The following is a 56,852-nucleotide window of genomic DNA, read 5'->3' on the forward strand; positions in this document are numbered from 1 at the left end:
GCACGCCGACGAGGCGACTCACGCCCTCGATTTCCAGCCGCCGCACCGCGGCCCGGATGGTGGCTTCGAACACGTCGAACGGTGCCGTCAGCTCGAACACCTCCACGAGGGTGATGCGCTCAGTGGCTGGCAGCTTCATCTCTCCGCTCCTTTGCCGGGCTTCCCCTCTGCATAATCACGGCATGGAGCCAGGAACCATGTCCGTCCCCCCGCTTGCCGCCGTCGCCCTTCTGACACTGGCCGTCGGTTGCGCCGGAGCCACCGCGAGCACCCGAGCGCTCCCCACCCCGGACGCGAGCACGGTGGACTCACTCTTCCGCGACTACGCCGGTCCGGACAGTCCCGGGGCCAGCGTGGTGGTGATTCATGACGGGCAGGTCGCGCTCCAACGGGCGTACGGCCTGGCCGACCTGGACCAGCGAGCACCCGCCACGCCCGAGAGCAACTACCGGCTCGCGTCGCTCACCAAGCAGTTCACCGCCACGGCCATCCTGCTGCTGGTACAGGACGGCAAGCTTCGCCTCGATGACCGCGTCGTGGACGTGCTCCCCGGCTTCCCACCGTACCTGCGGGAGGTCCGCATCCAGCACCTGCTCCAGCACACGTCGGGCATCTGGGACTACGAGGACTTCGTCCCGTCCACGCAGACGGTGCAGGTGAAGGACCGTGACGTGCTGGACTTGCTCTCCCGCACGGAGCGCACGTACTTCCCGCCCGGGACGGCGGTGCGCTACAGCAACTCCGGCTACGCGGTGCTCTCGCTCGTCGTGCAGCAGGTCAGCGGAATGTCCTTCGCCCGCTTCCTGCACGAGCGCGTCTTCGTCCCGAGCGGCATGCCCTCCACCGTGGCGCATGAGGAGGGCGTCTCCACGGTGCCCAGGCGCGCGTATGGCTACGCAGTGGGTCCTGAGGGCTTCATCCCCAGGGACCAGAGCAACACCAGCGCCGTGCTGGGAGATGGCGGCATCTACACATCCGTGGTGGACCTCGTCGCCTGGGACCGGGCACTGGACTCGCATGGGCTCGTCAGCGCGCAAACCCAGACACTGGCGTGGACGCCGCCGACGCTTCCGGATGGCAAGGTCAGTACGTATGGCTTTGGCTGGTTCGTCGACGACGACGGCGGCAGGAAGCGCCTGTCCCATCATGGCGAGACGTGTGGCTTCACCAACGCCATCGTGAAGTATCCGGGGCAGCGCCTCACGGTCATCGTCCTGACGAACCGCGCGGGCGGAGAGCCATGGCGGCTGGCGCAGCGAATCGCGGACCTCTGGCTCGGCACATCACTGCCCGCGAGCCGGCCCTGGCCGTTCGAGCACCTGCCCAACGCGCATTGATGCTTTCGCCCGGAGGACGCTCCTTTCCGGGCCAAGGTTGGTAGGTGATGGCGTCTTCCTTTCAGGGCCGTGGGTGCGCGAACGGGGGAAGACGATGGCAAAGCGAGTGGACCTGGAGGCGCTGGGTACGACCTTTCAGAGCCGCTATGAGGTTGTGGAAAAGATTGGCGAGGGTGGATTCGGGGACGTCTACAAAGCCCACCAGGTCGCGACAGGACAGACAGTAGCGGTCAAGGTGCTCCGCATTCCGACGGAGCGCTCGGATGACCAGGCAGAGCGGCTCATGGCCCGCTTCCATCGCGAGATGCGGCTGTGCGCGCGGCTCCACCATCCCAACATCGTCCGGTTGATTGACTCGGGGCAGGGCGCTGGGCGCGGTGTCTATTCTGTCTTCGAGTTCATCCCGGGAAGGAATCTCGCCACCGTCCTCCAGGAGGAGCAGCAATTGCGGCCGCTGGAGGCGCGCCACCTGATGATTCAGGTCCTCGACGCCCTCGCGAGCGCGCACGCGGAGGGCGTCGTCCACCGCGACCTCAAGCCAGCGAACATCATGATTCGCGGTGGCGCACGGCGGAACGCGGTGGTGCTCGACTTCGGCATCAGCTGTCTCACCGACGAGGCCCGGCACGACGAGGCCCGTATCACCCAGAGCCACGAGTGGGTCGGCTCTCCGTCCTACGCCGCGCCCGAGCAGCTCCGCGGCGAGCCGCCCCTGGCGCGCTCGGACCTCTATGCGTGGGGGCTCATCTTCCTGGAGTGTCTCACCGGCACGCGGGCCATCCGGGGGGAGAGCGCCGCCGAGGTCGTCTTCCGGCAGCTCTCGCCGGAGCCCATCTCCATCCCGGAGTGGCTCATCTGGAGTCCGCTCGGGCCCCTCCTGAACCGCGTCACCGCGAAGCAGGCGCATGCGCGCGACGTCACCGCCGAGGGGCTGCTGCGGGAGCTCGAGGCGTGTGAGCTCGGCTCGCTCCGAGGGGAAGAGCCGGGCGCCACACCGCTGCCCGCGCCGCCCCAGTCCACGGAGACGATGCAAGGGGTGGTGCCCTCGGGCAGCCCGAAGGTGGGGGGCACGCCTCCCGAGTTGTCCGTCGACCTCATGCGGGGTGAAGCGGAGCGCCGGCAGATTACGGCCCTGTGCTGCACGTTCCGGGGCGTGGCGCAGGGAAGCGGGGCGCTCGACGCCGAGGAACTGGAGCAGCTCCTGCGCGTGGGGCAGGAGCTGGGCACGACGCTCGCGCTCAAGCATGGCGGACAGGTGGGCGGCTCGCTGGGCGGCACCATCCTCTTCCTGTTCGGCTACCCCACCGCGAATGAGGACGATGCGCGGCGCGCGGCACGTGCCGCCCTGGCGATGCTGGCGGAGATCCGGCAGCGCGGTGTGGTGACGCTGAGCCGGTACCGCGCGCGCCTGGAGGTCGGCCTCGGCCTGCACACCGGCTTGATTGTCACCCGGCGGCCAGAGGAGGGGAGGGACGGCGGCCCCAACTTCGGCGGCACGGCGCTGCAATCGGCGACGCGACTCAGCGCGCTGGCGGGGCCGGGGGACATCCTGGTCAGCGGTGAGACGCAGCGGCTCCTGCGCGGCCAGTACGCCTTCGACTGCCGCGGCGCGACGGGCGATGCGGACCTCGGCAATGCCTATCTCTTGAGGGAAGGGGCCACGGACGGGGGCGTTCCGGACCTTCCGCTCGTCGGCCGCCAGCGGGAGCTGGTCGCGCTGCGGGAGCGCTGGGACAAGGTGCGCGGCGGCCTCGGTCAGGTCGTCCTCGTCACCGGCGAGCCGGGCATCGGCAAGTCGCGACTCGCCCGGGCCATCCGCCAGCAGCTCAGCGGAGAGACACATCGCTGGCTCGAGGGACGCTGCGCGCAGGATGCGCGCAACAGCCCGCTGTTCCCCATCGTCGAGCTGCTGGAGCGACTGCTGGACGCCGGACGGGAGCTCACGCCCGAGGCGAAGGTGGAGCGGCTGGAGGCGCTGCTGTCGGAGCACGGCTTCGACCTCGCTGAGGCCCTGCCGCTGTTCGTGCCCCTGCTCTCGCTCCCGCTGCCCGCGGGGTACACGCCGCTCGCGCTGCCTCCGCAGAAGCTGCGGGAGCTGACGCACAACGCGCTGCTCTCGCTGCTGTATGAAATGGGCGAGCACTCGCCCGTCGTGCTCCTCATCGAGGACCTGCACTGGGCGGACCCGTCGTCGCTGGAGCTGTGCTCGAAGCTCGTGAGCGAGGCCGCGTCGGCCCGGGTGTACGTCCTCTTCACCAGCCGGCCCGAGTTCTCTCCGCCCTGGTCCCCGTCCTCCGCGCTCACGCTCCAGCTGGGCCCGCTCGAAGGGCCCGACATCGCGCGGATGGCCGAGGCCGTCGTCGGCGGTCTCCCGCTGTCCCCCGAGGCCGTGGAGCGCATCACCTCCCGCACCGACGGGGTGCCGCTCTTCGTGGAGGAGCTCGTCCGGATGATGGTGGAGTCCGATGCGCTCGTGAAACGCGATGGCGGCCTGGTCCTCGCTGGCACGCTCGACGTGCTGGTCATCCCCAGCTCGCTCCGGGGCCTGTTCACGGAGCGCCTGGACCGGCTGGGCCGCGCCCGGGAGACGGCGCAGGTGGCCGCGGTGCTCGGCAGGGAGTTCAGCTTCGACCTGCTCCGCGCGGTGCTCCCCATCGACGAGTCCACGCTGCGCGAGGACCTGGATGCGCTCGTGAGCGCCGACCTCGTGCATCGCCGGCGGCGGCCTCGGGCGCCCACGTACCTGTTCAAGCACGCGCTCATCCAGGACACGGCCTACGACTCCATCGTCAAGAGCCGGCGGCGGGAGCTGCATGAGCGCGTGGCCCGCACGCTCCAGCGCGACTTCCCGAAGCTGGCCGAGGAGCAGCCAGAGCTCCTGGCCCTGCACTTCGAGCGGGCGGGACTCCCCGCCGAGGCGACCGTCTGGTTCCTTCAAGCCGGCAAGCACGTCATGCAGCGCTCCGCGTTCGTCGAGGCCTCGGCGTTGCTGTCGCACGGTGTCGAGCTCGCAGCGCAGTCCTCCGAGACGGAGTGGGCCGCGCACCGGGAGGTGGAGCTCCGCGCGCTCCTGAGTGGAGCCAGCTCGGCCTCGCGCGGCGTCTCCGCGCCCGAGTACGAGGCCAACGGCCTCCGTGCGCGTCAGCTCTGCCGGATGCTCGGGGACCCTCCCGTGACGTTCTCGGTGGTCTTCTCACTCTGGCTGCTCTACGTCGTGCACGGCACTCGGCCGGAGTTGGCGGAGGACTGCATGACCGAGCTGCTGGCGCTGGCTGAGAAGAGTCAGTCCGCCGCGATGCGGATTGGCGCGCGCCACGCGTGCGGAACGACTTGTTACTACAGCCAGCGGTATGAGCAGGCGCGGGCCTGGTTCCTCCAGGAGCTGGAGATCCCCGCACCCGAGGACCAACGGGAGCTGGTCCGCACGTTCAGCGATGACCATGGGGTGTATGCCCTGTGCTGGCTGCAGCACGTCGAGCTGTACAACGGCCGCGTCGGAGCGGCGCTGGGCTACGTGGAGCGGGCTCGCGCGCTGGTGCGGGAGCTGGGAGACCCGCTCCTGAGCTCCGTCGTGGCCGTCGCCACGCAGGTCACCTACCACCTCCTGGGCGACACCGGCCGGATGGAGGCCGAGGCTGAAGTCGCGTGGAAGCTCACGATGGAGCATGGCTTCGAGCACTGGCAGATGCTGGCCCGCATCGCCTATGGCCACGTGCTCGCACGGCGCGGCGAGCTCGACAGGGGCTTCGAGGAGATCGACACCGGGCTCCGGTACTTCACCTCGAACGGTATCTGGACGAGGCGGCCCTATTGGACTGCTCACAAGGTGGACGCGTTGCTGCTGGCGGGGCGCCGCGCGGAGGCGCTGTCGCTGATTGATGAGACTGTCGAGGGCGCTGTTGGGATGTTGGATCAGCAGTCCATTCCCACATTGCTCCAGCGGAAGGCCCTCCTGCTGGCCGAAGACGGCGAGCGTGAGAGGTCGCTCACGGTGCTCCAGCAGGCGCTCGCGATGGCCCGGAAACAGCGTGAGTGCATCTCCGTCTTGAATGTCTCGCTGAGCCTTACGCGGAGCCTGCTCGACCTGGACCGGCGGGCGGAGGCGCGCGCATGTCTGGCGGCGGGCGTGGCGGACATCCAGGATGGCCGGGGCTGGCCCGCGTACGAGGAGGCCGTCCGGTGGCTGGCCTCGCTGGATGGCGCTCCGTGAGCCGCCGTGGCTGCCCGTCCGGAAGCCAGGCGACGTGAGCGCGCTGGCGGGGCCTCGCCCGTGGGGCAGCCGGGTTCAGCGCGAGGCAACCTCTTGAGTAGCGCGGAACAGGGCCTACGCAGCATGTATCCACGCAGCAGGAGGATGCTCGCGTGGCCGAAGTCCCTGAAGTCGAAATCATCGTTCGAGACCTCCGGCAGGCTGTCGTGGGGCGGCACTTCACGGAGGCCGAGGTGCTGTCCCCGGCCGTCGTGCGCTTCCCCTCGCCGCCGGACTTCATCGAGGCGCTGCGCGGGCGCACCGTCACCGGCGCGCACCGGCGGGCGAAGTTCATCCTGCTGCCGCTCGATGACGGGCGGACGCTCGCCATCCACTTCATGCTCTGGGGTGACTTGAAGCTGCTCCCCCAGGGGAGCGAGCGCGCGCCCTCGACGCTCGTCGTCTTCTCGCTCGAAGGTGGCGAGGAGCTGCACCTCACAGACACCCTCGGTTACGCGCGCGTGGCGGTGGGCCCTGCCTCCGAGGTGGCCTTGCGCCTCAAGCTCGAGGAGCTGGGGCCCGAGGCACTCGATGACACCTTCACCCCGGAGGTGCTCGCGCGGCAGCTCCGTCGCCGCAGGAGTCCGCTCAAGACAGTGCTGCTCAACCAGCGCGTCCTCGCGGGCCTGGGCAACCGCGACGCGGACGAGAGCCTGTGGCAGGCGGGGTTGGATCCGCGCCGGCTCGCGTCGTCCCTCACGCGAGAAGAAGGGGTCCGCCTGCACCGCGCCATCCGCGCCGTGCTGGAGGAGGGGCTGCGCCTGCGCGGGACGCAGAAGGACCTCTTCGGCGTGCAGGGCCAGGCGAAGCACCGCCGCAACGTCTTCGGCCGCACGGGTGCGCCATGTCCTCGCTGCACCACGCCCGTCTCGCACCTGCGCATCGGCGGGCGCAACACGCACTGGTGCGCCACCTGCCAGCCGGAGTCCGGCGCTCCCTCCGAGCCGGCGCAGGCCTCGCTGTTGTGAGCCATCAGCCGGGGCGCTGAGCCGCGCCGGGCCGGGTGGGCGCCGGGCCCGGCCGCTGTTATGAAGCACGGCGTGTCCGACGTCACCGAGCCGCCATCTCTCGATGCCGCGCTGGCCCGCGCCAGCGAGGAGCTGGGCTTCCCCAGCTACTACCAGTCCACCGTGCGCCCGCTGCTACGCAACCCCGAGGGGCGCTGGCCCCGCTGCTGCGGCGGAGGCTGTGAGCCCTGCGCCCAGACGCTCATCCGCGTCGCACTCCGCGCGCTGGAGTTGATGGGCACCCCGCGCCAGAGCCCCCTGCCGGACTGAGCCTGGAGACACGCATGCCCGCACCGCACCCGCTGCTGCTCGTGGATGACGACGCCGCCTTCCGCAAGGTGTACGGCGGCCTGCTGCGCGAGGCGGGCTACGAAGTCTCCGAGGCCGCGGACCGACCCTCCGCCCGCGCCGCCTTCGACGCCCGGGACTTCCCCCTCGTCCTGCTCGACTTGATGCTCCCGCCCGATGGCAGCGTGAATGCCGGCTTGGACGGGCTCGCCGCGCTGCTGAGCGCGCGGCCCGGCACCAAGGTCATCGTCATCTCCGGGGCAGGGGACACGCGTCACACGCTGGAGGCCGTGCGCCTGGGCGCGTACGACTTCCTCACCAAGCCGGTGGACCCGGACGTGCTGCTCGTCGTCGTGCAGCGCGCCCTCGCACGCGTGGCGTTGGAGCGGCAGGTGGAGGCACTGCGCACGTCGCTGGCCCGCGCCGGAGGCGACACCGCGCTGGTGGGACAGAGCCCGCCATTCCTCGCGGCCGTCACCCTCGCCGAGCGCGTGGCGCCGAGCGACATCCCCGTGCTTGTCACCGGAGAGAATGGCACCGGCAAGGAGTTGCTCGCGCGCACGGTGCACCTCAAGAGCCGCCGCCACGCCGGGCCCTTCGTCCCCATCAACTGCGGCGCCCTGCCGGAGTCGCTGCTGGAGAGTGCCCTCTTCGGTCACGTGAAGGGCAGCTTCACCGGAGCGACGAAGGACCACCGTGGCCTCTTCGCGGAGGCGGACGGAGGCACGCTCTTCCTGGACGAATTGGGAGACATGACGCCGTCGCTTCAAGTGAAGGTGCTGCGCGCGCTGGAGACGGGCGACATCCTCCCGGTGGGCGCGGACCTGCCGGTGAAGGTGGACGTGCGGCTCATTTCCGCCACTCACCAGGACCTGGGCCGCATGCAGAAGGAGGGCACCTTCCGCGAGGACCTCTACTGGCGCGTGAAGGGCGTGGAAGTCCGCCTGCCGCCGCTGCGCGAGCGCGCTTCGGACCTGCCTCTGTTGGCGAAGCACTTCCTCAACCAGTGCGCCCACCTGTGCCCGGACGGACGCGCGCGGCTGCTGTCGGACGCGGCCGCGGAGGCGCTCGCCGCCCATGCGTGGCCCGGCAACCTGCGCGAGCTCCGGCACGAGATGCAGCGCGCCACCGTGCTCGCCGGAGAGCGCCGCGAAATCCAGCCCGAGGACTTGTCCTTCACCGGCAGCGAGCGGCCCCGCGCCAGCGCGCCGGGCGCCACGACGCTGGCGCAGAAGGTGGAGGCGCTGGAGCGGCGCGAAATCGAGGAGGCGCTGAAGCGCTGTGGCGGCAACCGCACGCACACGGCCGAGGCCCTCGGCCTGTCGCGCCAGGGCCTGCTCAAGAAGCTGGAGCGCTTCGGCCTGACGTGAATCAGAAGAGGCGCGCGCCCAGGCCCAGCCGCCCGGCCCAGCCCAGGCGCGTCTCGCCCTCGCCGACGCGCTCGCGGAACGTCTCCAGCCCCACCTGTGCCGCCGCCAGCATCGACAGGTTGGAGCCCAGGTACACCTCCACGCCGCCACCGCCGAGCGCCTGGAAGCGTCGCGCCTTCTCGTGCGACAGGCCGATGTCCAGCGGCAGGTCCACCAGCCCCAGCAGCGACACCGTGTCCGCGGCGCGGTAGACCGCCACCAGCCCCGGCGTCACCCGCAGTAGCACGCCGGAGAAGTTGTCCTCGTCCATGTACGTGGCCCCGGAGTTGAGCACCACGCCCAGTCCCAGCGTCGGCGCCAGCGACAGCGGCCCGCGCTCGTACACCTTGCGCCGCACCGCCAATTCCAGCGCCGCGGACAGCTGGAACCACTGCAGCTTCCCGCGCGCCTCCAGCTCGAAGCCGGCGATGCCCTGGCGGAAGCCCACGCCCAGCTCCGGCGCTCCGACGTAGCCGTAGAGGGCCGTGGTGCCGTCCGGCAGCGTCGCCGGCGCCACCACCGCGCCCAGCGGGTCCTGCTCAACCCCCTCGCCTCGCGCCGCGTCGGAGCCCGTGACGCGCCGCTCCTCGGGAGGAGACGCAGGGGCGGATTCCTGGCCGAAGGACTCCAGGGAGGCCAGCAGCAGCGCGGACACGAGCAGTCGGGACGGAGCGGAGCGCGTCATGGCGCGCACCCTACCTCGGGGCGTCCCTCCTCGAAACCCAACGATTCCGGGGGCTTGTACGGCACTAAATGATCTGTCAGGCTTGCCTGGAAGAATACGGAATCCATGGCTGCCGCTCACTCACAACCTTTCACGTCTGCTGAATCCGGCACCTCCGCCTCGGCGGAGTCGCGTCGTCGCGCGTCACGTGGGCGCTCGCGCGTGCTGCTGGTGGACTCGGACGTGAGTGCGCAGGCGGTGCTCGCGGCGGGGCTGGCGGAGGCGGGCTTCGAGGTGCTGATGGTGGGCGGCGCCCACGCGGCGCTGGAGGCGCTGGCGCAGGACGGCCGGCTCCCGCACCTGGTCATCGCCGAGGTGGAGCTGCCGGACGGAGATGGCTTCAGCCTCTGCGGTCAGGTGCGTGCGGACGCGCGCACGGCGCACGTGCCGGTGGTGCTGCTGGCGCGGCGGCAGGAGGACTTCCACAAGGACCTCGCCGGCGGCGTGGGCGCGGATGACTACCTGCCGCAGCCGGTGCTGGTGCAGGACGTGGTGGCGCTCGCGCGGCTGAAGGCGGCCCGGCGCATGGGTGATGCCACCTACGAGTCGCACACCGCGCGGCTGTCGCTGGTGCACGTGGCGCGGGCGCTGCTCGCGGGCGTGCGCTCCGGCCGGGTGGTGCTCGCGGAGGGCGCGGGCTGGTTCGCCTTCCGGCACGGGCTGGTGGTGGACGCCGTCTTCCACGGCGAGCGCGGCAGCCTCGCCTTCCGGCGCATGCTGTGCTTCGGCAGCGGTGCGTACGCGGTGGCGCTCGGGCCGGAGCTGCACAAGGGCTCGTTCACCATGGACCGCGCGTACCTGTGCGAGACGGTGCTGCCGGGCCTGGAGCGCTTCGACGCGCTGCGCGCACGAGGCCTGCCGCTGGCGTCGCGGCTGACGGTGGACTTCTCTCGGCTGGCGGAGATGCTGTCCACGCTGCCCGAGGACGTGGGCGAGGTGGTGCGCCTGTTCGACGGCCGCCGCACGCTGCGCGCCATGCTGCTGGAGTGCCCCTTCCCGGAGGCGGTGGCCTACGAGGCCTCCACGCGGCTGTTCGCGCTGGGGGTGCTGGTGCCGGCCTGCCACGTGGAGGAGCGCGAGCGCGCCCGCTGCGGCGCCACCGTGCCCGGCTTCTTCGAGCCCTCGCCCTCCGTGGAGTCCCAGCCTGGCGCGGTGGACACCTCGGCGCAGGACTCCTTCGAGGCCTCGCTGGACCTCGCGGAGGACGGTTCTTCGGAGCCCCTCACGCTGGTGGGTGGTGCCCAGCCCCCGGTCATCCTCACGTTCCCCAAGCAGGCCTCGCGCACCGTGAGTGGACCGGGTGCGGGCGGCTCGGGGGCCGTGCCGGACGACGCGGGGATGTGAAGGGTTTGACTCGACGGGCCGGGGTGGGCGAGAAGGCCCGCGAGAGGCCACACCCATGTCCGGTCACAATCGGTGGTCGAAAATAAAGCGCCAGAAGGCAGCCATGGGCGCGACCAAGGGCAAGCTGTACTCCAAGGTCATCAAGGAGATCACCGTCTCCGCGCGACTGGGCGGAGGAGACCCCGCGGGCAATGCCCGGCTGCGCGTCGCGCTCGGCCTGGCCCGCGAGGCGAACATCCCCAAGGACACGATTGAGCGTGCCATCAAGAAGGGCACGGGCGAGCTGGAGGGGGAGAGCTACGAGGAGGTGACGTACGAGGGCTACGGCCCCGGTGGCGTCGCCATGCTGGTGGAGTGCCTCACCGACAACCGCAACCGCACCGCCGCGGACGTGCGCTCCATCTTCGGCCGCTACGGCGGCAACCTGGGCGCCGAGGGCGCGGTGGCCTGGATGTTCCAGAAGAAGGGCGCGATTACCGTCAAGCCGGGCCCCACCGAGGACCAGGTGATGGAGAAGGCCATCGACGCGGGCGCGGAGGACGTCCTCAACCACGGCGACGAGGGCTTCGAGGTGCGCACCGCGCCGGCGGACCTGCACACGGTGGCCACCCGCCTGGAGGCCGCGGGCCTGACGCTGGGCGAGCAGAAGTGGACGTACCTGCCGCAGAACACGGTGCAGGTGGAAGGCGACAACGCACGCGGCCTGCTGAAGCTGATGGACGTGCTCGAGGAGAATGACGACGTGCAGAACGTGCACGCGAACTTCGAGCTGGACGACTCGGTGATGGAGTCCCTGTCGCAGTAGCGGCGGGGGAATGGAGAGGCAACGTGCGCGTGCTCGGCGTGGACCCCGGCAGCCGGTTCATGGGCTACGGGGTGGTGGAGGACAAGCGGGGCCGGCTGGTGCATGTGGGCCACGGCGTCATCAAGGTGGACGAGTCGGCGCCGCTGGCGTCCCGGCTAAAAGACTTGCACGCCGCGCTGGTGGAGGCGCTGGCGCGCTACAAGCCGGACGCGGTGGCGGTGGAGGGGCTGTTCACCTTCCGCAACGCGCGCAGCGCGCTGGTGCTGGGACATGCGCGCGGCGTGGCGCTGCTGGCGGCGGCGCAGGCGGGGCTGGTGGTGCACGAGTACGCGCCGGCCAAGGTGAAGAAGTCGGTGGGCGCGGGCGGCGCGAGCGGCAAGGATGCGGTGGCGCGGATGGTGCGCACGTTCCTGTCGCTGGAGGCGTCGCAAATCCAGCGCGCGGACGCGAGCGACGCGCTGGCGGTGGCGCTGTGCCACCTCAACCACGGCCGGGCCGCGGTGCCGACGGCCACGGCGGCGGCGGGGAAGCAGCGCAAGGGCGCGGCGGGGCTCTTGGCGGACCGGCTGGTGTCCGCCTATCGGAAACCGGAGGCGAGATGATTTCGCGGTTGCGCGGGACGGTGCTGGAGAAGGACCTGGAGGACGCCACCATCGACGTGGGCGGCGTGGGCTACCGGGTGAACTTCTCCACGCTGGCGTTGGGCAAGTTGCCGGCGGACGGACAGCCGGTGGACGTGCGCGTGCGCACGGTGGTGCGCGAGGACGCCTTCGAGCTGTTCGGCTTCCTGTCGAAGGCCGAGGAGGACCTCTTCCAGCTCCTCACCGCCGTGACACGCGTGGGCCCCCGGCTGGCGCTCACCGTGCTGTCCGGCATGGAGGTGGCGGAGCTGGTGGCGGCGCTGTCTCGCGGCGAGGTGGCGCGGCTGTCGAAGATTCACGGCGTGGGAAAGAAGACCGCCGAGCGGCTGGTGCTGGAGCTGAAGGACAAGGTGAAGAACATCCACCTGGAGGCCGTGGCCCGGGGTACGGCGCCGGCCGCCGCGAGTGGCACCCGCTCCGACCTGGTCTCCGCGCTCCTCAACCTCGGGTACAAGCAGCCCCAGGCGGAGAAGGCGGCGGAGCTCGCCAGCGAGCGGCTGGGTGCGGAGGCGTCCTTCCAGGCCCTGTTCCGCGAGGCGCTCAAGGCCCTACGCTCCGGTGGCTGATCGCAGGCGGGGACTACCAGGGGTCGGTGTGACCACGCTGTGACGAGTAGCCGGGAGTTCCCCGCGCAATCCGCCGAAGCTCCCTTTCCCCAAGAAACCGAATGGGTCCGCGGCCCGACGGACCCGGTGTCTGGCTGTCGGCACGGGTCGCCAAGCCTCGCGGGATGGCGGACATCCTGAGCGAATTCCTACCCTGGTCTGAGTAGACTCTTACGACATGAGTATCACTTTTCAGCTCCGGCGGTGGTGCCCCCGCGCCACCGTGGACAAGGGGCTGCTCACATGAAGTCTTGGCGTGGCGTTCCGATGCTGGTGTCCGTGCTCTCCGGGCTCGTGGTGGCGTGTGGGCCCGTACCGCAGGGCGAGGTGGAGGCGGTGGACGGAGTGGCGCCCGTCCGCGAGTCGGAGACTGCTGTCGGGACGGTGACAGCGGAGGGACTGGTGCCCCTGCCCGGCCCCGGGTGGGACGTCTGCGAGGACAGCGCGCAGCGCGTGCGGGACATCAATCCCGGGCCGGCGAGCTCGAGTCCCGACGAGCTGGTCGCGGCCAACGGCCGGCTCTTCTTCGTCGCGACGGACCCCGAGCATGGCCGGGAGCTGTGGATGAGCCAGGGGCCAGGGCGGCCCACGTCGCTGGTGAAGGATGTGAATCCTGGCCTTGGGCACTCCGTACCGCGTGCGCTGACGGTGATGGGGCGGTGGGTGTTCTTCGTCGCGGACGACGGAGCGCACGGCGTGGAGCTGTGGCGCACCGACGGCACGGCGCGGGGCACGGAGCTGGTGAAGGACGTGCGGCCGGGGGTGGCGGGCTCGTTGCCGGACAAGCTCACGGTGGTGGACGGCACGCTGTACTTCACGGCGAACGACGGCGCGCACGGCCGCGAGCTGTGGCGCACCGACGGCACGGAGTGGGGCACGGAGCTGGCGTACGAGTTCGCGCCGGGCCCGGGCTCCGCTCAATTCGACAGGCTGCTGACGTGGGAGCAGGACCTGACGCTGGTCGTCTACAACGGCACGACGCGGGCGACCACGCTCTGGAACGTGGACACGCGAGGGCAGGTCGGCGCGCTCTTCACGTTGAACGACGGTGTGTTCCTGGAGCTGGAGCCCGCGGGCCGGCAGTTGTTCTTCACGGTGAACCCGGGCACGGACGAGTCGGACCTCTGGGTGACGCGGAACACGCCGGACACGGCCACCTGGCTGCGGCACTTCGTGGGGCAGGAGCCGAAGAGTCTCACGGCGATGGGAGACGCGGTGTACTTCGCGGCCGGGGGCGAGGGCTACTGGGGCGACCTCGGCGACCCGCGGCACGGAAGCGAGCTGTGGACGAGCGATGGCACGGTGTGGGGCACGCGGCTGGTGCGGGACATCAACCCGGGCGCGGAGGGCGCGTTCTCTCCCTACCTGGACCCGGGCTTCGTGGTGGTGGACGACCGTACGTTGTACTTCGCGGCGGATGACGGCTGCCTGGGACGCGAGCTGTGGCGCAGTGACGGGACGCTGCTCGGCACGTGGATGGTCGCGGACCTGGAGCCCGGCAAGTCCGGGAGCGATCCGCAGGACCTGACGGCGGACACCGGCTGGCTGTTCTTCTCCGCGACCACGTCGGGGCACGGGAGCGAGCCCTGGTTCAGCGGCGGGCGGTTCTGGAACACGCACTCGCTGGCGGACATCGCGCCGGGAAGCGCGTCCTCGAACCCGAAGGGCTTCGTGCGCGCGGACTGGAACGTCTTCTTCGCGGCCACCGACGGCGCGGGGGACCAGGAGCTCTGGTCCGTGTCATTCCGGCCCGTGCGCTCCTGTGGAGCGCGGGCGTTCTGAACCCTATGCCGCGCGCCGCGCCGCGGGCGTGGGGCGCACGTCGCCGAAGTTGGGCGCGGGCAGGACGATGGTGGGCGCCAGCGCTGGCGCCATCAAGTGGGCCGTGAGCTGCGAGGACGGATGGAAGTTGACGAACGCCCCTTCGACCGCGGACGTGCCGGCGAACAGCTTCTCCACCACCATGGACGAGTACTGGTCCAGCGAGTCCTCGCGCGTGTTGCCGTTGAGCACCACCTCCCAGCCCATGTGCTCCGCGTAGCGGCGCACACCGGGGATGGCGGACTGCAGCGGCGTGTAGCACTCGGTGGCCACGCCATTCTCGCTGACGACGAACACCTCGCGCGACGTCGCTACGGCCAGCGACATGTTGCCCTGCGTGTGCCCCGGCGTGCTGAGGATGGCCGCGCCCTGGCCCAGCCACACGTCGCCGTCCAGCAGCACCACGCGCTCCTGCGGCACGTCCGCGCCGCCCTGCACGAACCACACCGTCTGCATCGGGTGCAGGTCCTTCACCATCTCCCACTCGGCGCGCTGCACCAGCAGCCGTGCGCGGGGGAAGTACGCGGGCATGCCGTCCCCGCCGAGCCAGCCGCGCAGGTCCTGGATGTGCAGGTGGTCGAAGGCGAGGTAGTCCACGTCCGCGGGCGTCAGTCCCAGCGACGCCAGGTGGCTCTGCACCGTGCCGTGGCGCGAGGACATCACCTTGTCGGAGACGAACGCGCCGTAGCGCTCGCGCAGCGCGCGGTAGAAGGGAGCCGCGGCGCCCTTCTCGTAGTCGGACGGGTTGAACAGCAGCGTGCGCCGCTCGCCCTCGCGGTCCACGAACTGCACCACCTGCATGCGGTTGGTCATCATCACGTACGGCGCCGGGGACAGCGCCGCGCCGCTGAAGGCGAACTGCGCGGGGTACGGGAAGGTGATGAGGTCACACGTGGCCACCGCGGCCACCGGGCCTTCCTTCACGAAGGCCTCGCGCGCATCCAGCGCCGCGCGGCGGAGCTTCTGCAGCTTCACGCCGGGCACGGACTCGGCGCGCGCGCCAGCAAGAGAGGGGAGGGGACGAAACGCAGGGCTCGTGTGCATGGCAGTCACCACCGGGTCAGGTCGAAAACCGTCTTGACGGACTGAAATCTCGCGCGTGCCAGATTGGCCTCAATCGCCTCCTGGTAGCGAGCCAGGGGGAAGGTGTGCGTGACGAGAACGGAACAGTCTGGCCCTTCCTTCCGGGCGAGAAGCTCCAGCACCAGGTCGAAGGTATGCCGGCGCTCGCCCCGGAAGCTCTCCGGTCCGTAGACGTAGGAGCCGAGCAGCGTCAGTTCGTTGCGCCACACGGTGGTCCAGTCCACGCGCTCCAGGATTCCCGCCGCGCCCACCAGCACCACCTTCCCCAGTGCGCGCGTGTAGCGCAGGGCGTCCTGCACAGAGGCCGCGCTGCCGATGCAGTCGATGGTCAGCTCGAAGCCGCCCGTCATCGCTGGAGGGCCAATCACCGGGCGGTACACCTTCGCCCCCGTGCGCCGCGCGACTTCCTCGGCCTCGTCCACGTCGCCGCGCACGCGGAAGGCGTCGTCCGCGCCCATCCGCTTGCCCAATTCCAACTGGTAGTCCTCCGCCGCCAGCAGCGTCACGTGGCAGCGGTGCCCCAAGGCTCGCAGCGCCCACAGCGTCGCGAAGGCCACGGGCCCACCGCCGATGACGAGCACCCGGTCCTCATCCCGAGGCGGCGCCTTGAGCACCGCGTGCAGGCTCACCGCCAGGGGCTCCACCAGCACGCCCGCCTTGTCGGAGATGCTCTCCGGCACCGGGTGGAGCTGCGAGGGGTGCGCCACCATCTCCGTGCCCATGCCGCCCGGCAGGTCGCGCTGGTAGCCGAGCATCTGCCCGGCCGCCAGGCACCCATCCGCGGTGCGCTCGCAGCCGTTCTCCTGGCCCGCCGCGCACGGCTTGCACGGCGGGGAGATGCCCCTCAGCCGGCAGGGGAGCAGCGGGTCCACGGCCACGCGCTGGCCGACCTCCACGCCGCGCGTCTCGGGCCCCACCTCTGCCACCTCGGCGAGGATTTCGTGGCCCAGCACGGCGGGGAAGCTGTTGAAGGGCTCCAGCTGCGGGCTGGCCTTGAAGAAGAGGGTGGCCATGTCCGAGCCACACAGCCCGGTGAGCAGCGGCTTGAGCCGCACCCACTCCGGGCCGGGCGGGGTGGGGCGGGGCAGCTCGCGCAGGGAGAGACAGCTCCCGGCCCCGTAGTGAAGCTTCGGGTACAGGCCACCCAGGCCCCGGGCCACGACGTACTTCGGGATGGAGAGGTCGAAGACGAGACCCTTCATGGCGATGGGCGCTCCCTGGCTGCTCGGCTGGCGGGCCGTTGGGAGTCTAGACCCCCAGATGTGCGGCGACACGCGCGCCCTTCCTGTATAGGGTGCTCAATGGTCATGGCGAGGAAGTCCGACACACTCTCGGAAGACGTCCAGCCCGAGGACGTCCGGCTCGAGGCCTCCCTGCGTCCGCGCTCGTTCGACGAGTACGTGGGCCAGGGGCCCGTCGTCGAGAAGCTCAAGGTCTACGTGCAGGCGGCCCGCAGCCGCGGTGACTCGCTGGACCACTGCCTCTTCTCCGGCCCCCCGGGCCTGGGCAAGACGTCGCTGGCGCACATCATCGCGAACGAGCTGGGCGTGGGCATCCACGTCACCAGTGGCCCCGCCCTGGAGCGCAAGGGCGACCTGGCGGGCCTGCTCACCAACCTCAACGCCCGCGACGTGCTCTTCATCGACGAAATCCACCGCCTCAACGCCGCCGTGGAGGAGTACCTCTACCCGGCCATGGAGGACTTCCGGCTGGACATCACCATCGACACCGGGCCCGCCGCCCGGGCGATGAAGATTGATTTGCCGCCCTTCACGCTCATCGGCGCCACCACGCGCACGGGCCTGCTCACCTCGCCGCTGCGCGACAGGTTCCAGATTCAGGAGCGCCTGGAGTACTACGACGCCAAGGCGCTGGAGCTCATCCTCCACCGCTCCGCGCGCATCCTCGGCATCCCCCTGGACAAGGACGCCGCGCGCGAGGTGTCCAGCCGCTCGCGAGGCACGCCCCGCATCACCAACCGGCTCTTGCGCCGGCTGCGCGACTTCGCGGAGGTGGAGGGCGACGGGAAGATCACCCTGGAGCTGGCGAAGTCGTCGTTGGACCGGCTGGGTGTGGACGCCAGCGGCCTGGACGCCATGGACCGCAAGATTCTGCTCACCATCATCGACAAGTTCGGTGGCGGCCCGGTGGGGGTGGAGACCATCGCGGCCAGCGTGGGCGAGCAGCGCGACACGATTGAAGACGTGTACGAGCCCTTCCTCATGCAGGAGGGCTTCCTCCAGCGCACCCCCCGGGGGCGCATGGCCACGCACAGGACCTATCAGTACTTCAAGAAGCAGCCACCAGCGACACCCCAGGGCAACCTGTTCTGAGACTAAGCTCCTCCGCGCCATGAGCCAGGACACGCCTCCCGCCTCACCCGCCACCGGACGTGACTTCTACGCGGACCTGATGCGCGCCTCCCAGACGTCGCGCGCCGGGTTCCTCGCCGAGCGCGAGCGCTGGCTGCGCGGCGTGCCCGTGGAGGGCCGCGAGGAGCTGCTCTTCGAGTTCGAGATGCTCCTGCGCGCGGTGGAGCGCTACCTCAACCTCAACACCGTGGTGGACGCGCGGGACAGGCCGCTCGTCACGCGCGACTTCCACGAGGAGCTGGCGGACGTGCGCGATGCCATGGACCGCGCCATCCGCGTCGCGCGCCACCTGCAGGACCCGGACAGCGACCAGAAGATGGTCTTCCGCAAGTACGTGGAGACGCAGCTCGCGGATGACCGCGTCCGGCGCGCCCTCATCGAGGAGCAGCTGGACCAGGAGACGCCCCCGGAGAGCCTCTTCGTGCTGCGCGAGGCCTTCGACGCGCTGAAGAACCTGCTGGACCACCTGCTCAAGCTGCCGGTGGCCAACCTCGGCCTCTTCCAGGACGTGGGCAAGCTGGCCCTGCGCGAAATCGTCCTCAATCGCTACTTCCGCCCCTTCCGCCCGCTGGAGTTCCGCGTCGAGTACGACCGGCTCCGCTCCGTGCGCCTGCTGGACACGCTGGGCACGCTCCCCGAGGACCAGCGCACCCTCTTCTCCACCGCCTTCCTCGGCCTCTTCCGCCTCCTGCACTACCTGGCCTACGTGGACGCGGAGGGGCAGCCGCCGTACTCGCGCCGCGTGCGCGTGCTGCTGGCGCTGGTGCGCAGCGAGGCCAACTCGCTCGCCTCGTGGATGCACTCGGAGCTGTCCCCGAAGGCGGGCTCCAAGTCCCTCCAGGCCGCCACGCTGCGCGCCGCGCGCGACATCGCCCGCGAGACGGAGCGCGTGGCCCGCGAGGTGCTCGTCAACCTGGACCGCGACCTGGAGGCCCCCGCGCGCGCCGCCGTCGCCTTCACCTCACTGCTGCGCACGCAGGTGGTGGTGCTGCTGGAGACGCTGGCCCCCAACGGCGGGCTCGCGGACGGCGTCTTCGACGAGCTGATGAGCCCGCAGGACGCCGCGCTCCGGCTGCGCAAGGACCTCTGGGTCTACGCGCAATTGTGCCGCACGGCCGAGACGCACCTGCGCGCCGAGGACGTGCCCGCCGCCGAGCGCGCCCTGGACGCCCTCAAGTCCTTCCTCGACTACTTCCACGCCGGCGGCTACCAGCTCCTGCGCTACGCGGACTACGACGCCTTCGACCGCTTCACCGCGCTGCTGGTGGAGCTGCCCTGGCCGCCAGAAGGACCCGGCATCCGCGCCCGCCTCGCGGAGGACCTGCGCCGCTTCGTCCAGACGCTGGAGACCACCTTCCACGCCGTCAGCCGGCGCACCCTCCTGCAGGGACGCGGCTTCGACCGGCAGGAAGCGGAGGCCCTCAGGGACCGCTTCCTCTCCGCTCCCGCCCGCTAGGGGCAGGACAGCGGCGCCCCACCTCCCGCACGCTCCGTGATAGGGCCCCCCACCCGGGGTGGCCCCGGCGCGTTTGCGTCCAGCCGGTTCCTTGCGCTATGGACGCGGCGGTGTTGCATGGAAGACACGCTGCGGCATGGCGGGGCAGGTGAAGGGGACGCGGATTCCGGGTTCTGACGAATCCCGGACATCGGTGTCACGGTATCAGGCGAATCCTGCAGGCTACACACCGGGGGGAGGGTGCCGGACCGGAGACGGCACCCATCACGACGCACTCAAAAGCCGAGCCATTTCAAGGAGTTGGAGCTGTTTCCACCTCCTCCGGCCCGGCCCCGCATGTCACGTGCCCGTGGCGTGCCGATTGCAGAATCACCGCGTCGCGTCAGATCACTGATGAACGTTTCCGGGTCCAACCGGCGGGACCCGGACCGGAAGTCCCGCAGCACGAGCAGCCACGAGGCGACACCGACATGCGACCGTCCTCCTACAACCAGCGCACCGTTTCGAAGATTGCCGCCCTCCAGGGCGTGGGGCTGCACTCGGGCGCCAAGGTGACGCTCACCCTGCGTCCCGCGCCCGCGGGCCACGGCATCGTCTTCGTGCGCACGGACCTGTCCCGGCCGGTGAGCATCCCCGCGCTGGCGGAGTTCGTGGTGGACACGTCGCTGGCGACCACGCTGGGCCGCGACGGCGTGCGCGTGGGCACGGTGGAGCACCTGATGTCGGCGCTGGCCGGCCTGGGCATCGACAACGTGCGCGTGGAGCTGGACGGCCCGGAAGTCCCCATCATGGACGGCAGCGCGGCGCCCTTCGCGGCCCTCATCCAGGAGGCCGGCGTGCGCGAGCTGGACGCGCCCAAGGAGCTGCTCGTCATCCGCAAGCCGGTGTCCGTGGTGGACGGTGACAAGCAGGCCTCGCTCACCCCGTCCAAGCACTTCCGCATCAGCTGCACCATCGACTTCGAGCACCCCGTCATCCAGGGCCAGTCCTTCGACCTGGACTTCAGCGACAGGGAGTTCTCGCGCGAAATCTCCCGCGCCCGCACCTTCGGCTTCCTGCGCGACGTGGAGAAGCTGAAGCAGCTGGGCCTGGCGCGCGGTGGCTCGCTGGAGAACGCCGTCGTCGTGGACGAGGTCTCCATCCTCAACCCGGACGGGCTGCGCTTCCCGGACGAGTTCGTGCGTCACAAGATTCTCGACGCCATTGGCGACGTGTCGCTGTTCGGCCGCCAGGTCATTGGCCACATGACGGCGTACAAGACGGGCCATGCGCTCAACCACAAGCTGGTGCGCAAGGTGCTCTCGGACCCGAGCTGCTACGAGATTGTGCCGGCCCGCCGCCGCGAGCTGGAGGCGCTGGACCTGGGCTTCACCAGCCTGGCGGGGGCGCTGGAGCTGGAGCCCCTCGTCGCCTGAAGCCATTTCCTTGCAGGTCCGGCTTAGCTCGACTAGGACGCGAGCTTATGCTCAAGCCCACCCGTGTCATCCTCGCCGCTCTCCTGGCGGCCACCATTACCGCCGGCTGTAACAAGGAGAAGGCGCCGGTCACCGCTCAGGGTCCGGCCGCCACGGCACAGCAGGCCAACGCGGGAGAGCCCGCGCCTGACGCTGTCGTCGCGACCTTCGGCGACGGGCAGAAGATCACGTACAAGGAGCTCAACGAGAAGATCGCCGAGCCCCTCTCCAACCTCGAGAAGCAGAAGCACCAGCTGCGCAAGCGCGGCCTCGAGGGCATGGTGACGGAGAAACTGGTCGACGCCGAGGCGAAGAAGAAGGGCATGACGCAGGAGCAGTTCCTGAAGGCGGAAATCGACGACAAGGTTCCCGCCCCGCCCGAGGAGAAGATCAAGGAGGTCTTCGACGGCGCCAAGGGCCAGCTGCCGCCCGGGTCCACCTACGAGCAGATGAAGCCGCAGATCGTGGACTTCCTCACCCAGCAGCCGAAGCAGGAGCGCGCGCAGGCGCTGTTCGCGGAGCTTCGCAAGAACGCGAACGTGCAGATCACCCTGCCCGAGCCCCCGCGCCCGCCCGCCGAGCGCAAGCAGGTGGCCGCCACCGGCCCCGCCAAGGGCGCCAAGGAAGGCGCGCCCATCACCATCGTCGAGTTCAGCGACTTCCAGTGCCCGTTCTGCAGCCGCGCCAACGCGTCCGTGGACCAGGTCATGAAGGAGTACCCCGACAAGGTCCGCCTGGTGTTCCGTCAGTTCCCGCTGGAGTTCCACAAGGAGGCGCCGAAGGCCGCCGAGGCCGCGCTGTGCGCCGGGGACCAGGGCAAGTTCTGGGAGATGCACGACACGCTCTTCGCCAACCAGCAGAAGCTGGGCGTGGACGACCTGAAGAAGCACGCCGCGGACCTGAAGCTGGACACCGCGAAGTTCAACAAGTGCCTCGACTCGGGTGAGAAGGCCTCCGTCATCCAGGCGGACCTGGCGGACGGCAAGAAGGTCGGCGTGTCCGGCACCCCGGCGTTCTTCATCAACGGCATCCTGCTGTCCGGGGCGCAGCCGTTCGAGGAGTTCAAGAGCATCATCGACGAGGAGCTGAAGACCGCGCAGAAGTAGTCGCGCGCGTCGTCGGGGGGCACGGGCGGTGGCTTCCAAACCCAAGGCCACGCCTCGTGTCAGTGGTGAGCAGGCCTCGCTCGAGCTGGAGCGGCCGCTCACCACCGGCCTGTCCCCCTCCCGTCCCCTCGCGGCCTGGTTCCATGGGCCCGAGGGGATGGTCCTCCTCCAGGAGCCGACCGGCTTCGCTGGCTTCCTCGCCGGCAGCCTGGGCACGCTCTCTGTCGAGGAGGTGTTCGCCCACGTCCTCTCCGGCATCCGCAGCGGCCTGCTGGCCGTGCAGCACGGCACGGTGCGCCGCACGGTGTCCTTCCGGGACGGGCAGGTGGTGTTCGCCACGTCCACGGAGCGCTGGGAGCGGCTGGGCGCGGTGCTGGTGCGGCTGGGCATGCTGAAGCAGGTGCAGCTCACCCAGGCGCTGTCGCGGGTGACGCCGTCGCGGCGCATCGGACAGGTGCTCACGTCCGAGGGCCTGGTGTCCGAGGCCAACCTCTACAGCGCCATGACGTACGTGGTGCGCGAGGTGGTGCTCAGCCTCTTCGAGATGGTGGAGGGCAGCTTCCTCTTCGTGGAAGGCCCCGCGCCCATGGCGGACGTGGTGAAGCTGCCCGAGCGCACGCGCGAGCTGGTGCTCACCGGAATCAAGCGCGCCGAGGAGGTGTCGCGCCTGCGCCGCCGCTTCCCGGAGGACATGCGCGTGGAGCCCGGGCCGGCGGGCCCGCTGCCCGGCGAGGAGCGCCTCTTCACGGGCCTGGGCAAGGGCGCCCCCTTGAGCGAGGTGCGGACCATCTACGAGGGCGGGCCCTACGCCTTCTACACGTGGCTGGACGAGGCCGTGCGCGGCGGCCACCTGGCGGTGCGTCCTCCCGCGCCGCCACCGGTGCCGGGCCCTTCCGTGGAGGGCATGGCCTGGGAGCTGCTGTCCGCCGAGGAGCGCTACAACCTCCTGCTGTCGCTGATTCACCGCGCGCTGCGCGACGCGGGCAAGGACGAGGATTTGTTGAAGGGCTTCCTGGACGCGCCGCCCGCGGGCCTGGAAGACGCCTTCGCCGGGGTGACGCCGGGCCCGGACGGGCGGGTGGACGTGGCGCGGCTGCGCGCCAACCTCGCCAGTGGCGGGGCGGCCGTGGGCCGCGCCCTCACCCTGGAGGCGCTGGACGCCATCGTCTCCTATGCGCTCTTTTCAGCGCGCAACGCGCTCCCGCCCGAAGTGGCGGAGCGGTTGTCCAACACCTACCGCACACTCCAGGGGGGGCTGGCCTAGGGGGGGCCCCGTGCCCACGTTGGCGTCCACGGCCTTTGCGGCGGGGGACGAGCGACATGGGCGCGATGCGGAAGCTGGCGTGGGGACTCCTGGTGCTGGGCACGGCCTGCGGAGGCTCTCGCGCGGCGGTGAAGGACTCCCGGGGCGAGGCCGCGAAGCACGAGCAGGTAATGGGTGTGGGCGGCTCCGGCAATGCCGGCCACTCCACCACCCGGCGTTACGTGGACGAGGACCTGGGCTTCGAAATCATCCGGCCCACGGCGGACTGGCAGCTCGACGAGACGAACGAGCGCACACCGGAGGGACTCTCCATTCCCGTCATCCTCCGCCACAACACCTCCGGGGCGCAGGTGGTGCTGCAGGTGGCCCCGGCGGTGGCGTCTCCCACGCAGTTCGCCGAGCGACTGACGGAAGGGTTGCGCCAGCAGCCGGGCTTCACCACCACGGACCCGGTGCCCATTCCCCTGTCCGAGAACGCGGTGGGCTTCGACTTCACGGTGGGGGATGCGGTGCTGGGCCGCGTCGCCGTGCGCGAGGGCCGGCCGGGCCGCGTGCTGATGATGCTGGCCACGTGGCCGGCGCAGTCGGCGGCGGACGTCACCCAGAGCGTGGACGCCCTCATCGAAGGCGTCCGTCCGCTCCCGGGGCCCGGGCCCGGTGCCACCCAGGCGGCCCCGCTCACCCAGGCGTCGCGCCGATAAGCGCTACCGCCCGGAGCCGTGGGCGCCCGTGCTGGCGCGCCCGGACTTCAAGGCCGCGTTACGACCGCGCGGACTTCTTCGCGCCCTTGCCGCCCTTCGCCTTGGCCGCGGGGGCCGGAGCGGCGGGAAGCGCGTAGGCCTCGGGGTTGGCCGCCTGCGTCTCCGCGCGCAGCCGCACCCACTCCACCAGCGTGCGCACGCCGACACCGGTGCCGCCCTTGCTCAGGTAGCCGCGCTCCTTGGGGCTGTTGGACGGGCCGGCAATGTCCAGGTGCACCCAGGGCGTCTCGCCGACGAACTCCTTGAGGAAGAGCGCGGCGTTGATGGAGCCGCCCCAGCGCTCGCCGGAGTTCTTCATGTCGGCCACCTCGGAGCGCAGCGCGTCCTTCTGCAGCTCGCTCACCGGCATGCGCCACATCTCCTCGCCCGCGGTGCGCGCGGCCTGGAGCACCTCGTTCACCGCGCCGTCGTGCTCGCCGAAGGCGCCGACGATGTAGTTGCCCAGCGCGATGACACAGGCGCCCGTGAGCGTGGCCAGGTCGATGACGGCGGACGGCTTGTGCTCGCAGGCCCAGGTGAGGATGTCGCCCAGCACCAGCCGGCCTTCCGCGTCGGTGTTGGTGATTTCCACCGTCTTGCCCAGGCGCGAGGTGAGGATGTCACCGGGCTTGTACGCGTTGCCGGACGGCATGTTCTCGCACGCGCCGATGAAGGCGTGCACGGGGAAGGGCGGCTTGAGCGCGGCGATGACCTTCATCGCGCCCAGCACCGCGGCCGAGCCGGCCATGTCCGTCTTCATCTCCACCATGCCCTCGGTGGGCTTCAGCGACAGGCCGCCCGAGTCGAAGGTGATTGCCTTGCCCACCAGCGCCAGCGGCGGGCGCTTCGCGTCACGCGCGTTCTTCGGCGTGTAGACGACGTGGATGAGGCGCGGCTCCTCGGTGCTCCCGGCGGTGACGCCCAGGAACATGCCCATGTTGAGCTTCTCGATTTCTCGCTGGCCGCCGATGGTGACCTGCAGGCCGCCTTCCTTGGCCGCCTGCCGCGCGGCCTCGGCCAGCACCGTGGGCGTCACCGCGTTGGGCGGCTCGTTGACCAGGTCTCGCGCCCAGTTGGTGGCGTCCGCAATCCGCTTCGCCAGGGCCAGCGCGTCCTCCAGGGCCTTCGACTTCTCGGTGCCGTCGGGCAGCACCAGGGCCACCTTCGTCACCTTCGCGGGGTTCTTCTCCTCGCGGGCGGAGGACTTGTACTTGTCGAAGCGGTAGAGGCCCAGCCCCAGGCCCTCCACCACCGCGCGCACGGCGGTGTCCGCCGCGTCGGTGGCCGGCAGCACGAAGGCCACCGAGCCCACCTTCAGCCGCTGCGCGGCCTTCACTGCGCGGCCAGCGGCCAGGCGCAGCACCTCGGGCTGGAAGCGGGCGCGGTTGCCCAGGCCCAGGAGCAGCACGCGCTCCGCGGTGGCGCGGCCGTGCGTGTGCATCAGGAAGGACTGCTCTGCCTTGGCCTTGAAGCCCTCCTGGGTGGCGGCACCGCGCAGGCGTCCCTCCAGGGCGGAGTCGGCCGAGGCCAGTGAGGACGGGGCGGCATCTCCCAGCTCGCCCTCGAAGAGGGGAATGACGAGCAGCTCGCCGCTCGCCTTCGTGACATCGCCGGAGACGAAGCTGAAATTCATGGGCCGATGAGCTCCTGAACGGATGGAAGGGGGATGCTGGAGGTCGCGGACTGTAACGCCCACCCTGTCGAGCGCAAAGCGCTCGATTTCATTCGAGCATTGCAATGGCGTGAGCCACTGGATAGCAGTGTGGGGAATGCCCACGCTGCTGATGCATCTGACCGCCATCGAACGGATGGCCGCCAATCCGGGCGACCTGCCGGCGGACTGGGTGCGCGCGCTCGCCGAGGACCTTCCGTATGCGCGCTTCGGCGCGGCGCTGCCAGACCTGCCGCTATGCGAGGGCGTGCGCGGAGGGCTGTCGGCCTTCCTTCCGGAGCGCGAGCCGCCCCCCTTCGCCCGCCTGTACCACGAGCGCGCGCCGGTGGGCTTCGGCCTGAAGATGGCGGAGCTGGTGGCCACCGGCGCGCTGGTGGGCAACGAGGCGGGGCTCGCGCTGCTGGCGGGCTACTTCACGCACCTGTGTCTGGACCGGCGGCTGTATCCGGTGGTGGACAGGCTGGTGAGCCGCCACCGCCGCCGCGGCGAGCAGGCACGCAACACGCACCGCGACATCGAGTGGGCGCAGACACTCTTCTACCTGCGCGAGCTGCATGGCGTGGAGCTGATGGGCACGCCGCGCATCCGCGAGAAGTGTCAGGTGGTGAAGAGCCCCGGCTTCCCGTGGCGCGGCATCGGCCGTGGCATCTACGAGCTTGTCCGCCTGTCGTCGCAGGAGCGCGTGGGCCAGGCGCCGTCCAAGGCGGACGTGGATGGCTGGGTGCGCGGGCTGTACGTCTCCGGACTCTTCCTCTCCAGCCCCATGGGCCGGATGCGCTCGCTGCCGGCGTACGCGCACCTGTCCTTCCAGGAGCTGTACCGCAACGACACGCTCGACTTCGCCGCCGAGGTGGAGGGCGCGCTGGAGTCCGCGCGCGGAGTGTTGCGCAGGCTGCACGGCTACATGGCCCGGGGGACCTTCACGCCCCGCACGCGCGCCCGTTTCCTCGAGGTGTTTCCCGAGGGCACACTCGGCGCGTGTGCCGCATAGCGTCCATGCGCACTGGCTGACAGCACACAGTTCCTCGCGAGCAGGGCAGGCATCCTGGCGAGCATTTTCCCCAGAGGGGAATGCCGCTGTCCGAACCAGGGGACCGCTCCTATCCTCGTGGAGGAATGACGGTCCTACTCCTCATGGTGGCGGGCGGCCTCGCGGGCTCTCTCGGGGCGATGCTTGGCATTGGGGGAGGCATCGTCCTCGTCCCGGCGATGGTGTTGTTCTTCGGCATCCCCCTCGAGGAGGCGGTGCCGGCCAGCCTCATGTGCGTGGTGGCCAACTCGTGCGCGGCGGCCGCGGGCTACGTGCACAATCACCTGAGTGACATCCGGCTGGGACTGACGCTGGAGCTGGCCACGGTGATGGGCGCCATCGCGGGTGGCGTGGTGGCGGCCATGGTGGCCCCGGCGATGGTGGCGGTGGTGTTCGGCCTGTTCACCCTCTACGTCTCGCTGCAGATGCTGCTGCTGCGCTCGCCGCGGCGGGAGCCGGCGACGCTGGATGACTACACGCCGATGAACTACCCGTTGGGCATCTCCGGCTCCTTCATCGCGGGTGGGCTGTCCTCGCTGCTGGGCGTGGGCGGCGGCCCGCTGAAGGTGCCGCTGATGAGCTACGGCATGCGGGTGCCGTTCAAGGTCGCCAGCGCCACCAGCAACATGATGGTGGGCGTGACGGGGGCCGCGAGCGTGGCCGCCTACGCGCTGCACGGGCACCTGAAGCTGGCGCTGGTGTCTCCGCTGGTGGTGGGGGTGCTCTGCGGCGCGTACGTCGGCGGCCGGCTGATGCCGAAGATGCCCACCGCCGTGCTCAAGCGGCTCTTCGCGGTGGTGCTGCTGGTGGTGTCGAGCCAGATGTTGTGGAAGGGAGGGGCGGGACTGTGGCCGAGCATGGTGAAGTGAGCGAGCCGGCATCAGCCGGTGCGGACGCGCATGTGGTGTCCGCGGCGGTGATGGCGGACACGCACGGTGCACACAACACGGTGAACACGGCGCGTTCGGAATCGCTGGCGCCGGAAGTGGACGCGGAGCCCATCACCCACCCCGGGTTCGACACGACGCCGGTGACGCGGGCGCGGCGTCGGGACCTGGCGGTGGCCGGAGACCGGTGGATTGCACGGGTGCTGCGCGGCGGCGCGGTCCTCAGCGGCGGCATGTTCGTGGTGTCGCTCGGCCTGGAGGCCCTGCCGCGCTCCGAAGAGGTGCACGTCGCCATCGACCTCTTGCGCAAGGGCGCGGCGTCGCTGCTCCTGGTGACGCCGGTGGCGCGCCTCGCGGTGGCGGGCACGCTGCTCGGGCTCAAGGGCGAGTGGCGCTACACCGTCATCGCCGCGGGCGTGCTGGGCCTGCTGGCGATTGCGGTGGGTGCCGGCATCCAGGCCTGACGTGACGGCGCCGGGCGCGCTTCCCCTCGGAAGGGGAGGAGCGCGCTAGACGCCGCGCGCGGCGAAGTGGGCCAGCACGTTGCGGACCTTGGCGACCTCGTCCGCGCGGCCCTGCTCCTCGTACAGCGGCAGCACCGTCTCGAACTGGACGCGGGCCGCGGCGAAGTCCTGCAGGTAGTAGCAGGACAGGCCGAGGTCCCACCGGGCGCGGGCCTCGTACACGTGGTCGTGCAGCTCCTCGTAGAGCTCCACCGCGCGCAAGAGGTGGGGACGGGCGCCGTCGTGGTTGCCCAGCAGGCCCTCGGACTCGCCCAGCAGCAGGTGGCCCTGCGCGAGCGCCTCCGGGTCCTCGCCCTGCTCCAGGAGCGGCACGGCCTCCAGGAAGCGCTTGCGGGCGGGCTCGTACTCGCCCTTCTCCATGCGGATGTCGCCGATGTCGAGCAGCAGCCGCGCGATGCGGTCCGGGTTGCGCGTCTGGCGCAGGAGGATGAGCGCCTCCTGGTACTTCTCCTCGGCGGCCTCCGGCTGGCCCAGCGCGCGCAGGGACTCGCCGATGCAGGCACGGGCCAGGGCCTCGCCCTCGCGGTCCTTCGCCTCGTTGAAGAGCAGGGCCGCCTGGGCGATGCGCTCAATCGCGCCGCGGTGATCCTCGAAGTTCGCCTTCACGATGCCCAGGCCGAGCAGCGCCTGCGCCTGGCCGGGCTTGTACTTCGCCTGCTGGAAGAGGCCGAGCGCCTCCTCGTAGCACTCGCGGCTGGCGGCATGGTCCTCGAGGAGGCCGTGCAGCTCCGCGAGATTCACCAGCCCCTGGCCCACCTCGGTGGGCGAGCCGGTGATGCGCAGCGGGGCCAGCGCGTTCTTCTGCTGCTGGATGGCTTCGAGGATGTGGGCGCGTTGGGAGTCGTCGGACGGGTGGTGCATGCGGACCTCAGGCGTCCCCACCCTTGCGGCGCCGGGGCGCCTTGTCCAACGAATCGTCCTTCTCGCTGATGTGAGTCCCGTTGACGGGGACCTCGTGCGAGCCATTCGCGGGGAGCACGCCGGCCCCATTCACATGGGCCGGGCCGCCGTCCGCCGCGTGATGCACGCGCTCGGCCTTGTCCGCCTGCTCGTGGACGAGCAGCGGGGAGAAGAAGCAGTCCTTCTTCGTGTACTCGTCGAAGGCGAAGGCGAAGCGGTAGCTGGCGGCCGCGCGCTGGTTGCAGTCCGTGCGCTCGCAGAAGCGGCAGGAGATGCCGGACGGAATCGCGTCCTTGCGCAGGTCCGTGGTGGGCAGGCCGTACGCCAGGTACTTCGCGTTCTCCGCGTGGGTGCCCAGGCCGATGGAGTACGCCGTGCCCTTCACGATGGAGCCTTCGATGGGCCCCAGCTGCACCTTGGCGAAGCAGAAGTACGTCGTGCCGTCCGGCATGATGGAGTACTGCCGCGTAATCTGCGACGGGTTGAGGAAGGCCAGGTGCACGGCCCACTTCGCGCAGCTTCCGCCGCCGGTGGCGAAGCGGATGCCGGTGCCGCTGTAGCGCTTGGAGATGTTGCCGGCGATGTCCGCGCGCAGGAAGTGGAAGGGGATGCCCTGGCGCTTCGGGTCCGACAGGTTGCAGAGCCGGTGCGCCACCGTCTCGTACGTGGAGCCGAAGATGCTGGAGAGCAGCTCCACGTCGTAGCGCGTGCGCTGCACTTCCTTGAAGAAGTCCCCGTAGGGGAGCATCAGCGCGCCGGCGAAGTAGTTGGCCAGGTTGACCTTGATGAGCCGCGCCGTCTCGCCGTGGCGCATGCGGCCCGACACGAGGATGCGCTCCAAGAGCTTCTCGCGGTCCATGACCAGCAGGCCAATGGACGCGGCAATCTGGAACTTCAGCGGCTGCTCGGTGAGGAAGGGGGACAGGGTGAGTGTCTTCTCCTCGGGGTCCAACCGCCGCACCACCGACGAGCCGCTGGGCGCCGGGTCGTCGAAGAGGACGCGGTAGCCGAAGCGCTCCTCCAGCAGCCGGATGAGCTGGCCGCTGGTGAGCTGGCGCTCCAGGCGCACGTCGCGCCGCAGCGCCTCCGCCTGCTCCTCCAGCTCCGGGAAGTAGTTGCGGTGCTTCTCCAGGAAGTCGCTGACCTCGTCGAAGGGCGAGTAGTCGAAGCGGACGCCCGGCACCGTGCCGTTCTGCGCGCCGCCCTGTGCCCGGGTGCGCTCCTCCACGTTGAGCTGCGCGAGCACGTTTTCCAGCTGCGTGCGCGTGTTCTTGTAGAGGTTGAACAGCGCGGCGACCGTGCCGGCCAGCTTCGGCTCGGCGGACAGCGACTGGAGTGACTCGGGGTCGATGTCGAGGCTCTTGAGCAGCGGCTCATCCAGCAGCTTCGCCAGCGCCTCGTCCACGCGGCCCTCGCCCAGCGTGGACATGAACTGCTCGGGGTCCTGGTCGAAGTAGCGCAGGGCCTTCCAGAGCAGCGGGAAGGGCATCACCCGCTTCCCCTTCTCGATGAGGTTCAGGTACGCGGGGGAGACCCCCAGGTCCTTCGCTGCGTCTGCCTGCTTGATGTTGCGTGCAAGCCGCAGCCCACGGAGCTTCAGGCCCACGTTGGCGTTCAGTGCGTTGTCGTTCATGGCCGAATCGGTGGCCCTTCTGGATCGCGCCGGACCTCGCGCTCCTCGGGCCTGGATCCACTTTGCAAATCGATTTACCGATTTGCAATGAACGTTTTTGGGTGGGGGGACCCCTGTCCGGCGGGCGACGGAACAGCTGCCCACCGGGCCCAAGGGCCTGTAGAGGCCGCCGTAAGGCCATGTAATCGCGGTGCTTTCGGGCTACGGCCGTGTGGGCTCCAGCAGGCGCTCGCCGCACCTTGTCAAAGGTTTACTGGCGCACTGCGACATGGGGCCCGTAGCGCGTCAGTAAACAGGATTTCACGGTTTACAAAGAGAGTTCTGGCGAGGGCGGGGTGGATCAGCCGTCCGAGCGCCGGAACACGAGCGACACATTGGTGCCGCCGAAGCCGAACGAGTTGCTCATGACGGCGTCGACGCGGGCCTCGCGGGCGGTATTCGGCACGCAGTCCAGGTGGATGCCCGGGTCCTTGTTCCGCAGGTTGATGGTGGGCGGGAGCACGCCGCGGGTGAGGGCGAGCACGCTGATGACGGCCTCGGCGGCGCCGGCCGCGCCGTTCATGTGGCCCGTCATGGACTTGGTGGAGGACACGGCGAGCGTGCGCGCGGCGTCGCCGAAGACGCGGGCAATGCCCTGCATCTCCAGCACGTCGCCGATGTCCGTCGACGTGCCGTGCGCGTTGACGTAGCCGATGTCCGCGGGTGCCAGGCCCGCGTCCTTGATGGCGGCGCGCATGCTGCGCTGGGCGCCCTCGTGCTCGGGGGCGGGCGAGGTGACGTGGTGGGCGTCGGAGCTGGCGCCATAGCCGGACAGCTCCGCGTAGATGCGCGCGCCCCGCGCCCGGGCCTGCTCCCACTCCTCGAGCACCACCATGCCGGCGCCCTCGGCAATCACGAAGCCGTCGCGGTCCACGTCGAACGGGCGGCTGGCTTCCTGGGGGGCGTCGTTGCGCCTGGACAGGGCCTTCATCGCCGCGAAGCCGCCCACACCCAGCAGGGAGATGGGGGCCTCGGAGCCGCCGGCCACCGCCGCGTCGAACTCGCCGCGTTGGATGCCGCGCATCGCCTCGCCGATGGCGTGGGCGCTGGTGGAGCAGGCGGAATTGGTGGACCAGGAGGGGCCCTTGATTCCGTGGCGCATGGTGACGTAGCCGGGCGCCAGGTTGATGAGCATCTGGAGGATGAAGAACGGGCTGATGCGGTCCGGCCCCTTCTCCAGCGCCTTGCGGTAGGTCTCCTCCAGGCTGGAGAGGCCTCCGATGCCAGAGCCGATGATGGCGGCCACGCGCTCGGCGTTCTCCGGGGTGATTTTCAGCCCCGAGTCCGCCAGGGCCATGTCCGCCGCCACCACCGCGAACTGCGCGAAGCGGTCCATCCGCCGCACCTCGCGCCGCTCGATGTAGTCCTCGGGCTCGAAGTCCTTCACCTCGCCGGCGATGCGGCTGTCGAGCCGGCTCGCGTCGAAGAGGGTGATGGGCCCCACGCCGCTCCGCCCATTCACCAGGGCCTCCCAGCTCTTCTCCACGCCCGTGCCACAGGGGCTGATGAGCCCCAGCCCCGTCACCGCGACTCGCCGCTTCTGCATGACTTGCTCTCCCCGCACGCCTGGGGGGAAGCGATGAACAGGCCGGACGCCCGGCCCCCCGCTTCCCGCGTGCGCTCCGTAGGTCTTTGTATTATGTGCATCATGCCATGTGGCAAGGACTTGTTTGATGGGCCTGTCCGCCTAGTGGTCACATGGGATGACGGGCATCATTTCACTTGCGAGGTAGTGCCGATGAGTGATGGGAGCCGGACCCGGACGGTGACGTGGAGGGATCCGCGAGAGGGCGTGGCGGCGGCGAAGACGCTGTCCGGGCTGGAGTACCTGCGCGCCATCATCCGGGGCGAGGTGCCCGGGGCTCCCATCGCGGAGCTGATGGGCTTCGCGCCGGTGGAGGTCTCGGAGGGGCGGGCGGTGTTCGCGGTGGAGCCGGCGGAGTATCACTACAACCCCATCGGTACGGTGCACGGCGGGCTGGCGGCCACGGTGCTGGACTCGGCGCTGGCGTGCGCGGTGCACTCCACATTGCCGGCGGGCTCCGGGTACACGACGCTGGAGCTGCATGTGAATCTGGTGCGCGCCATCGGCCATGACACGGGGCGGCTGACGTGTACGGGCGAGGTGGTCCACGTGGGCGGGCGGGTGGCCACGGCGCAGGCGAAGCTGACGGATGCCTCGGGGAAGCTTTATGCCCACGGCACCACCACGTGCATGCTGTTCCGGCCCCCCGGCGCCGGAGGCCGCGAGTAGGAGACTCGAGCGATGCGGTACGGACCGGAGCACAAGCAGGCCACGCGCGAGCGCATCCTGGCGGCGGCGGAGAACCTCTTCCGCAAGCAGGGCTTCGAGGGTGCCAGCGTGGAGCGCGTCATGCGCGCGGCGGGGCTGACGGTGGGTGGCTTCTATGCCCACTTCACGTCGAAGGACTCCCTCCTCGCGGAGTCCGTCCGCGCGTTCTTCCAGCGCAACGGCGAGCGGTGGCTGGGCGGGCTGGAGGAGCTGCGAGGCTCGGAGTGGCTGAGCCACTTCGTGCGCCGGTACCTCAACCGGCACATCCGCGACAACATGGAGACGGGCTGTGTGATGCCGTCCATCCTGTCGGACCTGGCGCGGGGCACGCCCGAGGCGCGCGAGGTCTTTGCCGAGGGAATCGACGGGCTGGCGAAGGAGATGGCCGCGCACGTGCCGGGCGAGGACGGCGTCACCGCGCGGAAGCGGGCGCTGGCGACGGTGACATTCGTCATCGGCGCGATGACGTTGGCCCGGGCGACGAAGGGCCTGCCGCTGTCGGATGAAATCCTGGAGGCGGCGCGGGAGTTCCTGCTCGCGGACGGGAAGGGGACGGCTCCGTCCGCGGGGAAGAAGTCACACTGAGCCTCGGGTGGTGCTCACCACCACCGGAGGCCGCCGCGCGGGCCCCGGCGCATCGTGTTCCGCCACAGCGCGTGCGCGCCCACGGCCACCAGCAGCCAGATCAGGCCGAAGCCCGTCAGGTGCATGCCCACCAGCACGACGGCGAGGATGTACCAGTGGAAGTGCTCCTTCCAGCGCCACCGCGGGCGAGAGCCGGCGACCTCGCTCACGGGCCGCCAGGGCTCCGTCTCGGAGAGGCGAATCTGGTCCGTGGGGTCCACGAGGCCTGTCGTCAGCGCCTGACGGACCTCGTCCAGTCCCTGGTAGGACATCTCGCCATCGGGCGTTCGGATGGTGACGGGCATGGCGCGCGACTCTAGAGCGACGCCGCTTGCGTGAGCCACCCACGACTGGTGAAGAGTGTCCGGGGACTGGCGGGGGCAAGAGCGTCCGGGCACGTTGGCATATCCTCGCGACCGCGGGTGCGGCGCTTCGAGGTGACGCGTGAAATGCAGACCGGGTGGCAGCACTGCTTCGGCGCGCGCCTGGATGGTGCGTGCGCGGTCGTCCGCACTCCTCCTCCTCGCGCTCGCCGCACTGTCCTGCCAGACGCCCGCGCGTCCACGTCCCTCGGGCGACCCGGCTGCGCTCCGCTACAACATCACCTACGTGCGCGAGCCCGAGCACTCGCTCGACGTGGAGGTGGTGCTCGCGCGCGGCTCGCCCCGCGAGTTCCTCTTCAGCGAGCCCGGCGGCGTGGACTCCGTGCAGGTCTGGAGCGACGACGGCGAGGTGCGCTCGCTGCCTGTCCGCAATGGCGCGGTGAGCCTGCCCGCCGGCACGCGCTTCCTGCGCTACCGCTACGCACTGGACGCGCGCATTCGCGCGGAGGGGCCCGGCTTCTTCTCCGGCATCGGTGACGGTGACGCGCGCCACGTGGCCGGGCGCGAGTACCTCATCCGCCCGCGCGTGGTGTCACCGGAGCTGCGCGTGGAGCTCTACGTCGAGGGCGCCAACGCGCTGCTCCCGTGGACGCCAGGGGAGGGCGGCCTCTACCGGCTGCGCGGCGAGGACCTGGTGGACTCGGGCTTCCATGGCTTCGGCGGACGTCGGTGTCAGGTCCAGCTTCCCGACGCGGTGCTGGACGTCGGCATCCTCGGAGACTTCACGCACCTGACCGATGCGGAGCTCTGCGCGTGGCTGCGTCAGGCCGCGGAAGAGGTGCGCACCGTGCGCCGCGCCTTCCCGTACCCGCGCATCTCCGTGCGTGTCATCCCCGCGTCCGCGCGCCGTGGCTCCAGCCTCTTCGGCATGGTGCAGTGGAGCTCGCCGCCGAGCATCTCCATCCTCGTTGGCCGCGACACCGAGGCCTCCGCCTTCCAGCGCGACTGGGTCGCCGTGCACGAGATGCTGCACCTGACCCATCCCGTCCTCCTCCCGCGCGTGCCCTGGCTCTCGGAAGGCCTGGCCACCTACTTCACGGAACTGGCGCGCGCGCGCTCCGGACGGCAGAGCGCGGAGCACGCGTGGGAGGAGCTCGTCGACGGCTTCTCGCGCGGGCGCGCGCGGTCCGGTGACAGGACGATGGAGGAGGTCGTCGCTGGCAGCCCGTTCTCCCTCGGCGTCTACTGGACAGGCGCCCTGTTCGCCTTGCACCTCGATGTGGAATTGCGCCGTATCACTGGAAACAAGCGCGGGCTGGAGGACGTGCTGGAGCTGTTGGCGGAGCGCGGCCCCACATCCACCTTCGGTGCGTTCGGCTCTGCGGTGGATGATGTCGCGGGACAGCCTCTCTTCGATGCGCTGCTGGCGCGGCACCTCCGGCGACCTTCTTTTGCGGAAGCGGAAGGTCTGCTAGAAACGCTGGGGGTCAGGGCTGACACGGGCGGAAGAGTCAAGCTGGTGCCAGCCCCGGACAGTGTGTTGCGTGAGGCGTTGGACGGTCGGCGCACCCGTGGCGCTGCCTTGTGAACGAAAATGGCGGGACGGGTCGTGTAACCGGCGGACGGGAGATGCGTACCGGATGCATCCGCGAACTTCCGACACCCGTAAATGAGGTCCAACATGTCACCCCGTTTCCTCGCGCTCGCCGCGCTCCTGTCCCTGCCCGCGCTCGCCGCCGAGCCCACCGCCACGACGCAGGCCTTCGTCTTCAATGACCCGAACAGCCGCGACACCGTGGCCTTCATGCTGGACGCGCCGCTGGAGGTCATCAACGGCCTGTCCAACCAGGTGAAGGGCCGCGTCGAGGTGAAGGGCAACAAGGCCAGCGGGAAGTTCCAGGTGCCCGTGAAGTCCATCAAGACGGGCAACGAGACGCGCGACGGGCACCTCCAGAATGATCGCTGGCTGGACGCCGCGAAGTCCCCGGACATCATCTTCGAGTTCGCCGACCTGGCGCTCCCCGCCGCGCTGGAGCCGGGCAAGCCGCTGAAGGTGCAGGGCAAGGGTCGCTTCACCGTGCACGGTGTCACGCGCGAGGAGCCGGTGGAGGTCACGGCCACGTACTTCAAGGAGTCCGCCGAGACGAAGAATCGCGCCGCCGGTGACTTGTTGCGCGTGCGCGCGAAGTTCCAGATTCCGCTCGAGGCCTACGGCATCAAGCGGACGGAAGCGTTGGTGCTCAAGGTGGGCGAGACCGCCGAGGTCTCCGTCGACGCCTGGGGCTCCACGCAGTTCAAGCTGTAGCAACTCCAGCCGTACCTCACCCCCCAAAGCAGTCTGAAAGGAAGCAACACCATGAACGTCAAGACCCTCGCGGCGATCGTCGGCACCCTCTCCCTGTCCGCGCTGGCCACCGGCTGTGCGTCCACCAAGTCCGCGGAGGCCCAGCCGGCCACCGCCGAGAAGGGCGCCGAGGGCAGCTGCGGCGCGAAGGCCACCGAGGCCAAGGGCGCCGAGGGCGGCTGCAGCGGCCAGAAGCAGGAGGGCGCTGCTCCCGCCGCGACCCCGGAGAAGGGCGCCGAGGGCAGCTGCGGCGCCGGTTCCTGCAGCGGCTCGAAGAAGTAATCGAGCTTCATGCCGGGGGCCGGTGAACGCCGGCTCCTCATCGCGGGCGGTGGGAGGAATGCTCCCGCCGCCCGTGTCGTTCCTGCCTCCCGAGGAGGAGTCCCGAAGTGGTCGCCACCTATGCGCAGAGACACGGGCTGAAGCCGCTGGGCGCCGGCATCGGGTTGAGGCGGAGCTTCTACGAGGAGCTGCCGCGCACCGAGCGCCCGCTCGACTGGGTGGAAATCATCCCGGAGAACTTCCTCTCGCTGGGAGGAAGGCCGCAGCGCACCCTGGACGCCTGCGCGGAGCGCTGGCCGGTGCTGCCGCACGGCGTGGGGCTCGACATTGGCGGGCCGGATGCGCTGGACGGGGACTACGTCAACCGGCTGGCGGCGCTGGTGGCGCGCGTGGACGCGCCGTTCTTCTCGGACCACCTCTGCTACTCGCGGCTGGACGGGGTGTACCTGCACGACCTGTTGCCGCTGCCCTTCACCGAGGCCGCCGTGGAGCACGTGGTGCCGCGCGTGCGTGAAGTCATCGCGCGCGTGGGCCGGCCCTTCCTGCTGGAGAACCCGAGCTACTACGCGCGCATGCCGGGCGGCACGCTGCCCGAGGCGGACTTCCTGCGGCACGTGGTGGAAGAGGCGGACTGCGGCCTGCTGCTGGACGTGAACAACGTCTACGTCAACGCGCTCAACCACGGGTACGACGCGCGAGCCTTCGTGGACGCGCTGCCGCTGGAGCGGGTGGTGCAGGTCCACCTGGCCGGCCACACGCGCTACCCGGACGTCATCATCGACACGCACGGCGACCGCGTCTGCGACGACGTGTGGTCGCTGTATCAGTACGTGCTCGAGCGCACCGGTCCGGTGGCGACGCTCATCGAGTGGGACCAGGACATCCCCTCGCTGGAAGCGGTGCTGGACGAGGCGGACGTGGCGCGCGCCGCGCTGCGGAAGGTGGCGGAGCGATGAAGCCAGGGCTGAAGCACTTCTTCGACAGCATGGGCGCGTACTTCGCTCGCCCCGGAGCGCAGTCGCTGGACGCGCTGTACTCGGAGCACCCCGGCTGGGACGCGCCGCGCGGCCGTGTGTCCGTCTATGGCGACTTCGTGCGCGGGCACGTGCGCGGCGTGCTGGAGAAAATCTTCCCGCTGGTGCGCAAGGTGGTGGGAGCCGAGGCGTGGGACGCCCTGGTGGAGGGCTACACGCTGACGCGGCCCGCGCGGCACCATGAATTGAATCACCTGGCCGAGGGCTTCCCGGCCTTCGTGGCGGACGCGGCGCCCTCGCGCGGGCTCGCGGCCTTCGTGCCGGCGCTGGCCCGCTTCGAGTGGACGGACTTCGCGGTGTTCGCCTCCGAGGCCCCGCCGGAACGGGTGGAGCGGCTGACGGCCAACCCCACGCTCGCGGTGCTGGAGCACCCCTACCGGCTCTGCGCGTACGTGCGCGCGCAGGGGGCGCTGCCGGAGCCGGAGGCGGGGGAGGAATTGGCCCTGCTGTGGCGCCACCCGGAGCACCTGGTGACGTACTACGTGGAGGCCACGCCGCCCGCGCTGCTGGTGCTGAAGATGGCGGTGGAGGGACTGGCCGTCGCCGACGTCGCCGCGGCCACCGGCATGCCCGAGGCGGAATTGCGCGGCGCGGTGGAGCGCTTCACCCGCGACGGGCTGGTGCTGGCTCCGGGTGGCTCCGGGGACTGAGTCCCCCGCCTACTGTGCCGAGTACCGCGCCACACCCTTCGGGGTGGCGATGTAGCGGACACCCTCCGGCGTCACGAGCAGCGCGCGCACGTCCGGGTCGGGCAGCCCCTCGTTGGTGCCGAACGGGGTGACGATGTCGGCGGCCACGTCGTAGCGCACCAGCCCGCCCCTGGTGCCGGCCCACAGCACGTCGCGCGTGCCGGCCTCCGTGGTCCGCCGCTCGACGTGGAGCGCCGTCACCCGCTCGTCGGACAGCTCCCACGGCGCGGCGCGCAGTGCGGGGCCCGCGCTGCCCAGCGCGCTGAAGCCCCTGCGCGTCCCCGCGAAGACCTGCCCCTCCGGGCCCACCGCCACGGACAGCACGTCCAGGTCAGGCACCTCGGGCGGCACGTGGAACGCCACCGAGACGTCGGCGAGCGCCGGCTCGAAGCCGTCCCCCGCATTCAGGGTCAGCTCGGCCAGGCCGGTGGAGGTCGCGGCCCAGGCCTTCACGCGCGTCGGGGTGGACAGGGGAGAGAAGACCACCTGCCGCACCACGCGCCCCTCCAGCAGTCGCTGGCCGACGATGGTGCCGGCACGCCCACCCGCGGCGGGGTTGCTCGCGCGGGTGAGGATGAGTCCCCTGTCCGTGCCCAGCAGCAGCAGGTCCGGAGCCTCACGCGCGGCCATCGCCGTCACGCGGTCGTCCGGGGAGCTCTGCAGTCCGCCCGTGAAGCGCGTGCAGGTGTCCTCGACGCACCGGTGCACGCCGCCACCGTCCGTGCCCACGAAGAGCACCTCGCCGGTGGAGGCGCGCAGGGTGGCCAGTGCCAGGGCCGGCGCGCTCACGGCCAGCGTCCCCATGGACGGCTCCGTGCTGAACACCGCGGCCGCGTCACCGTCCACGAAGCGCAGCGCGCCGCCGAAGTGTGCCAGCGCCACGGCCGACTCATTCGCTCCCGTCACGACGTCCATCAATTGCGGACGCCCGGTGGGAAGCACCGTGAACGAGGCCGCGGCCCGGCCCACCGCGCCGTCGCGGACCTCGGCGAGCAGCATCACCGTGTGCCGTCCCACGCCGGGGGTGGTGAGGGTGAAGACGGGGCTGCTGCCCGCGCCCACCTCCACCTGGCCGCCCAGGCTGTCCAGCCACGCCAGCCTCGCGAGGGTGCCCGGCGGCTCCAGGCTCTTCACGACGCCGGTGGCGAAGATGGCCTGTCCCTCGCGGCACGGCTCCTCGAGGCAGTTGGTGTCGCCCTGGCGCAGGGTCTCCACTCGGACCTCGGGCGCCCCGTTCACCGTCACGGAGACGGTGGCGGCGCAGGCCAGGCCCCAGGGGTCCGTCACGGTGAGCGTCAGCACGTGCGAGCCGGGGGTGGTCAGCCGGGTGGTGGTGCTCGCGCCCCTTGCAAGCGCGCCGTCGCGCGAGGACGTCCAGACGAAGCGCAGGTCTCCCTGCGGGTCCTCCGCGTCCGTCGCCGAGCCCGCCAGCGCCAGCGTCCGCCCGGCATTCACCACGGCGCCCGGACGGGGCGCCTGGATGACGCAGCCCGAGGGGGTCGAGTTGACGATGACGCGCACCTGCTGCCGCGCGCAGCCGCGCAGCATCGCGTCCTCCGGGTCCACCGCGCAGGCGGTGAGCGTCTGCGCGCCCGCCACGGTGAGGACGGTGTTCAACACTTCGCCCGTGCCCAGCGGCGTGGAGGACACGCTGGTGGCCCAGGTGGGTGCCACCGTCGCGCCCGTCTCCGGGTCCACGCACCGGCCGCGCAGCGTGCTGGAGGCGCCCCGCAGCAGCCGCGCGTTGGCGAGCGGCGCGTCGATTTCGCACCACGGGGGCAGGTTGGTGACGAGCCGGATGCGGACACTGTCCGTGGCTGTGTTACCCAGGCCGTCCACCACGCGCGCCGTCACCGTGTACTCGCCGGGCTCGGTGAAGGTGTGCTCCAGCGAGGGCCCGTCGCCGAGCTCGATGCTCCCCGGCTCCAGCACCCACCGGATGGCGCCGTCCAGGTTGCCCGCGCCGCTGTCGGCGTTGAAGTCCTGCGCCGTGGCGCGGAAGAGCAGGGTGGACGCGAAGGGCACTGGCTCGCCCGTCTTCACGTACACCTCCGCCTGCTCGGGGCGGGTGATGAGCACCGAGGGCGCCCGGGTGGCGCGCACGGTGACGCGCACGGTGGCGGTGGTGCTGGCGCCGGTGGCCGGGTCCGTCGCGGTGCAGGTGAGGGTGTCCTCGCCCGCCACCCGCAGCGTGGTCCGCGCCGTCTCGCCCTGGGGCAGCGGCCCCGTCAGGGCGGACGTCCAGTGCACCGCGCCGCCCGTCAGCCGCACGCCGCCGACGGTGCGGGCCTCGCACTCCAGGTCCAGCGGCTCGCCCAGGTTGAAGGCACTGCCGGCCGCGGGGCGGAGCACGGTGGCTGCGGGCGAACCCGAGCCCAGCACACTCAGCCGGAGCGACGCGCTGGACACCTGGCCGCCCGAGTCCACCACCGTGGCCGTCAGCGTCACGTCGCCCTCCTCGCGGAAGGTGGCGGTGGCGCGGGCGCCCCGGGCGAGCTGCCCCTCCCGCGACGACACCCAGAGCACGCTGTCGCCCAGCGCTTCGCCGTCCTCCGCGTCCTCGACGTTCGCCTCGAACTCCACGGGCTGGCCCACGCGCAGCCCCGCCGCACCTTCCGGCCGGAGGATGCGCAGCACGGGCGCGGCGTTGGGAGCGGGCTGGGACGGGCCCGGGGGCGTGTCACAGGCCCAGAGGCTGACGGAGACGAGGGCCACCAGGGCCAGCCGGGCACGAAGGTGGGGCAGGGGATTCACGGTTCAGCGCTTCGGCCGGCAGACGCGGCCGGCGGAGGAGTCCTGGCAGCGCAGTGAGCCCGGGCACTCCTGGTCCGAGCTGCACGCGACGGTGCACGCACCTTCCACGCAGAGCCCGTCGGACAGCCCCTGCTCGCGGCACCGGGCGTCGCCGTCGCAGGGCATGTCGAGCCCCAGCAGCGCATGGCAGCCCTCGAAGCGCGCCGCGTCCGGCAGGCACCGTCCGGACTGGCACGTGAAGCCCGGCTCGCACCCTTTCTCTGCCTCCACCTCTTCGTCCTTGCCGCACTCCGCCAGGCACGCCGCGCCGCCCTCGGGCAGCTCCTGGCAGCTCGTGCCCGCCTTGCACTTCCAGTCCCCGTCGCACGCGGCGCACTGCGGGCCGTCGCCCTCGCAGCGGAAGCCCTTGCAGGAGAGGCCCTCGCCACACTGCGCGTCCTCGAAGCACTCCACGCACTTGTTGTTGGTGGGCGCGCACACCAGGCCGTCCGCGCAGCCCGTCACCGCACAGCCACGGTTGACGTACTCCGGGTCCGCCTCCAGGGTGAGCTTGAGCTCCTTCTTCTCCCCGGCGCCCACGCACGCCTCGGCTTGCGTCAGCGGGAAGCCGGTGGCGGAGACCGTCACGGCGTAGCACCCGTCCGGCAGCGGCCCCACGCGCAGGCGCCCCGAGTCATCCAGGAGCAGCCGCTGGAAGGGCGTGCCCACCACGGACACCTGTGCGCCCGTCAGGCGCTCGCCCTGCGAGGCCTTCACCTTCATGTCGAAGAAGCCCGCGGCGTTCGGCGCCACGCCCTTCACTTCGATGGACTGGCCGCCCTGCACGGTGATGCCGATGCGCAGGGCCTTCTCCGCGGTGGCCACGATGAACAGCTCCGCGGGGCCCGCCGGCACGCCCTCGAGCACGAAGCGCCCCTCGGCGTCCACGTTGCTGCGCACGCCGGGCTGGCCCACCAGCGACACCAGCGCCACGGCGGCGTCGAACTCGGTGAGCTGGCCGCGCACGGTGCCCACGCGGAACGGGTCGTTCCGGATGTTGCCGCACGCGCCCGTCATCAGGGCGAGCAGCGCGGCCATCGCGATGTGGAAAGTCGTGCGCATCAGAACCGATACCCCGCGCCGGCCCATCCGCCGGTGAAGCCCACGGCCTGTCCCCGCCCGTCCACCACCACGTACGTGAGCATGAGCTGGGCCTGCGACATCAGCTCCAGTCGCTCACCGAGTCGCCACACCACGCCACCCACCACGCCGGGGCTCACCGTGAAGAAACTCTGGCTCCCCGCGAAGGCCTCCACGTCGAAAGACCGCCCCAGGTACAGAGCGGCCACACGCGGGCCGGCGAACAGCGTCAAACGCTCCCAGCGCCACAGGTAGGGCAGGGCGGCGCCGGTGGTCAGGGTGGTGTAGCCGAAGGGCACCTCACTGCCCGGCGCCACCCGCAGCGTCTGCTTCCCGGTGCTGAAGGCCACGTCGAAGAGCAGCGCCCAGTCCTGGAGCGGCTGGTCCTCCAGACGCAGCGACAGCGCCACCTCCGGTGCCTGCGGCAGCAGCTCCTTGCGGCTGTGCGCATCCGCGAAGGTGAACATGCCACCCATGAGCGACAGCGAGCGGTGGGGGAAGGCCTCCGACAGGAGGCGCTCCAGTGGGAGGCGCTCGCCGGCGGTGACTTCCACCTCGCGCCGCACCAGCACCGAGTCGCCCTTGGTCAGCTCCACCGTCCGCTTGCCCGGCACCACCGCGGCGCCGCCCGGCAAATCCGTGCGGGGCTCCCCGTCCACCTTGAGGGTGAAGCCGTCCAGGCGCGGGTTGTAGGAGAACAGCTCCGGCCGTCCCATGCGGGAGATGGTGCCTGACAGCACCACGGGGTCCGCGCCCACTTCCAGGATTTCCGCCGAGGGCCGCTGGCGTCCTTCCGTGAAGGCGAAGGTGCGGCGGCGCGCGTAGTCATGCGCCTCCGTGGCGGTGACGGCGCCGTCCACGTTGCGGTCCGCGGAGCCGCCCAGGCCGTCGATGAGGAAGTGGGTGTAGATGTCGTTGCGCAGGCCCTCGTCCTCGCGCGCCGTCTCGCCCCAGTCGCAGGCGGCGAACACCAGCGACGCGCGCGACGACTCCTCCAGCGGCCGCGCGTAGAAGCCGGACTTGATGCCGGCCAGCTCCGCCTCCAGCTCCTTGGGCAGCAGCGACTTGCCACTGCCGCTGTGGCAGGTGGCCAGCACCAGCAGCCGCCGCCGGCTGGTCAGCCCGTCGAACTCCGCCTTCAGCGCGTCCATGGACAGCGCCGTCTGGGGGATGGCGCGGTAGGACGCGTCGCGCGTCACCAGGTAGCGCCGCAGCTCGCCCTGGTTGTCGCGCGCCAGCGTGCCGTGCGCGGAGAAGTAGACCACCACCACGTCGTCGGGCCGGTGCGCATCCTTCCTCAGCTGCCGCAGCGCCGCGAGGATGGAGGCGCGCGTCGTCTCCTCCGGTCGCGTGAGCACGCGCACCTGGTCGAACCGGCCGCGCGTCGGGTCTCTCAGCGCCTCCGCCAGGTCTGTGGCGTCCTTCGACGTGTAGCGCAGGCCCCGCCAGTGTGGGTCGTCGAACTCGGAGATGCCCACCAGCAGTGCCATGCGCCGCGGGGTGTAGGCGCTGGACAGCGCCTCCTCGTCGAGCCGCAGTGGCACGACGCCGCCCTTCTCCACGGAAGTGGAGCTCGCGCACGCGGCGAGGCCCGCCAGCAGGATGGGGAGGAGGCGCTTCACGCTCATGGGTCAGCGGGGATTCTGACCGCTTCCCACGCTCACGTCGAACCGGGTGACGGCCAGCCGGCTCTGTTCCCAGGCCGAACTTCCGCCCACCAACACGTCCCTCACCGCCTCCGGTGTCGGCTCCTGTCCCCCCGTCGCCCCCACCAGCCAGAGCGTCACCGGGCCGGACTCGCCCTCCAGGCTCACCCCGGCCAGGCCCTGCGGGCCCTCCAGGTCATGCGTCCCCGCCTCGAGCGGGAAGCGGCCGAGCAGCTCCGGCCCCTGTCCGGCCCGCTGCTGGAAGAGCAGGGCGGTGCCGGCCTCGGTGGCGTGGTAGCGCAGCAGCAGCACGTCCGCGTCCTCGACGGGCGACTCCGAGTCCAGCCGCCGCAGGCCGCCGTCCGCGGCTCGCGCCACCACGGCCAGCTCCAGGGCGATGTTGCCGCTCGGACCCTTCACGCCGTTCCATTCCGTGTCGGTGTCGGTGTCGGGGGTGGGAGCGCGCAGGCGGGGCACCAGCACCACGGCCAGGACGCTGGCGGCGATGGCGCCCGCGATGAGTCCCCAGCGGCGCGTGTCCGGGCGACCCTGGCGCAAGCCGCGCCGCACGCGCGCCAGGCCCACCTCGTCCAGTGGGGCGTCCTGCTTCGCGACCGGGCCCATGCCCAGCAGCAGCGCGTCCACCTGCCCGTCGAGCACGTCGGGTCCGGAGTGTGTGGCGAGGAACTGCTCGCAGGTGTCGCAGGAGGTGCCCAGGTGCTCGCGGAAGTACGCGACGGCTTCGGGCTCCCGGCGGGCCAGGGCGCTCAGCGCGTCGGCATTCAGGTGTCTCATCACGTCTCACTCCCACCGACCGGCGAGCACCCGCCGGAGCAACTCGCGCTTGATGCGGGAGCGGAACCGCTCCAGCCGCATCGTCACCGCGCTCTTTCCCACGCCGAGCTTCTCGGCAATCTCTCGCGCGGACAGCTCGCCCTCGATGTAGAAGAGCTGCACCGTCCGCTTCTCCTCGCCCTCGGGCAGCTCCGCGATGAGCCGCCGCACCACCTCGATGTCGCGCTCCAACTGGAGCGCCTCCGGAATGTGCGGAACCGTGTCCGGCTCCGGATCCGCGACATCGTCCTCCAGCCGTCGCGTGCTCGACTTGCGCTCCAGCCGCGTGCGCGCGCGGTTGCGGGCGATGGACAGGAGCCAGGCCTCGAAGGCTCCCACCTCCTTCAGCCTCGGGAGCGCCCGGAAGGCCCGGACGAAGGTCTCCTGGATGACGTCCTCCACCTCGTCGGGGTCCAGCGGGGCAAACCCCGCCACCAGCCTCGCCACCATGGGCCGGGAGCGCCGGTACAGCTCACTGTAGGCGGACGCCTCCCCTCGGGACGCCCGCAGTACCCACTCCGTCAACCCCTCCGAGGAACCCACCTGACCTCCAGACCCGCCGAATCAGCCGCCGGCCACGCACGTTTCCTGGAAAAAACCGCCGCCCGCGCTGCAAGCAGGCAGTCAACCACCTTCGCGCTGGCCCCGGGGGGGGCTCCAGGGGGAAGAATGCCGTCACGGCCGTTCATTTTCCAAAGGACACTGCCATGCGCGTCATCAACTTCAACCCCGGACCCGCTGGACTGCCCCTCCCCGCGCTGGAGCGCGCCCGGGACGAGCTGCTCGAGTTCCAGGGCTCCGGCATGTCCATCATGGAACACAGCCACCGGGGCAAGGAGTACGAGGCCGTCCACGACGAGGCCATCTCCCTCCTGACGGAGTTGCTCGGCATCCCCGCCACCCACCAGGTCCTCTTCCTCACCGGTGGCGCGTCGCAGCAGTTCGCCCAGGTGCCGATGAACTTCCTCACCCCGGAGGCCGCCAGCGCGGACTACCTCATGACGGGCGTGTGGAGCGAGAAGGCCTTCGACGAGGCGAAGTACTACGGCAAGCCCCGCGTCGCGGCGACCACCGTCCAGCCCGACAAGCACTACACGCGAGTGCCCCGCCAGGCCGAGCTGCACCTGGACCCGAAGGCCGCCTACGTCCACATCACCACCAACAACACCATCTACGGCACCCAGTGGCACACCTTCCCGGACGTGGGGCGCGTGCCGCTCGTCGCGGACATGAGCTCCGACTTCCTGTGGAAGGGCATGGACGTGAGCCGCTTCGGGCTCATCTACGCCGGCGCGCAGAAGAACCTGGGCCCGTCGGGGGTGACGCTGGTGGTGGCGGACAAGGGCTTCATCGCCAGGGGCCGCAAGGACATCCCCAAGGTCTTCCGCTACACCACCCACGCGGAGAACAACTCGCTCTACAACACGCCCCCCACCCTCGCCATCTACCTGGTGCGCAACGTGCTGGCGTGGGTGAAGGACGTGGGCGGCCTGGCGCAGCTGGAGAAGTGGAACCGCGAGAAGGCGGCGCTGCTCTACGGCGCCATCGACCGCAACGCGGGCTTCTACCGGGCGCCCGTGGAGCGCGAGTCCCGTTCAGTGATGAACGTTGTCTTCCACCTGCCCACGGAGGAGCTGAACACCACCTTCGTCGCCGCGGCGAAGAAGGCGGGCATGGTGGGCCTGAAGGGCCACCGCACCGCGGGAGGCATCCGCGTCTCCACGTACAACGCCGTCACGGTGGAGAATGTGCGCACGCTGGCCACCTTCATGGACCACTTCGTGAAGATGCACGGCTAGGCTGCGTCCAACCCCACGGATTTGATTTTCCAACCGGAGGTCTCATGAAAGCCACGCTGTCCGCCGTTGCGCTGACCCTGATGCTCGCCGCTCCCGCGTTCGCCAAGGAGGTTGAGGTTGCCGGGGTGAAGTACCCGGAAACGGCCACGGTGGAGGGCAAGGAGCTGAAGCTCAACGGGGTCGGCCTGCGCACCAAGGTCGTCTTCAAGGTCTACACCGCGGGGTTGTACGTGGAGAACCCGTCGCAGGACGGGGCGAAGATCATCAGCGCCGACGAAATCAAGCGCGTGCGCATGTACATGCTGCGTGACCTGGACAAGAAGACCATCGGCGACGCCATGGCCGACGGCTTCAAGAAGAACGCCGGCTCGAAGATGGCGGAGCTGCAGCCCAAGCTGGACACCTTCACCTCCGCGCTCACCGACGCGAAGAAGGGTGACGAAATCATCCTCACCTACGTGCCCGGCCAGGGCACCCGGGTGCAGAGCGCCAAGGGCGGCCAGCAGATCACCGTCGAGGGCAAGGACTTCGCGGACGCGCTCTTCTCCGTCTTCGTGGGCAAGAACCCCGTGGACGGCGGCCTCAAGGACGGGATGCTCGGCAAGGACTGAGCACGCGGACGCTTCGTGGGTTCCGGCGCCCCGTGTCTCCCTGGCGAGGCACGGGGCGTCGCCGTTCAGGGCCCGTGCCAATGCAATTCCCGGACGCTTCGTGCGTAGGGAAGGGCGTGTCCGGCTGCACGGCGGTGCCAGGTCTGATAGCAACCGGTGGGCAAGGAGGACGTCATGGGAATCTGCGCGTGGCTGGTGCTGGGCGGAATCGCGGGCTGGCTGGCCAGCATCATCAAGGGCACCAACGCCCGGATGGGGATGTTCGCGAACATCGCCACCGGAATCGTGGGCTCGATGATTGGCGGCTGGCTGTTCAGCCTGATTGGCGGCAGGGGTGTGACGGGCTTCAACCTCTACTCGCTGGCGGTCGCCACGGTGGGGGCCGTCATCCTCATCACCATCGTCCAGGCCATACGAAAATAGGGCCCGAGCGCCTCAGAACAGGCTGAGCTGGGGCGTGGGCGGCGGCTTGCGCTCCGGGCGCCGGAAGGTGTCCGGAGCGTCGGGCTCGGTGACGGAGGACGTGCGGATGCCGGCCTTCTTCGCCGCCGTGTGGAAGAGGCGGTGGATGGTCTCCGCGTAGAGCCCCTCGCCGCGCATGCGGCTCTTGAAGCGCGAGTCGGTGAGCTCTCCGCCGCGCGTCTCGCGGATGCGGTGCAGCACGCGCTCGGCGCGCAGGGGCAGCTTCGTGCGCAGGCGCTCCTCGAAGACCTGCTGCACCGGGCCGGGCAGGCGCACCAACGTGTGGTGCGCGCGGGTGGCACCGGCCTCGCGCGCGGCGGACAGCACCCGGTGGATGTCCTCGTCGTTGAGCCCGGGGATGACCGGAGACACGGACACCGCCACGTCGATGCCGGCCTCGGTGAGCCGCTGAATCGCGAGCAGCCGCCGGTTGGGTGACGCCGCGTAGGGCTCCATGGCGCGCGCCAGCTCCGCGTTGTGGAAGGGCAGGCTGATGCTCACCCACAGCCGCGCGTCGCGGGCCAGGCGCTGGAGCACGTCGATGTCGCGTTCAATCAGCACGCCCTTGGTGATGATGCCCACGGGGTTGCGGTACTCGGCGCAGACCTCCAGGCATCCGCGCGTCAGGCGCAGCGAGGCCTCCAGCGGCTGGTAGCAGTCGGTGACGCCGCTGAAGACCACCGTCTCGCCCTTCCAGGACGGCTTGTCGAAGGCCTCGCGCAGCAGCTCCGGCGCGCGCGGCTTCACCACCAGCTTCGTCTCGAAGTCCGTGCCCGCGCCCATGTCCAGGTACTGGTGCGTGGGCCGCGCGTAGCAGTACGCGCAGGCGTGGAGGCAGCCCCGGTACGGGTTGACGCTCCAGGTGAAGCACACGTCCGGACTGTCGTTGCGCGATACCACCTGACGGCTGTGGTCCTCGAACACCTCCAGCTTCGAGGGCGGAATCTCGTCCAGGTACTCCACCGCGGTGCTTGCCCAGGGGTTGGGCGGATTGTCGATGGGACGGGCCTTCACGCGCTCAAAGTGGACCTGAAAGCACGTTCAGTCAACGCCCTTGTGAAGGTACGTACATGCGTGCGGGGAGAAGCCCTCCAGCAAGGCGCACCAGGGTTGCTGAAGGGGAAGGCATTTGGCGTCCTCGGTATGGGAGGACTTGCCCGTCACCTGAGTGCTGGCGTGAGCCAGGATGGTGAACAGCACGCCCACACCTGGGAGGGACTGGAACGCTCGCTTCATGGGGCTCTCCAGGAGACCGCGGGGTGCGGGCACGCGACGGTTCGCGCACCCGCAACCATGCTGGCGGATGAGGCCGATACTGCTCGTCTGTCTTAGGCAGGGGGAACAAACCGGCGCCTCGCCGTGAGCCCGTGCCCCCGCGCGAGGGGCGAGCGCCGTCCTGACCCGCATCACCTGGATTCCTTCCCGCTCCTATCCTCCCAAGGAGGGGAACATCCATGGTGCCAGCGGTTCGAAGTCGGGCTCCCGGTTCGTGTGGGGGGAGGATTCTTCTCGGGCGACTGGTCGCCCTCGTGCTCGTCTCCTCGGTGTTGGTCCTCGTTGGGGTGTATGTGTTTCGGCGTCCAAGGCCACCGGGAGTCGCGTCGCTTCCTCTCGCACGCGAGCGCTGGACCTCTCTGGTCGGGGCAAGGGAGTCCCTCGCAGGCCAGGTGCTGGACTTGTGGGAGGACCTCCATTCCGCGTGCGCAACGGAAGAGCCTTTGCGCGAGGAGGCACAGCCCGAGGCGCTCAACGCATTCCTCGCGCAGCTCGACGCCGAGGCGCGCAGCGCGGAGGACCGACGCCTGCTGGCCTTCTTCCGGGAGCGGGCTCGGCGCGGCACGCTACTCGGGAGCTGCCACCGGAATCCGCAATTCAAAGGGCTGGAGCTCAGCGAACTCCGCTATGTCCGCGATGACGAGGCAGGGCAGGGCGCCCCCGCGTTCCTGGAACTCCACGGGCCGCCGGGCTTCTCCGTGGCCGGCATGACGGTGCGCATCTTCCGTGGCCGTACCCCGGTGCGGGAGCACGTGCTGCCGGAAGGAACAGTCATTCCACCGGATGGGTACCTCCTCGTGTCGAACGCAGCTGAGGTGCTGGGGGCGGATCGCTCCACCCGCACCCCGGTGGACGTCCAGGTGGCCTACGACGGCGGGGACTGGCTGCCCGCCGCTCCCGACTCCGGGGTGACGCTCGTCATGGATGATCCCCGCGCGCCGGGGAACGCTCCCGAGGTGGTGGACTCCGTGCGCTACAACCCGTCCGGCGCCACGGACCTGGCTTCATGGTGGGAGCCCACGTCCCCGCCAGGCCAGGGCGTGGGCGAGGAGCTGCCCGCGCCGGGGTTGCCCTTCCCGGGGAAGACGGATCCGGTCTGGGGGCTGTCGCGCGTGGGGCCCGTGGACCTGGATGCCAACCACGTGGACTTCCTGGTGGCCTCCCTCACGCCCGGGAGCGCGAACGAGGAACTCTGGTTCGATGACGACCACCGCCTGCCGGCGGCGCTCCGCCCACGCATCGACGAGGTGATGCCGAACACGAATGGCTTCAAGGACGAGAACAGCTTCGTCGAGAGCAGGGGGCTGGCAGGGCAGCGGTGGCGGGCGGGCCCCGGCAAATACGAGCTCATCGCCATGAACGGGGGCGGCCCGGGAGCGCACGGCGAGCAGCGCAACTTCGTAGAGCTCACCGGAAGCATCCCCGAGGGCGGCACCTTCGTCACGGCGGACTCACCGCGGCTGCCCGAGGCCTATGGCGGCGTGGTGCCGGACCAGGAGGTTCACTGCACGGACCTGCGTCCGCCCAGCCTGCTCTGCGGCGGGACGGGGGCATCCCAGTGGGACTGGTTGGGCAACTATCAGAGCGCGGGCGTCGCCCTCGTGTACTGGGTCAGCCCGAAGCGGAGGATCATCGTCGACTCGCTGCGCTGGTCCCCGGACCTGCCGGAGACGGTGAACGTCTTCCGTCAGGGGGAAGGGCTCGCGCCGACGGAGCCGTCGTCGCCCGCCACCTCGTTCTCCCGCTTCGGCGTGGACACGCACGTGGACCAGGCCGACTTCAAGCACGCGGACCCCTCGCCTGGACGGGCCAACACCGAGCCTCAGGTCGCCGGAGGGCTCCGAAGCCGCGATGGCGCGAGCTTTCCCCACGTGGGCGAGGCGCCTCCGGGCGCGAACGGGCGGGTCGTGCTCTTCGACCAGACCAAGCGGCAGAAGGCGGGCGCGACGGGCCATTGGATCGTCACGGAGAACGGGGACTACACCGACTGGGCGTGGCAGCTCTACCACGCAGGCTACGAGGTGCGTGCCACGGGCACGGGCAATACAGGTGTCACGGAGGCCCTGACCGCGGATGCGCTCCAGGGCGTGCACGTGCTCGTCATCCCCGAGCCGCAGACGCCCTATTCGGATGCGGAGAAGGCCCTGCTTCGGGACTACCTCCAGGCGGGAGGTTCGCTGTTCTTCATCGCCAACCATCCCGGCTCGGACCGTGACAGCGATGGTTGGGACTCCAGCCGCATCTGGAACGAGAACCTGGACTTCGATGCGCTGACGGGCGCCGCGCTCGTCAACGCGCAGTGCATTGGCGAGAACATCGTGACCCGGGCGACGCGGGAGGCCGCCGACCATCCCGTCCTCCGGGACGTGATGACGCCTTCGTGCGCCACCGGTTCCAAGGGGTGCACCCTGTCGGAGTCGGCGCTGTTCCGGCCGCCGGGTGTCGGCATCTATTCGGGCGCCTTCATCGCCTTGTCGGACGCGGCCCCGTCGGGCATCACGCAGCGGTGGCCGCTGCTCGAGGGGACGCGCCCCACCATCGGGCGCGATCCCCACCGGCTGGATGGCTACGCGGGCGCTCCGCCCATCGAGCGGTACGCGGTGGCCCTCCAGACGCGGTGGGGCCCGGCGCCGGGCGGGCGCATCGTCCTGCTGGGGGACTCGGCGGTGCTCAACGACGGTGGCTCGGCCGACTACGCCACCTATGCCGCGTCCCTCGCGTACAACGCCTATGGCATGGCCTTTCGGAACGCGCTGTTCGGCGTGAACACCCTCCACTGGCTGGCCGGCCGGCCCTCCGTCCCCGCGTCCGAGGTCCCACCCAGCCTGGTTCCAGCGCCCGAGGCACCCAGCGAGAAGCGGGGCGTCGCCCGGCGCAGGTCGCCGGAATCCCGGGGCGGTGCCCGGTAGCGAAAGTCGTCGTCAGGCCCGCGGAGGTCGTTCGATGAGCTTTCATGAGACCTGGTCTCTTGACCGAGAGGTGATTGGCGCGCGGCCCGCCGCGCATTACCCGGGTATGAGCGCGCACGGGCAGCGTCGGTGACTACCCACCAGACTTCACCCGGTCAGAGGACTAGGCGTAGGCCGCGATAAAATCGTCCCAGCGTGTTTTCCGCGCGAAGGCCAGCCTGTCGTAGGCGACAGAAATGCGCGTGCGCGGCGTGGGACAATAGATGCTGACGCCCGTGGCACGCCGCATCGTGTCCCCCCGGTGGGCCTCGGCGACGACGAAGGAGCGCAGCGGCCCCTCCGCCAACTGGCTGGCGACCTTCTCCGCCAATGCGGGGGCGACCTTCTTCAACTGCTTGAGCAACTGAGCGATCATGTCGCCCAGGTCGATGAACTCCGTCACGGCAAAGGCCTGGGTGTCTTTCATCGCCTGCTGCACGGCCAGCTTACCCTCGGGCTTCTTGATGAGCTTCAACAGCACGGCGGCGAGCTCGTCCACGGCCTCGGCCACGGAAGGGGACTTTCTCAAATCCAGCAGCGACTGCGTCACAGCCTCGCCAGGGTAGGATTCCACGTAGCGCTGGACGATGACCGAGCCCAGCTCTCGCGTGGTCATCTTCGGGTTCTGCACGAGCTCCTTCAGGATGACGTCGTACGGCCAGCCATCACCAGGCTCGGTCTCTTCGGAGCCGACGACGAAGTCCGTGGTGGACCGCAGCTCATACGCCAGCTCGATCATGTTCATGAGGCACGCGTCGAAGCCGACCAGGTCAATGCGTCTGCCAGTGGCCTTCTTCACCTCGAGCAGCACGCGCTTGAGCTCCATGTTGTCGAGGAAGTCGCGGGCGGTATCGTCGTAGCCGATGGCCCTTTGCTTCATCGCCGCCTCCACAGTCGTGGAGAAGAGAGCGCGGCTGTAGCCACGAGACATGGCGGCGTGCACGCGCCCCAGCGGAATGGCTCCGCGGGTGCGCTGCGCCCGACGCGAGACCGTCATGCCGAGCTGCTGCATGCGGTCGTACACGTCGGACTCATCGATGCCAGAGCCGTGATTCCACAGCACCACGAGGTAGCGTCTGGCCGGGTAGTGCTGGATGCCCCAGGTGAAGAAGTTGATGGCGCACTGGGGATCTCCCGTGTTGGTCGGCCCCAGTTCCTCGACCACGTCCGCCTGGGTCGAGGTGCCCCTGCGCACATGGTAACGGCGGGTGTTCTGGTCGCTCATCCTGTCCATCTGCACCAGGATGTCGACCTCCTCGGTCGAGCCCGCCTGCTTGAGCTCAGCCAGGTCATCCAGGGCCGCGTCCTCGAGGTTGTTGTCACCGGCCATCCAGACCATGACCGTCCACTCTTTCTGCGCTCCGTTTCGTCCCACGGCACGCTCTCTCTGTGAGGAAGTTCCCTGCAAGGGTGGGAACGGTGTGCGGGCGCGGAGCAGTGGGCATGAGGATGACGCGAGTGTCGGGAGTTGGCCCGGAGCTCATCCTGACAGCCGAAGCAGGCACCCGAGGTGCTGGATTGCCCGCCTCCTCCGGTCCGGGACACGGGAAGTTCGGGTCCGGGGATGCGTGGACGCCTCGGCTACTCACCCTGCCTGCATGCCGCATCTTGTCCGTCGCCAGCTCCCAGCCGACACGCGCGTGGGGTGGGGCATGGATGCGAAAGCGAATTCTCTTTCCCTCCTGGGGAATACGGACCGCCACCCGGGCGCAGCTCTCAAAAAACAATGCCTCCTCCGGCAACACCGTGGCACGCAACCGCTCCCCGACAACGGCGTGTGCAGCACGGGCGAGAGCCACCAGCGCTGCCGCGTTGCTTGTCCCGGCGGCCAGAGAACATAATGCCAGACACTCTCCCATGCGCCACCAGGGCTCCGGCATCCTGCTGCCCTCGCGCCGCAGGTTCAGCAACTTGGAAAGGAGGAGCCCGTGTCCGAAGAGAACCACACGAAAGACATCGAGGCCATGCTGCCGCATAAATGCACGGGCTCGGTCGAAGGTGGCAAGTGCTTGAACAGGCATGAGGTCGGGTTCAAGCAGTACTCCTGCTTCCACAAGTGGCAGGCCTTCGTCCGGGCGACCGAGGACTCCGGGTACTACAACTGGCCCAGGTACGAGAACGAGGCCCGAGACGAGATGCCCACCACGGACCATCCGTTCTATGCCGGCAAGGGGCGGATCTACTTCGACAACCTGAGCAGACCCCGACAGGGGGACTGGGATGTCGACTGGGCTCGACGCAACTTCAAGTACGACTGCAACAAACCCTATTACCACGAGGCCCATCACATCATTCCGGACTCCATCCTGCAGGCCACGCTGGTCAAGGTCCTCGGCGGACCTGGAGGCTCGCCGGAGCTCGTGCTGACAGCCCGGAACATGCTGTTGGAGCAGAGCTATAACATCAACCACAAGCTGAACATGGTGCTGCTCCCCATGAACCCCCACGTGGCCAAGGTGCTCAATCTGCCCATCCACCGCCAGCCGGGGCACCCGGACCACAGGACGTATCGGACGCTCGTGGCGTCGCTCCTGCAGGGCGACTTCGCCGCGGCACTCAAGGATGCGGTGGATCACAAGTCCCCGAAGCCCGGTGACCTCAAGTCCAAGCTCGAAGGTCACGCAAAGCCTCTCTATATGCAGATTGTCGAGGGCGGTTATGCGTCCCTGGAAGACATGGCCATGGCCGTCTTCTGACGGACGCATCCCCTCCCGGAACCACGGCACATGCGAAAGTTCTTCCGTCTCCTCCAACTGGGTCGCTTCAGCGACGAGAGCCTCTGCTTCATCGATGACGGGCCCGCGGGCCTCGGGCTGCACAGGTACTGCCCGTCCCTCGGCGACAGGGCCGCGCCCTACTACCCCGCCGACGCGCGCATCCAGCTGAGCGAGGAACACCCCGGCATTGAGCTGACCTCGCTGCTGGGCAACAACGTCAACTACCTCATCGTCTCCCGGGCCTTGCAGGAGACCCTCGCCGCACACTGCCCGAACGTGGAGATCGAATACCTGCCCTTCGACCTCTACGACCACCGGGGCCGGCTCTATAGCCGGAACTACTTCATCATCAATCCCATCGGCACGTATGACTGTCTCGATGAGCCGCACAGCGGCATCGAGTACGGGCCCGATGGCGGCGTCGTCGCCATCCGCACACCCGTGCTCCACCCGGACAAGGTGGCCGGCGCGCCCGCCCTCTTCCGTATGCACCACAAGCCCACGGTGTACCTGGTGGACGGAGTGCTGGCGGATGCGCTCCGGGATAAGGCCTTCACGAATGTCGTCCTGGGCGAGCTGAAGCTGTCCACGAACGCGAAGCCCCTCGCTGGCGGTCCCTGAACATGGCCTTGGCCGTCACAGGACTGGGGATGATCTCCAGTGTCGGCTGGGATGCCAGCGCCTCCTGTGCCGCCATCCGTGCCGGGCTCGTCCGGCCCCAGCCGCTCCCCGGAGTGTCGGTGCTAGACGCCGAGACCCAGCAGCTCGTCCCCCTGGTGGGGCATCCCATCCAGGGCTACACCGAGGGCTTCGCGCTGCTGGCCCGCTGGGCCCGGCTCACCCAGGGCGCACTGGATGACCTGCTCCGGCAGCGGCGAATCCCCGGTCCGGAGGACGCCCTGTTCTGGCGGCGCACCCGACTGGTGTGCATTGCCCCCGTCCTGAGCGCCGAGCGCTTCTTCGAAGTCCGCCAGGCGGGGGGCCAGGGCCTCGCGAGCGCCTACACTCAACTCCTCCAAGCGAGGCTGTGCAAGCGCATCCCCGTTCCTCCCTGGCGCCTGCTGGGCCTGGGACACTCCGGGCTTGCCGCCGCGCTCCAGGAGGCGGACCGGGGAATCACTCACGCCGAAGTGGAGCGGTACCTCCTGGTGGCCGTGGACTCCTACCTGGATGCCTACTCGCTGGAGTGGCTCGCTGAGCGCCGGCGGCTGAAGTCGGCGGACAGGCCCGTAGGCCTGATGCCGGGAGAGGCTGGCGCGTGCCTGCTGGTGGAGTCCCCGCCATCCGCGCGGCGACGGGGAGCCCGTATCGAGGCCTGGATTGACTCCGCGACGGTGGAGCGGGGGCCAGAATGGGTCTTCCAGGAAGGGGCCTCCCTGGGGCTAGCGCTCTCACGAGCGGGGCTTGGACGTTCAGCCTCTGCATGCTCGCCGTCGCCGGCTACGGCCGGTGCTGCGCGAGCAGGCGAGATACGGGAGGCAGGCACCTCGGCTCATGAGTTGGCGCCCTCCTGTCCGGTGCTCTCCGCCCCCGAGCGGGTCTGGCCGAGCGCACCCCGGACGGCGTCGGCCAGCTCACGCACGGGCGTCAGCAATCCGTACATCTCGATGGTGGTGCGCGGGACGGCGATCACCTCCGCCGACAGGACGCCGTTCTCGATGGAGAAGGTCTCGAAGACGTGGGCCAGGTTCAGCAGGGGCCGCCGCATGCCCGCGCTGAGGAGGATGGCGCGGGCCCGGGGGGTGACGTTCGTCAGGTTCAGCGCGTCATCGAGGCTGGCATCGCCAAGCTCCTCGTCCTTCACGCCGAACAGCTTGAGGAACGTGTCGCCCGCCTTCTCGGGCCGGATGGTCACCTCGCGCGGAAAGCCGTCACCCAGCTTGTGCCGGACGATGGTGACGATGTGGAACGTCTTGCCCTGGCCCCGGTGCTCGGTCTCCACGGTGAACGGCCGCCCGGCGTGGCTGCCCTTCAGCTCCAGCGTCCCCGCGGAGTACATGAACCCGGGCGTTGCCATGAAGCGCCAGCCGCGAGTGGTCGCGAAGTCCTGCCAGGTCTGGAGCTGCTGCTTCCAGTGCTGCCAGCGGACGTAGCCGATGAGGCTCGCGGCCCCGAGGCCGACTCCGAAGACGCTGGCGAAGATGCCAATTTGTATCCCGGTCATTCCCGCGAGCATCCCCGCTCGGCTCGTATCGGCCAACCCCCTCCGTGCATGAGGGCCTCCGACCGCGCCTGGGCGAGCAGTCAGGAGGTCTTCTTCTTGCGGGGGAGGATGCCCATCATCTTGCAGATGATTCCGAGCATCACCTCGTCCGCACCCCCGCCGATGGAGATCAGCCGGCTGTCGCGGAAGTTGCGGGAGATGGGGTTGTCCCAGGTGTAGCCCATGCCACCCCAGTACTGCAGGCAGGCGTCGGTGACGACGCGCGAGAGCCGGCCGGCCTTGAGCTTGCACATCGAGGCAAGCTTGAGACTCTCCATGTCGTCCGGGTTCGCGACGTACATCTCGCACGTGCGGTAGACGAGTGCGCGGAGCGCCTCGATCTCGCTCTGCAGCTCGGCGAGCCGGAAGTGGACGGACTGGTTGTCGAGGATCGACATGCCGAAGGCCTGGCGGTCTCGCGTGTATTCGATGGTCTGCTGGACCGCCCGTTCGAGGCCCTTCAAGGTGCTCGCCGAGCCGAAGAGCCGCTCCTCCTGGAACTGCT

General features: G+C 70.1%; 51 protein-coding genes (2 of these 51 running past the window's edge). 32 read left to right on the plus strand and 19 right to left on the minus strand.

Annotated features, from left to right (window positions below; genetic code table 11):
- A protein-coding gene (locus G4D86_RS34795) for a hypothetical protein (RefSeq protein WP_163998424.1) crosses the window boundary here: on the minus strand, positions 1-139 show its 5' end (the start). Its footprint begins 245 nt before the window's first position; the window shows 139 of its 384 coding nt (coding positions 1-139); the start codon lies at positions 137-139; its stop codon lies off the left edge, out of view.
- A 58-nt stretch (positions 140-197) separates the two neighbouring features.
- On the opposite strand from G4D86_RS34795, the gene G4D86_RS34800 reads away from it, so the two are divergent.
- From G4D86_RS34800 to G4D86_RS34820, 5 genes are all read left to right on the plus strand, one after another.
- Positions 198-1,337 carry a serine hydrolase domain-containing protein gene (locus tag G4D86_RS34800; RefSeq protein WP_163998425.1) on the plus strand — a complete coding sequence of 380 codons (1,140 nt, stop codon included), beginning with the start codon at positions 198-200 and terminating at the stop codon, positions 1,335-1,337.
- A 94-nt stretch (positions 1,338-1,431) separates the two neighbouring features.
- Entirely contained in the window at positions 1,432-5,547 is a 4,116-nt protein-coding gene (locus G4D86_RS34805; RefSeq protein ID WP_163998426.1) for a TOMM system kinase/cyclase fusion protein, read from the plus strand.
- Positions 5,548-5,699: 152 nt separating this feature from the next.
- Complete coding sequence (gene mutM, locus G4D86_RS34810; protein WP_163998427.1) at positions 5,700-6,554, plus strand: bifunctional DNA-formamidopyrimidine glycosylase/DNA-(apurinic or apyrimidinic site) lyase; 855 nt, start codon at positions 5,700-5,702, stop codon at positions 6,552-6,554.
- Positions 6,555-6,626: 72 nt separating this feature from the next.
- Entirely contained in the window at positions 6,627-6,863 is a 237-nt protein-coding gene (locus G4D86_RS34815; RefSeq protein WP_163998428.1) for a hypothetical protein, read from the plus strand.
- Positions 6,864-6,877: 14 nt separating this feature from the next.
- A complete protein-coding gene (locus G4D86_RS34820) occupies positions 6,878-8,251 on the plus strand; it encodes a sigma-54-dependent transcriptional regulator (RefSeq protein WP_163998429.1) in 1,374 nt (457 codons plus the stop codon).
- A gap of 1 nt (position 8,252) precedes the next feature.
- Here the strand turns inward: G4D86_RS34820 and G4D86_RS34825 are convergent, their stop codons facing one another.
- Positions 8,253-8,975 carry a hypothetical protein gene (locus G4D86_RS34825; protein WP_163998430.1) on the minus strand — a complete coding sequence of 241 codons (723 nt, stop codon included), beginning with the start codon at positions 8,973-8,975 and terminating at the stop codon, positions 8,253-8,255.
- Positions 8,976-9,176: 201 nt separating this feature from the next.
- Here G4D86_RS34825 and G4D86_RS34830 point away from each other — a divergent pair, with 201 nt between their 5' ends.
- The 5 genes from G4D86_RS34830 to G4D86_RS34850 all read left to right on the plus strand — a co-directional run bounded on the left by G4D86_RS34830 (position 9,177) and on the right by G4D86_RS34850 (position 14,191).
- Entirely contained in the window at positions 9,177-10,358 is a 1,182-nt protein-coding gene (locus G4D86_RS34830) for a response regulator (RefSeq protein ID WP_240360630.1), read from the plus strand.
- Between the two features lie 55 nt (positions 10,359-10,413).
- Entirely contained in the window at positions 10,414-11,163 is a 750-nt protein-coding gene (locus G4D86_RS34835; protein ID WP_163998432.1) for a YebC/PmpR family DNA-binding transcriptional regulator, read from the plus strand.
- Positions 11,164-11,186: 23 nt separating this feature from the next.
- Positions 11,187-11,765 carry a crossover junction endodeoxyribonuclease RuvC gene (gene ruvC, locus G4D86_RS34840; RefSeq protein ID WP_163998433.1) on the plus strand — a complete coding sequence of 193 codons (579 nt, stop codon included), beginning with the start codon at positions 11,187-11,189 and terminating at the stop codon, positions 11,763-11,765.
- On the plus strand, positions 11,762-12,370 hold the full coding sequence (ruvA, locus tag G4D86_RS34845) for a Holliday junction branch migration protein RuvA (RefSeq protein ID WP_163998434.1): 609 nt from the start codon (positions 11,762-11,764) through the stop codon (positions 12,368-12,370). Before ruvC ends, ruvA begins: the two co-directional genes overlap by 4 nt.
- 282 nt (positions 12,371-12,652) lie before the next feature.
- Positions 12,653-14,191 (plus strand): ELWxxDGT repeat protein, encoded by a 1,539-nt coding sequence (locus G4D86_RS34850; protein ID WP_163998435.1) that lies wholly within the window; start codon positions 12,653-12,655, stop codon positions 14,189-14,191.
- 3 nt (positions 14,192-14,194) lie between these two features.
- Here G4D86_RS34850 and G4D86_RS34855 read toward each other — a convergent pair whose 3' ends face one another.
- On the minus strand, positions 14,195-15,274 hold the full coding sequence (locus G4D86_RS34855) for an MBL fold metallo-hydrolase (protein WP_163998436.1): 1,080 nt from the start codon (positions 15,272-15,274) through the stop codon (positions 14,195-14,197).
- A gap of 5 nt (positions 15,275-15,279) precedes the next feature.
- Positions 15,280-16,515: a zinc-dependent alcohol dehydrogenase gene (locus G4D86_RS34860; RefSeq protein WP_163998437.1), complete on the minus strand. Its 1,236-nt coding sequence runs from the start codon at positions 16,513-16,515 to the stop codon at positions 15,280-15,282.
- A 99-nt stretch (positions 16,516-16,614) separates the two neighbouring features.
- Between G4D86_RS34860 and ruvB the strand changes: the two genes are divergently transcribed.
- From ruvB to G4D86_RS34890, 6 genes are all read left to right on the plus strand, one after another.
- A complete protein-coding gene (ruvB, locus tag G4D86_RS34865; RefSeq protein ID WP_163998438.1) occupies positions 16,615-17,646 on the plus strand; it encodes a Holliday junction branch migration DNA helicase RuvB in 1,032 nt (343 codons plus the stop codon).
- Positions 17,647-17,665: 19 nt separating this feature from the next.
- Positions 17,666-19,141, plus strand: a complete 1,476-nt coding sequence (locus G4D86_RS34870; protein ID WP_163998439.1) for a hypothetical protein — start codon at positions 17,666-17,668, stop codon at positions 19,139-19,141.
- A gap of 470 nt (positions 19,142-19,611) precedes the next feature.
- Positions 19,612-20,556 carry a UDP-3-O-acyl-N-acetylglucosamine deacetylase gene (gene lpxC / locus G4D86_RS34875; protein WP_163998440.1) on the plus strand — a complete coding sequence of 315 codons (945 nt, stop codon included), beginning with the start codon at positions 19,612-19,614 and terminating at the stop codon, positions 20,554-20,556.
- A 47-nt stretch (positions 20,557-20,603) separates the two neighbouring features.
- Complete coding sequence (locus G4D86_RS34880; protein WP_163998441.1) at positions 20,604-21,701, plus strand: thioredoxin domain-containing protein; 1,098 nt, start codon at positions 20,604-20,606, stop codon at positions 21,699-21,701.
- A gap of 28 nt (positions 21,702-21,729) precedes the next feature.
- On the plus strand, positions 21,730-22,965 hold the full coding sequence (locus G4D86_RS34885) for a DUF4388 domain-containing protein (protein WP_163998442.1): 1,236 nt from the start codon (positions 21,730-21,732) through the stop codon (positions 22,963-22,965).
- A gap of 56 nt (positions 22,966-23,021) precedes the next feature.
- Positions 23,022-23,666 carry a hypothetical protein gene (locus tag G4D86_RS34890; protein ID WP_163998443.1) on the plus strand — a complete coding sequence of 215 codons (645 nt, stop codon included), beginning with the start codon at positions 23,022-23,024 and terminating at the stop codon, positions 23,664-23,666.
- A 58-nt stretch (positions 23,667-23,724) separates the two neighbouring features.
- On the opposite strand, the gene G4D86_RS34895 is transcribed toward G4D86_RS34890, so the two are convergent.
- Positions 23,725-25,338, minus strand: a complete 1,614-nt coding sequence (locus G4D86_RS34895; protein WP_163998444.1) for a leucyl aminopeptidase — start codon at positions 25,336-25,338, stop codon at positions 23,725-23,727.
- 136 nt (positions 25,339-25,474) lie between these two features.
- Here G4D86_RS34895 and G4D86_RS34900 point away from each other — a divergent pair, with 136 nt between their 5' ends.
- From G4D86_RS34900 to G4D86_RS53220, 3 genes are all read left to right on the plus strand, one after another.
- A complete protein-coding gene (locus G4D86_RS34900; protein ID WP_163998445.1) occupies positions 25,475-26,368 on the plus strand; it encodes a hypothetical protein in 894 nt (297 codons plus the stop codon).
- Positions 26,369-26,493: 125 nt separating this feature from the next.
- Positions 26,494-27,276, plus strand: coding sequence for a sulfite exporter TauE/SafE family protein (locus G4D86_RS34905; protein WP_163998446.1), 783 nt, complete (start codon positions 26,494-26,496; stop codon positions 27,274-27,276).
- Complete coding sequence (locus G4D86_RS53220; RefSeq protein ID WP_240360631.1) at positions 27,273-27,758, plus strand: hypothetical protein; 486 nt, start codon at positions 27,273-27,275, stop codon at positions 27,756-27,758. The genes G4D86_RS34905 and G4D86_RS53220 overlap by 4 nt, the downstream gene beginning before the upstream one ends.
- Before the next feature lie 45 nt (positions 27,759-27,803).
- On the opposite strand, the gene G4D86_RS34915 is transcribed toward G4D86_RS53220, so the two are convergent.
- The 3 genes from G4D86_RS34915 to fabF all read right to left on the minus strand — a co-directional run bounded on the left by G4D86_RS34915 (position 27,804) and on the right by fabF (position 31,936).
- Positions 27,804-28,679: a tetratricopeptide repeat protein gene (locus tag G4D86_RS34915; RefSeq protein WP_163998447.1), complete on the minus strand. Its 876-nt coding sequence runs from the start codon at positions 28,677-28,679 to the stop codon at positions 27,804-27,806.
- A 7-nt stretch (positions 28,680-28,686) separates the two neighbouring features.
- Positions 28,687-30,351, minus strand: a complete 1,665-nt coding sequence (locus tag G4D86_RS34920) for a helix-turn-helix domain-containing protein (protein WP_163998448.1) — start codon at positions 30,349-30,351, stop codon at positions 28,687-28,689.
- A 340-nt stretch (positions 30,352-30,691) separates the two neighbouring features.
- Complete coding sequence (gene fabF, locus G4D86_RS34925) at positions 30,692-31,936, minus strand: beta-ketoacyl-ACP synthase II (RefSeq protein ID WP_163998449.1); 1,245 nt, start codon at positions 31,934-31,936, stop codon at positions 30,692-30,694.
- 192 nt (positions 31,937-32,128) lie between these two features.
- Here fabF and G4D86_RS34930 point away from each other — a divergent pair, with 192 nt between their 5' ends.
- Together G4D86_RS34930 and G4D86_RS34935 are read left to right on the plus strand one after the other, a co-directional pair.
- Positions 32,129-32,644, plus strand: coding sequence for a PaaI family thioesterase (locus G4D86_RS34930; protein WP_163998450.1), 516 nt, complete (start codon positions 32,129-32,131; stop codon positions 32,642-32,644).
- 12 nt (positions 32,645-32,656) lie between these two features.
- Positions 32,657-33,268 (plus strand): TetR/AcrR family transcriptional regulator, encoded by a 612-nt coding sequence (locus G4D86_RS34935; protein ID WP_163998451.1) that lies wholly within the window; start codon positions 32,657-32,659, stop codon positions 33,266-33,268.
- A 14-nt stretch (positions 33,269-33,282) separates the two neighbouring features.
- Here the strand turns inward: G4D86_RS34935 and G4D86_RS34940 are convergent, their stop codons facing one another.
- Positions 33,283-33,612 (minus strand): hypothetical protein, encoded by a 330-nt coding sequence (locus tag G4D86_RS34940; RefSeq protein ID WP_163998452.1) that lies wholly within the window; start codon positions 33,610-33,612, stop codon positions 33,283-33,285.
- Between the two features lie 139 nt (positions 33,613-33,751).
- Between G4D86_RS34940 and G4D86_RS34945 the strand changes: the two genes are divergently transcribed.
- From G4D86_RS34945 to G4D86_RS34965, 5 genes are all read left to right on the plus strand, one after another.
- On the plus strand, positions 33,752-35,218 hold the full coding sequence (locus G4D86_RS34945) for a M61 metallopeptidase family protein (RefSeq protein WP_240360632.1): 1,467 nt from the start codon (positions 33,752-33,754) through the stop codon (positions 35,216-35,218).
- Between the two features lie 93 nt (positions 35,219-35,311).
- Positions 35,312-35,935: a YceI family protein gene (locus G4D86_RS34950; protein ID WP_163998453.1), complete on the plus strand. Its 624-nt coding sequence runs from the start codon at positions 35,312-35,314 to the stop codon at positions 35,933-35,935.
- Between the two features lie 51 nt (positions 35,936-35,986).
- Entirely contained in the window at positions 35,987-36,256 is a 270-nt protein-coding gene (locus G4D86_RS34955; protein ID WP_163998454.1) for a hypothetical protein, read from the plus strand.
- A 107-nt stretch (positions 36,257-36,363) separates the two neighbouring features.
- On the plus strand, positions 36,364-37,212 hold the full coding sequence (gene bufB, locus G4D86_RS34960) for an MNIO family bufferin maturase (protein WP_163998455.1): 849 nt from the start codon (positions 36,364-36,366) through the stop codon (positions 37,210-37,212).
- On the plus strand, positions 37,209-37,940 hold the full coding sequence (locus G4D86_RS34965) for an HvfC/BufC N-terminal domain-containing protein (protein WP_163998456.1): 732 nt from the start codon (positions 37,209-37,211) through the stop codon (positions 37,938-37,940). The genes bufB and G4D86_RS34965 overlap by 4 nt, the downstream gene beginning before the upstream one ends.
- A 9-nt stretch (positions 37,941-37,949) precedes the next feature.
- Here G4D86_RS34965 and G4D86_RS34970 read toward each other — a convergent pair whose 3' ends face one another.
- From G4D86_RS34970 to G4D86_RS34990, 5 genes are read right to left on the minus strand one after another with little or no spacing between them, the layout of a single operon-like run.
- Entirely contained in the window at positions 37,950-40,733 is a 2,784-nt protein-coding gene (locus G4D86_RS34970; RefSeq protein WP_163998457.1) for a PKD domain-containing protein, read from the minus strand.
- Between the two features lie 3 nt (positions 40,734-40,736).
- On the minus strand, positions 40,737-41,834 hold the full coding sequence (locus G4D86_RS34975) for a carboxypeptidase-like regulatory domain-containing protein (RefSeq protein ID WP_163998458.1): 1,098 nt from the start codon (positions 41,832-41,834) through the stop codon (positions 40,737-40,739).
- On the minus strand, positions 41,834-43,474 hold the full coding sequence (locus G4D86_RS34980) for a caspase family protein (protein ID WP_163998560.1): 1,641 nt from the start codon (positions 43,472-43,474) through the stop codon (positions 41,834-41,836). The genes G4D86_RS34975 and G4D86_RS34980 overlap by 1 nt, the downstream gene beginning before the upstream one ends.
- A 9-nt stretch (positions 43,475-43,483) precedes the next feature.
- Positions 43,484-44,293, minus strand: coding sequence for a hypothetical protein (locus tag G4D86_RS34985; RefSeq protein WP_163998459.1), 810 nt, complete (start codon positions 44,291-44,293; stop codon positions 43,484-43,486).
- 6 nt (positions 44,294-44,299) lie between these two features.
- Positions 44,300-44,875, minus strand: coding sequence for an RNA polymerase sigma factor (locus tag G4D86_RS34990; protein ID WP_163998460.1), 576 nt, complete (start codon positions 44,873-44,875; stop codon positions 44,300-44,302).
- Between the two features lie 164 nt (positions 44,876-45,039).
- Between G4D86_RS34990 and serC the strand changes: the two genes are divergently transcribed.
- The 3 genes from serC (at position 45,040) to G4D86_RS35005 (ending at position 47,165) form a co-directional block, all read left to right on the plus strand.
- Positions 45,040-46,131 (plus strand): 3-phosphoserine/phosphohydroxythreonine transaminase, encoded by a 1,092-nt coding sequence (serC, locus tag G4D86_RS34995; RefSeq protein WP_163998461.1) that lies wholly within the window; start codon positions 45,040-45,042, stop codon positions 46,129-46,131.
- 44 nt (positions 46,132-46,175) lie between these two features.
- Positions 46,176-46,742 carry a chalcone isomerase family protein gene (locus G4D86_RS35000; RefSeq protein WP_163998462.1) on the plus strand — a complete coding sequence of 189 codons (567 nt, stop codon included), beginning with the start codon at positions 46,176-46,178 and terminating at the stop codon, positions 46,740-46,742.
- Between the two features lie 174 nt (positions 46,743-46,916).
- Positions 46,917-47,165, plus strand: coding sequence for a GlsB/YeaQ/YmgE family stress response membrane protein (locus G4D86_RS35005; RefSeq protein ID WP_163998463.1), 249 nt, complete (start codon positions 46,917-46,919; stop codon positions 47,163-47,165).
- 12 nt (positions 47,166-47,177) lie between these two features.
- Here the strand turns inward: G4D86_RS35005 and G4D86_RS35010 are convergent, their stop codons facing one another.
- Positions 47,178-48,218: a PA0069 family radical SAM protein gene (locus tag G4D86_RS35010; protein ID WP_163998464.1), complete on the minus strand. Its 1,041-nt coding sequence runs from the start codon at positions 48,216-48,218 to the stop codon at positions 47,178-47,180.
- 704 nt (positions 48,219-48,922) lie between these two features.
- Between G4D86_RS35010 and G4D86_RS35015 the strand changes: the two genes are divergently transcribed.
- On the plus strand, positions 48,923-51,388 hold the full coding sequence (locus tag G4D86_RS35015; protein ID WP_163998465.1) for a motility-associated ABC transporter substrate-binding family protein: 2,466 nt from the start codon (positions 48,923-48,925) through the stop codon (positions 51,386-51,388).
- Between the two features lie 163 nt (positions 51,389-51,551).
- Here the strand turns inward: G4D86_RS35015 and G4D86_RS35020 are convergent, their stop codons facing one another.
- The gene (locus G4D86_RS35020; protein ID WP_163998466.1) at positions 51,552-52,766 is read right to left on the minus strand and encodes a clostripain-related cysteine peptidase; all 1,215 of its coding nucleotides are present in this window, start codon (positions 52,764-52,766) and stop codon (positions 51,552-51,554) included.
- Between the two features lie 670 nt (positions 52,767-53,436).
- Between G4D86_RS35020 and G4D86_RS35025 the strand changes: the two genes are divergently transcribed.
- Together G4D86_RS35025 and G4D86_RS35030 are read left to right on the plus strand one after the other, a co-directional pair.
- Positions 53,437-54,123 (plus strand): AHH domain-containing protein, encoded by a 687-nt coding sequence (locus G4D86_RS35025; RefSeq protein ID WP_163998467.1) that lies wholly within the window; start codon positions 53,437-53,439, stop codon positions 54,121-54,123.
- A gap of 30 nt (positions 54,124-54,153) precedes the next feature.
- Positions 54,154-54,765, plus strand: coding sequence for an imm11 family protein (locus G4D86_RS35030; RefSeq protein ID WP_163998468.1), 612 nt, complete (start codon positions 54,154-54,156; stop codon positions 54,763-54,765).
- Between the two features lie 122 nt (positions 54,766-54,887).
- On the opposite strand, the gene G4D86_RS35035 is transcribed toward G4D86_RS35030, so the two are convergent.
- From G4D86_RS35035 to G4D86_RS35045, 3 genes are all read right to left on the minus strand, one after another.
- Entirely contained in the window at positions 54,888-55,154 is a 267-nt protein-coding gene (locus G4D86_RS35035; RefSeq protein WP_163998469.1) for a hypothetical protein, read from the minus strand.
- Positions 55,155-55,636: 482 nt separating this feature from the next.
- Positions 55,637-56,308, minus strand: coding sequence for a hypothetical protein (locus G4D86_RS35040; RefSeq protein ID WP_240360633.1), 672 nt, complete (start codon positions 56,306-56,308; stop codon positions 55,637-55,639).
- An 80-nt stretch (positions 56,309-56,388) separates the two neighbouring features.
- A protein-coding gene (locus G4D86_RS35045) for an acyl-CoA dehydrogenase family protein (protein ID WP_163998471.1) crosses the window boundary here: on the minus strand, positions 56,389-56,852 show its end. Its footprint extends 709 nt past the window's final position; the window shows 464 of its 1,173 coding nt (coding positions 710-1,173); the start codon falls outside the window, past its right edge; its stop codon occupies positions 56,389-56,391.

The organism is Pyxidicoccus caerfyrddinensis, from assembly GCF_010894405.1.
In the GTDB taxonomy this organism is placed as follows: Bacteria; Myxococcota; Myxococcia; order Myxococcales; family Myxococcaceae; genus Myxococcus; species Myxococcus caerfyrddinensis.

Excerpts from the sequence above, each read along its gene's own strand:
- G4D86_RS34920 (WP_163998448.1), bottom strand. The coding sequence starts at position 30,351 with ATGAACGACAACGCACTGAACGCCAACGTGGGCCTGAAGCTCCGTGGG.
- ruvA (WP_163998434.1), top strand. The coding sequence starts at position 11,762 with ATGATTTCGCGGTTGCGCGGGACGGTGCTGGAGAAGGACCTGGAGGAC.
- G4D86_RS34835 (WP_163998432.1), top strand. The coding sequence starts at position 10,414 with ATGTCCGGTCACAATCGGTGGTCGAAAATAAAGCGCCAGAAGGCAGCC.
- G4D86_RS34985 (WP_163998459.1), bottom strand. The coding sequence starts at position 44,293 with ATGAGACACCTGAATGCCGACGCGCTGAGCGCCCTGGCCCGCCGGGAG.
- G4D86_RS35040 (WP_240360633.1), bottom strand. The coding sequence starts at position 56,308 with ATGACCGGGATACAAATTGGCATCTTCGCCAGCGTCTTCGGAGTCGGC.
- G4D86_RS34870 (WP_163998439.1), top strand. The coding sequence starts at position 17,666 with ATGAGCCAGGACACGCCTCCCGCCTCACCCGCCACCGGACGTGACTTC.
- G4D86_RS34930 (WP_163998450.1), top strand. The coding sequence starts at position 32,129 with ATGAGTGATGGGAGCCGGACCCGGACGGTGACGTGGAGGGATCCGCGA.
- G4D86_RS34895 (WP_163998444.1), bottom strand. The coding sequence starts at position 25,338 with ATGAATTTCAGCTTCGTCTCCGGCGATGTCACGAAGGCGAGCGGCGAG.
- G4D86_RS34800 (WP_163998425.1), top strand. The coding sequence starts at position 198 with ATGTCCGTCCCCCCGCTTGCCGCCGTCGCCCTTCTGACACTGGCCGTC.
- G4D86_RS35030 (WP_163998468.1), top strand. The coding sequence starts at position 54,154 with ATGCGAAAGTTCTTCCGTCTCCTCCAACTGGGTCGCTTCAGCGACGAG.
- G4D86_RS35020 (WP_163998466.1), bottom strand. The coding sequence starts at position 52,766 with ATGGTCTGGATGGCCGGTGACAACAACCTCGAGGACGCGGCCCTGGAT.
- G4D86_RS34950 (WP_163998453.1), top strand. The coding sequence starts at position 35,312 with ATGTCACCCCGTTTCCTCGCGCTCGCCGCGCTCCTGTCCCTGCCCGCG.
- G4D86_RS34850 (WP_163998435.1), top strand. The coding sequence starts at position 12,653 with ATGAAGTCTTGGCGTGGCGTTCCGATGCTGGTGTCCGTGCTCTCCGGG.
- G4D86_RS34880 (WP_163998441.1), top strand. The coding sequence starts at position 20,604 with ATGCTCAAGCCCACCCGTGTCATCCTCGCCGCTCTCCTGGCGGCCACC.
- G4D86_RS34805 (WP_163998426.1), top strand. The coding sequence starts at position 1,432 with ATGGCAAAGCGAGTGGACCTGGAGGCGCTGGGTACGACCTTTCAGAGC.
- G4D86_RS35005 (WP_163998463.1), top strand. The coding sequence starts at position 46,917 with ATGGGAATCTGCGCGTGGCTGGTGCTGGGCGGAATCGCGGGCTGGCTG.
- G4D86_RS34825 (WP_163998430.1), bottom strand. The coding sequence starts at position 8,975 with ATGACGCGCTCCGCTCCGTCCCGACTGCTCGTGTCCGCGCTGCTGCTG.
- G4D86_RS34820 (WP_163998429.1), top strand. The coding sequence starts at position 6,878 with ATGCCCGCACCGCACCCGCTGCTGCTCGTGGATGACGACGCCGCCTTC.
- ruvB (WP_163998438.1), top strand. The coding sequence starts at position 16,615 with ATGGTCATGGCGAGGAAGTCCGACACACTCTCGGAAGACGTCCAGCCC.
- G4D86_RS34860 (WP_163998437.1), bottom strand. The coding sequence starts at position 16,515 with ATGAAGGGTCTCGTCTTCGACCTCTCCATCCCGAAGTACGTCGTGGCC.
- G4D86_RS34890 (WP_163998443.1), top strand. The coding sequence starts at position 23,022 with ATGGGCGCGATGCGGAAGCTGGCGTGGGGACTCCTGGTGCTGGGCACG.
- G4D86_RS34975 (WP_163998458.1), bottom strand. The coding sequence starts at position 41,834 with ATGCGCACGACTTTCCACATCGCGATGGCCGCGCTGCTCGCCCTGATG.
- fabF (WP_163998449.1), bottom strand. The coding sequence starts at position 31,936 with ATGCAGAAGCGGCGAGTCGCGGTGACGGGGCTGGGGCTCATCAGCCCC.
- G4D86_RS34905 (WP_163998446.1), top strand. The coding sequence starts at position 26,494 with ATGACGGTCCTACTCCTCATGGTGGCGGGCGGCCTCGCGGGCTCTCTC.
- lpxC (WP_163998440.1), top strand. The coding sequence starts at position 19,612 with ATGCGACCGTCCTCCTACAACCAGCGCACCGTTTCGAAGATTGCCGCC.
- G4D86_RS34955 (WP_163998454.1), top strand. The coding sequence starts at position 35,987 with ATGAACGTCAAGACCCTCGCGGCGATCGTCGGCACCCTCTCCCTGTCC.
- G4D86_RS34965 (WP_163998456.1), top strand. The coding sequence starts at position 37,209 with ATGAAGCCAGGGCTGAAGCACTTCTTCGACAGCATGGGCGCGTACTTC.
- G4D86_RS34855 (WP_163998436.1), bottom strand. The coding sequence starts at position 15,274 with ATGCACACGAGCCCTGCGTTTCGTCCCCTCCCCTCTCTTGCTGGCGCG.
- G4D86_RS34900 (WP_163998445.1), top strand. The coding sequence starts at position 25,475 with ATGCCCACGCTGCTGATGCATCTGACCGCCATCGAACGGATGGCCGCC.
- G4D86_RS35000 (WP_163998462.1), top strand. The coding sequence starts at position 46,176 with ATGAAAGCCACGCTGTCCGCCGTTGCGCTGACCCTGATGCTCGCCGCT.
- G4D86_RS34935 (WP_163998451.1), top strand. The coding sequence starts at position 32,657 with ATGCGGTACGGACCGGAGCACAAGCAGGCCACGCGCGAGCGCATCCTG.
- G4D86_RS34940 (WP_163998452.1), bottom strand. The coding sequence starts at position 33,612 with ATGCCCGTCACCATCCGAACGCCCGATGGCGAGATGTCCTACCAGGGA.
- serC (WP_163998461.1), top strand. The coding sequence starts at position 45,040 with ATGCGCGTCATCAACTTCAACCCCGGACCCGCTGGACTGCCCCTCCCC.
- G4D86_RS34915 (WP_163998447.1), bottom strand. The coding sequence starts at position 28,679 with ATGCACCACCCGTCCGACGACTCCCAACGCGCCCACATCCTCGAAGCC.